At 64.4% G+C, this 55,959-nt stretch carries 59 protein-coding genes and 1 tRNA gene (1 of these 60 running past the window's edge); 14 read left to right on the top strand and 46 right to left on the bottom strand.

Annotation, left to right across the window (positions count from 1 at the left end; translation table 11 throughout):
* Nucleotides 1–378: 378 nt before the first annotated feature.
* From C8J46_RS16700 to rpsL, 29 genes are all read right to left on the bottom strand, one after another.
* On the bottom strand, nt 379–1,035 hold the full coding sequence (locus tag C8J46_RS16700) for an adenylate kinase (RefSeq protein ID WP_132741523.1): 657 nt from the start codon (nt 1,033–1,035) through the stop codon (nt 379–381).
* Between the two features lie 52 nt (nt 1,036–1,087).
* Nucleotides 1,088–2,452 carry a preprotein translocase subunit SecY gene (secY, locus tag C8J46_RS16695; RefSeq protein WP_055872627.1) on the bottom strand — a complete coding sequence of 455 codons (1,365 nt, stop codon included), beginning with the start codon at nt 2,450–2,452 and terminating at the stop codon, nt 1,088–1,090.
* Nucleotides 2,453–2,895: 443 nt separating this feature from the next.
* Nucleotides 2,896–3,438 carry a 50S ribosomal protein L15 gene (gene rplO, locus C8J46_RS16690; protein ID WP_056047631.1) on the bottom strand — a complete coding sequence of 181 codons (543 nt, stop codon included), beginning with the start codon at nt 3,436–3,438 and terminating at the stop codon, nt 2,896–2,898.
* Between the two features lie 120 nt (nt 3,439–3,558).
* Nucleotides 3,559–3,735: a 50S ribosomal protein L30 gene (rpmD, locus tag C8J46_RS16685; protein ID WP_055872633.1), complete on the bottom strand. Its 177-nt coding sequence runs from the start codon at nt 3,733–3,735 to the stop codon at nt 3,559–3,561.
* A gap of 6 nt (nt 3,736–3,741) precedes the next feature.
* The gene (gene rpsE / locus C8J46_RS16680) at nt 3,742–4,536 is read right to left on the bottom strand and encodes a 30S ribosomal protein S5 (RefSeq protein ID WP_060524133.1); all 795 of its coding nucleotides are present in this window, start codon (nt 4,534–4,536) and stop codon (nt 3,742–3,744) included.
* Between the two features lie 3 nt (nt 4,537–4,539).
* A complete protein-coding gene (rplR, locus tag C8J46_RS16675; protein ID WP_031393749.1) occupies nt 4,540–4,896 on the bottom strand; it encodes a 50S ribosomal protein L18 in 357 nt (118 codons plus the stop codon).
* Complete coding sequence (rplF, locus tag C8J46_RS16670) at nt 4,896–5,429, bottom strand: 50S ribosomal protein L6 (protein WP_056047628.1); 534 nt, start codon at nt 5,427–5,429, stop codon at nt 4,896–4,898. The genes rplR and rplF overlap by 1 nt, the downstream gene beginning before the upstream one ends.
* Nucleotides 5,429–5,824 (bottom strand): 30S ribosomal protein S8, encoded by a 396-nt coding sequence (rpsH, locus tag C8J46_RS16665; protein ID WP_031393751.1) that lies wholly within the window; start codon nt 5,822–5,824, stop codon nt 5,429–5,431. The genes rplF and rpsH overlap by 1 nt, the downstream gene beginning before the upstream one ends.
* Nucleotides 5,825–5,834: 10 nt before the next feature.
* Nucleotides 5,835–6,140: a 30S ribosomal protein S14 gene (gene rpsN / locus C8J46_RS16660; protein WP_056015537.1), complete on the bottom strand. Its 306-nt coding sequence runs from the start codon at nt 6,138–6,140 to the stop codon at nt 5,835–5,837.
* A 128-nt stretch (nt 6,141–6,268) separates the two neighbouring features.
* A complete protein-coding gene (gene rplE, locus C8J46_RS16655; RefSeq protein WP_082441396.1) occupies nt 6,269–6,832 on the bottom strand; it encodes a 50S ribosomal protein L5 in 564 nt (187 codons plus the stop codon).
* 52 nt (nt 6,833–6,884) lie between these two features.
* The gene (gene rplX / locus C8J46_RS16650; protein ID WP_056047623.1) at nt 6,885–7,202 is read right to left on the bottom strand and encodes a 50S ribosomal protein L24; all 318 of its coding nucleotides are present in this window, start codon (nt 7,200–7,202) and stop codon (nt 6,885–6,887) included.
* Entirely contained in the window at nt 7,202–7,570 is a 369-nt protein-coding gene (gene rplN / locus C8J46_RS16645; protein ID WP_031393755.1) for a 50S ribosomal protein L14, read from the bottom strand. Before rplN ends, rplX begins: the two co-directional genes overlap by 1 nt.
* Before the next feature lie 296 nt (nt 7,571–7,866).
* Entirely contained in the window at nt 7,867–8,139 is a 273-nt protein-coding gene (gene rpsQ, locus C8J46_RS16640) for a 30S ribosomal protein S17 (RefSeq protein ID WP_031393756.1), read from the bottom strand.
* A gap of 10 nt (nt 8,140–8,149) precedes the next feature.
* Nucleotides 8,150–8,356 (bottom strand): 50S ribosomal protein L29, encoded by a 207-nt coding sequence (gene rpmC / locus C8J46_RS16635; RefSeq protein ID WP_055872644.1) that lies wholly within the window; start codon nt 8,354–8,356, stop codon nt 8,150–8,152.
* A 4-nt stretch (nt 8,357–8,360) separates the two neighbouring features.
* Entirely contained in the window at nt 8,361–8,795 is a 435-nt protein-coding gene (rplP, locus tag C8J46_RS16630) for a 50S ribosomal protein L16 (RefSeq protein ID WP_031393758.1), read from the bottom strand.
* A 15-nt stretch (nt 8,796–8,810) separates the two neighbouring features.
* Nucleotides 8,811–9,518 (bottom strand): 30S ribosomal protein S3, encoded by a 708-nt coding sequence (rpsC, locus tag C8J46_RS16625; RefSeq protein WP_055872646.1) that lies wholly within the window; start codon nt 9,516–9,518, stop codon nt 8,811–8,813.
* Entirely contained in the window at nt 9,518–9,895 is a 378-nt protein-coding gene (gene rplV, locus C8J46_RS16620) for a 50S ribosomal protein L22 (RefSeq protein ID WP_056047621.1), read from the bottom strand. The genes rpsC and rplV overlap by 1 nt, the downstream gene beginning before the upstream one ends.
* Nucleotides 9,895–10,170: a 30S ribosomal protein S19 gene (gene rpsS, locus C8J46_RS16615; RefSeq protein WP_031393761.1), complete on the bottom strand. Its 276-nt coding sequence runs from the start codon at nt 10,168–10,170 to the stop codon at nt 9,895–9,897. The genes rplV and rpsS overlap by 1 nt, the downstream gene beginning before the upstream one ends.
* A 1-nt stretch (nt 10,171) precedes the next feature.
* Nucleotides 10,172–11,011: a 50S ribosomal protein L2 gene (gene rplB / locus C8J46_RS16610; RefSeq protein WP_055872649.1), complete on the bottom strand. Its 840-nt coding sequence runs from the start codon at nt 11,009–11,011 to the stop codon at nt 10,172–10,174.
* A 4-nt stretch (nt 11,012–11,015) separates the two neighbouring features.
* Nucleotides 11,016–11,330, bottom strand: a complete 315-nt coding sequence (locus C8J46_RS16605; RefSeq protein WP_056047618.1) for a 50S ribosomal protein L23 — start codon at nt 11,328–11,330, stop codon at nt 11,016–11,018.
* On the bottom strand, nt 11,323–11,949 hold the full coding sequence (gene rplD / locus C8J46_RS16600; RefSeq protein WP_056047616.1) for a 50S ribosomal protein L4: 627 nt from the start codon (nt 11,947–11,949) through the stop codon (nt 11,323–11,325). Before rplD ends, C8J46_RS16605 begins: the two co-directional genes overlap by 8 nt.
* Nucleotides 11,950–11,951: 2 nt before the next feature.
* Nucleotides 11,952–12,698, bottom strand: a complete 747-nt coding sequence (gene rplC, locus C8J46_RS16595) for a 50S ribosomal protein L3 (protein ID WP_056060507.1) — start codon at nt 12,696–12,698, stop codon at nt 11,952–11,954.
* 288 nt (nt 12,699–12,986) lie between these two features.
* Nucleotides 12,987–13,295 (bottom strand): 30S ribosomal protein S10, encoded by a 309-nt coding sequence (rpsJ, locus tag C8J46_RS16590; RefSeq protein WP_007406109.1) that lies wholly within the window; start codon nt 13,293–13,295, stop codon nt 12,987–12,989.
* 166 nt (nt 13,296–13,461) lie between these two features.
* The gene (locus C8J46_RS16585) at nt 13,462–13,758 is read right to left on the bottom strand and encodes a type II toxin-antitoxin system RelE/ParE family toxin (RefSeq protein WP_132741521.1); all 297 of its coding nucleotides are present in this window, start codon (nt 13,756–13,758) and stop codon (nt 13,462–13,464) included.
* On the bottom strand, nt 13,755–14,033 hold the full coding sequence (locus C8J46_RS16580; protein ID WP_132741519.1) for a type II toxin-antitoxin system ParD family antitoxin: 279 nt from the start codon (nt 14,031–14,033) through the stop codon (nt 13,755–13,757). Before C8J46_RS16580 ends, C8J46_RS16585 begins: the two co-directional genes overlap by 4 nt.
* A gap of 608 nt (nt 14,034–14,641) precedes the next feature.
* Nucleotides 14,642–15,835: an elongation factor Tu gene (gene tuf, locus C8J46_RS16570; protein WP_132741515.1), complete on the bottom strand. Its 1,194-nt coding sequence runs from the start codon at nt 15,833–15,835 to the stop codon at nt 14,642–14,644.
* A gap of 214 nt (nt 15,836–16,049) precedes the next feature.
* Nucleotides 16,050–18,146, bottom strand: coding sequence for an elongation factor G (fusA, locus tag C8J46_RS16565; protein ID WP_132741513.1), 2,097 nt, complete (start codon nt 18,144–18,146; stop codon nt 16,050–16,052).
* Between the two features lie 147 nt (nt 18,147–18,293).
* The gene (gene rpsG, locus C8J46_RS16560) at nt 18,294–18,764 is read right to left on the bottom strand and encodes a 30S ribosomal protein S7 (protein ID WP_055872660.1); all 471 of its coding nucleotides are present in this window, start codon (nt 18,762–18,764) and stop codon (nt 18,294–18,296) included.
* A gap of 49 nt (nt 18,765–18,813) precedes the next feature.
* Nucleotides 18,814–19,185, bottom strand: a complete 372-nt coding sequence (rpsL, locus tag C8J46_RS16555; protein ID WP_010164594.1) for a 30S ribosomal protein S12 — start codon at nt 19,183–19,185, stop codon at nt 18,814–18,816.
* Nucleotides 19,186–19,489: 304 nt separating this feature from the next.
* On the opposite strand from rpsL, the gene C8J46_RS16550 reads away from it, so the two are divergent.
* Nucleotides 19,490–20,704: a hypothetical protein gene (locus C8J46_RS16550; RefSeq protein ID WP_132741510.1), complete on the top strand. Its 1,215-nt coding sequence runs from the start codon at nt 19,490–19,492 to the stop codon at nt 20,702–20,704.
* A gap of 13 nt (nt 20,705–20,717) precedes the next feature.
* Here C8J46_RS16550 and C8J46_RS16545 read toward each other — a convergent pair whose 3' ends face one another.
* Nucleotides 20,718–21,731 (bottom strand): alpha/beta hydrolase, encoded by a 1,014-nt coding sequence (locus tag C8J46_RS16545; protein WP_243643457.1) that lies wholly within the window; start codon nt 21,729–21,731, stop codon nt 20,718–20,720.
* Nucleotides 21,732–21,879: 148 nt separating this feature from the next.
* On the opposite strand from C8J46_RS16545, the gene C8J46_RS16540 reads away from it, so the two are divergent.
* From C8J46_RS16540 to nusG, 3 genes are all read left to right on the top strand, one after another.
* Nucleotides 21,880–21,956 (top strand) — tRNA-Trp (locus C8J46_RS16540).
* A gap of 538 nt (nt 21,957–22,494) precedes the next feature.
* Nucleotides 22,495–22,692 (top strand): preprotein translocase subunit SecE, encoded by a 198-nt coding sequence (secE, locus tag C8J46_RS16535; RefSeq protein ID WP_056047594.1) that lies wholly within the window; start codon nt 22,495–22,497, stop codon nt 22,690–22,692.
* A gap of 13 nt (nt 22,693–22,705) precedes the next feature.
* A complete protein-coding gene (gene nusG, locus C8J46_RS16530; protein ID WP_055872668.1) occupies nt 22,706–23,242 on the top strand; it encodes a transcription termination/antitermination protein NusG in 537 nt (178 codons plus the stop codon).
* 384 nt (nt 23,243–23,626) lie between these two features.
* Here nusG and C8J46_RS16525 read toward each other — a convergent pair whose 3' ends face one another.
* From C8J46_RS16525 to C8J46_RS16505, 5 genes are all read right to left on the bottom strand, one after another.
* The gene (locus tag C8J46_RS16525; RefSeq protein WP_132741508.1) at nt 23,627–24,220 is read right to left on the bottom strand and encodes a hypothetical protein; all 594 of its coding nucleotides are present in this window, start codon (nt 24,218–24,220) and stop codon (nt 23,627–23,629) included.
* Between the two features lie 8 nt (nt 24,221–24,228).
* On the bottom strand, nt 24,229–25,377 hold the full coding sequence (locus C8J46_RS16520; protein ID WP_132741506.1) for a M48 family metallopeptidase: 1,149 nt from the start codon (nt 25,375–25,377) through the stop codon (nt 24,229–24,231).
* 13 nt (nt 25,378–25,390) lie between these two features.
* Nucleotides 25,391–26,161, bottom strand: a complete 771-nt coding sequence (locus C8J46_RS16515) for a hypothetical protein (RefSeq protein WP_132741504.1) — start codon at nt 26,159–26,161, stop codon at nt 25,391–25,393.
* A gap of 99 nt (nt 26,162–26,260) precedes the next feature.
* On the bottom strand, nt 26,261–27,220 hold the full coding sequence (locus tag C8J46_RS16510) for a hypothetical protein (RefSeq protein WP_132741502.1): 960 nt from the start codon (nt 27,218–27,220) through the stop codon (nt 26,261–26,263).
* 463 nt (nt 27,221–27,683) lie between these two features.
* Nucleotides 27,684–30,098: a TonB-dependent receptor plug domain-containing protein gene (locus tag C8J46_RS16505; RefSeq protein ID WP_243643456.1), complete on the bottom strand. Its 2,415-nt coding sequence runs from the start codon at nt 30,096–30,098 to the stop codon at nt 27,684–27,686.
* 343 nt (nt 30,099–30,441) lie between these two features.
* On the opposite strand from C8J46_RS16505, the gene rplK reads away from it, so the two are divergent.
* A complete protein-coding gene (gene rplK, locus C8J46_RS16500; protein WP_056047586.1) occupies nt 30,442–30,873 on the top strand; it encodes a 50S ribosomal protein L11 in 432 nt (143 codons plus the stop codon).
* 4 nt (nt 30,874–30,877) lie between these two features.
* Entirely contained in the window at nt 30,878–31,570 is a 693-nt protein-coding gene (gene rplA / locus C8J46_RS16495; RefSeq protein WP_056047582.1) for a 50S ribosomal protein L1, read from the top strand.
* 337 nt (nt 31,571–31,907) lie between these two features.
* Here rplA and C8J46_RS16490 read toward each other — a convergent pair whose 3' ends face one another.
* Both C8J46_RS16490 and C8J46_RS16485 read right to left on the bottom strand, forming a co-directional pair.
* Nucleotides 31,908–33,170 carry a glycosyltransferase family 4 protein gene (locus C8J46_RS16490; RefSeq protein ID WP_243643471.1) on the bottom strand — a complete coding sequence of 421 codons (1,263 nt, stop codon included), beginning with the start codon at nt 33,168–33,170 and terminating at the stop codon, nt 31,908–31,910.
* Between the two features lie 2 nt (nt 33,171–33,172).
* Complete coding sequence (locus C8J46_RS16485; protein WP_165886598.1) at nt 33,173–34,897, bottom strand: glycosyltransferase; 1,725 nt, start codon at nt 34,895–34,897, stop codon at nt 33,173–33,175.
* A gap of 270 nt (nt 34,898–35,167) precedes the next feature.
* On the opposite strand from C8J46_RS16485, the gene C8J46_RS16480 reads away from it, so the two are divergent.
* From C8J46_RS16480 to C8J46_RS16465, 4 genes are all read left to right on the top strand, one after another.
* Nucleotides 35,168–35,638 (top strand): MarR family transcriptional regulator, encoded by a 471-nt coding sequence (locus C8J46_RS16480; protein ID WP_132741496.1) that lies wholly within the window; start codon nt 35,168–35,170, stop codon nt 35,636–35,638.
* On the top strand, nt 35,635–37,056 hold the full coding sequence (locus tag C8J46_RS16475; protein WP_132741494.1) for an efflux transporter outer membrane subunit: 1,422 nt from the start codon (nt 35,635–35,637) through the stop codon (nt 37,054–37,056). Before C8J46_RS16480 ends, C8J46_RS16475 begins: the two co-directional genes overlap by 4 nt.
* Nucleotides 37,053–38,222: an efflux RND transporter periplasmic adaptor subunit gene (locus C8J46_RS16470; protein WP_132741492.1), complete on the top strand. Its 1,170-nt coding sequence runs from the start codon at nt 37,053–37,055 to the stop codon at nt 38,220–38,222. Before C8J46_RS16475 ends, C8J46_RS16470 begins: the two co-directional genes overlap by 4 nt.
* Before the next feature lie 295 nt (nt 38,223–38,517).
* Nucleotides 38,518–40,062, top strand: coding sequence for a DHA2 family efflux MFS transporter permease subunit (locus tag C8J46_RS16465; RefSeq protein WP_132741490.1), 1,545 nt, complete (start codon nt 38,518–38,520; stop codon nt 40,060–40,062).
* A 15-nt stretch (nt 40,063–40,077) separates the two neighbouring features.
* On the opposite strand, the gene C8J46_RS16460 is transcribed toward C8J46_RS16465, so the two are convergent.
* Nucleotides 40,078–41,433, bottom strand: coding sequence for a cytochrome P450 (locus tag C8J46_RS16460; RefSeq protein WP_132741488.1), 1,356 nt, complete (start codon nt 41,431–41,433; stop codon nt 40,078–40,080).
* A complete protein-coding gene (locus C8J46_RS16455; protein ID WP_132741486.1) occupies nt 41,430–42,554 on the bottom strand; it encodes a histidine phosphatase family protein in 1,125 nt (374 codons plus the stop codon). Before C8J46_RS16455 ends, C8J46_RS16460 begins: the two co-directional genes overlap by 4 nt.
* Nucleotides 42,555–42,574: 20 nt before the next feature.
* Between C8J46_RS16455 and C8J46_RS16450 the strand changes: the two genes are divergently transcribed.
* On the top strand, nt 42,575–42,880 hold the full coding sequence (locus C8J46_RS16450) for a hypothetical protein (protein ID WP_132741484.1): 306 nt from the start codon (nt 42,575–42,577) through the stop codon (nt 42,878–42,880).
* The gene (gene kdsA, locus C8J46_RS16445; protein WP_132741482.1) at nt 42,877–43,716 is read left to right on the top strand and encodes a 3-deoxy-8-phosphooctulonate synthase; all 840 of its coding nucleotides are present in this window, start codon (nt 42,877–42,879) and stop codon (nt 43,714–43,716) included. Before C8J46_RS16450 ends, kdsA begins: the two co-directional genes overlap by 4 nt.
* 126 nt (nt 43,717–43,842) lie before the next feature.
* On the opposite strand, the gene C8J46_RS16440 is transcribed toward kdsA, so the two are convergent.
* The 3 genes from C8J46_RS16440 to C8J46_RS16430 are packed head-to-tail and all read right to left on the bottom strand — an operon-like array spanning nt 43,843 to nt 46,066.
* Entirely contained in the window at nt 43,843–44,418 is a 576-nt protein-coding gene (locus C8J46_RS16440) for a histidine phosphatase family protein (protein ID WP_132741480.1), read from the bottom strand.
* Nucleotides 44,415–45,230 (bottom strand): 3-deoxy-manno-octulosonate cytidylyltransferase, encoded by an 816-nt coding sequence (gene kdsB, locus C8J46_RS16435; protein ID WP_132741478.1) that lies wholly within the window; start codon nt 45,228–45,230, stop codon nt 44,415–44,417. The genes C8J46_RS16440 and kdsB overlap by 4 nt, the downstream gene beginning before the upstream one ends.
* An 8-nt stretch (nt 45,231–45,238) precedes the next feature.
* Nucleotides 45,239–46,066 (bottom strand): KpsF/GutQ family sugar-phosphate isomerase, encoded by an 828-nt coding sequence (locus C8J46_RS16430; protein ID WP_243643455.1) that lies wholly within the window; start codon nt 46,064–46,066, stop codon nt 45,239–45,241.
* 505 nt (nt 46,067–46,571) lie between these two features.
* Here C8J46_RS16430 and C8J46_RS16425 point away from each other — a divergent pair.
* Nucleotides 46,572–46,847, top strand: coding sequence for a hypothetical protein (locus tag C8J46_RS16425; protein ID WP_132741474.1), 276 nt, complete (start codon nt 46,572–46,574; stop codon nt 46,845–46,847).
* 57 nt (nt 46,848–46,904) lie between these two features.
* On the opposite strand, the gene C8J46_RS16420 is transcribed toward C8J46_RS16425, so the two are convergent.
* Complete coding sequence (locus C8J46_RS16420) at nt 46,905–47,996, bottom strand: lactonase family protein (RefSeq protein ID WP_132741472.1); 1,092 nt, start codon at nt 47,994–47,996, stop codon at nt 46,905–46,907.
* A gap of 280 nt (nt 47,997–48,276) precedes the next feature.
* Between C8J46_RS16420 and acnA the strand changes: the two genes are divergently transcribed.
* A complete protein-coding gene (acnA, locus tag C8J46_RS16415) occupies nt 48,277–50,961 on the top strand; it encodes an aconitate hydratase AcnA (protein ID WP_132741470.1) in 2,685 nt (894 codons plus the stop codon).
* Nucleotides 50,962–51,787: 826 nt separating this feature from the next.
* On the opposite strand, the gene C8J46_RS16410 is transcribed toward acnA, so the two are convergent.
* The 3 genes in view from C8J46_RS16410 to C8J46_RS16400 are tightly spaced (at most 1 nt apart) and all read right to left on the bottom strand, a layout consistent with a single transcriptional unit that may run on beyond the window.
* Nucleotides 51,788–53,251, bottom strand: a complete 1,464-nt coding sequence (locus C8J46_RS16410) for an efflux transporter outer membrane subunit (RefSeq protein WP_132741468.1) — start codon at nt 53,249–53,251, stop codon at nt 51,788–51,790.
* The gene (locus C8J46_RS16405) at nt 53,251–54,870 is read right to left on the bottom strand and encodes a DHA2 family efflux MFS transporter permease subunit (protein ID WP_132741466.1); all 1,620 of its coding nucleotides are present in this window, start codon (nt 54,868–54,870) and stop codon (nt 53,251–53,253) included. Before C8J46_RS16405 ends, C8J46_RS16410 begins: the two co-directional genes overlap by 1 nt.
* A 1-nt stretch (nt 54,871) precedes the next feature.
* Nucleotides 54,872–55,959 carry the 3' portion of an HlyD family secretion protein gene (locus C8J46_RS16400; RefSeq protein WP_132741464.1) on the bottom strand. 94 nt of this gene lie beyond the right edge of the window, so the window shows 1,088 of its 1,182 coding nt (coding positions 95–1,182); its start codon lies off the right edge, out of view; the stop codon is at nt 54,872–54,874.

Raw genomic sequence — 55,959 nt, 5'->3', positions numbered from 1 at the left:
TGATCGGGGCGCGGGCGACGGTAAGAGCAACGCGAATACGAATACGAATACGAATACGAATACGAATACGAATACGAAGGCGGTACCTCCGCGCGTTGTGGGATCAAGCTAGCAAAGCACTCCCGCGATACGTCCCGGCCCCTCGCCGTCATCCCGGCGAACGCTGGGACCCATGGTTGCGGAGTTGGTGGTGGTTGCAAGCTAACGCATGATCCGCCGTATCCGTGGGTCTCGGCGTTCGCCGGGATGACGGAGTGGGGGAGAGAAACAGAGAAGCGTAAGAGCGGGAGGCGTAAGATCGTCGCGCCCGATGCCATGTTCCCCCGCGAAGGCGGGGGCCCAGTCTAGGCCCCCGCCTCCGCGGGGGAACACGCTTAATTACGCCTTCTTCTTGTCGAGAATCGCAGCGATTGACGAACCCACGTGCGTGATATCCGCCATACCATCGACGCGGTGGACAAGCCCCCGTGCATCATAGATCGGCAGGATCGGCGCCGTCTTCGCGCGGTATTCGGCCATGCGGTTGTGGACGGTTTCGGCGTTGTCGTCAGGACGGCGCTTGAACTCGGTCGAGCCGCAGACGTCGCAGACGCCGGCGACGGCCGGCTTCTTGTAGCGATCGTGATACCCCGTGCCGCATTTGGCGCACGTGTAGCGACCGACGACGCGGTCGATCAACGCAGCTTCGTCGACGCCGAGTTCGATCACGTAGTCGAGCGTGCGACCACGATCGGCGAGCAAACCGTCGAGCGCTTCTGCCTGCGCAGCTGTCCGCGGATAGCCGTCGAAGATGACGCCGTTCGCCGTGTCCGGCTGGTCGAGACGCTCACCGATGATGCCCGAGACGATCTCGTCCGAGACGAGACCGCCCGATTCCATGACCGACTTCGCTTGGAGGCCGACCGGCGTTCCGGCGGCGACCGCTGCGCGCAGCATGTCACCGGTCGAAAGCTGCACCATGCCGCGCTCGCTGACGAGCGTGGCGGCCTGGGTGCCCTTGCCCGCACCAGGCGGTCCAAGAAGGATGATATTCACGAAACGCACTCCCCTCGTTCGTGCAGGATTTTTACCGCGTTAGACGCGCGGCTTAGCGAAGTCGATTGCCCTTGAGCTTCGCCTTCTTGATCAGGTCGCCATACTGGTGTGCCAGCAGGTGCGACTGAATCTGCGTCACCGTGTCCATCGTCACGTTGACGACGATCAGCAGGCTCGTGCCACCGAGGTAGAACGGGATCTGCAACGCGGTCACCAGATATTCGGGCAACAGGCAGATGATCGTCAGATACGCCGCACCGATCACGGTGATGCGCGTCAGCACGTAATCGAAGTAATTCTCGGTGTTCTTGCCGGGGCGGATGCCGGGGATGAACCCGCCATTGCGCTTCAGATTGTCGGCGGTTTCCTCGGGGTTGAAGACGACCGCGGTGTAGAAGAACGAGAAGAAGATGATCCCGGCGCCGTAGAGCAGCATGTACACGGGCGAGCCGTGCTGCAGATACTGGTTGAGGGTGATGATGAAATCGCCCCACTTCGATTCGCCTGCGACGCGCTGGCCTGCGAACTGCGAGATCGTCAGCGGCATCAGCAGCAGCGACGACGCGAAGATCGGCGGGATGACGCCGGCGGTGTTGATCTTCAGCGGCAAATGGCTGCGATCGGCCTGCATGCCGCGCTGGGTTTGGCGCTTGGGATACTGGATCAGGATGCGGCGCTGCGCGCGCTCCATGAAGCAGATGAAGAGGATCAGCACGACCACCGCGACGACGATGCCAATAAGCTTGATCGGATCGAGCGAGCCCGAGCGGCCGCCTTCGAGCAGGTTGACGAGCGTGACGGGCAGATGCGCAACGATGCCGGCCATGATGATCAGCGAGACGCCGTTGCCGATGCCGCGGCTGGTGATCTGCTCGCCGAGCCACATCAGGAACATCGTACCGCCGATCAGCGAGATGACCGCGGCGACGCGGAACATCATGCCGGGCTCGATGACCGCCTGGATGCCCTGTGCCGCACCAAGTGTCTCAAGGCCGACGGCGATGAAATAGCCCTGCACCGCGGTCAGGCCGACGGTGCCGTAGCGCGTATACTGGTTGAGCCGCTTGCGACCCGATTCGCCGTCCTTCTTGATGGCGGCGAGCGTCGGCGACAGCGAGGTCGCGAGCTGCACCACGATCGAGGCGGTGATGTAGGGCATCACGCCGAGCGCGATCAGCGACATGCGGCTGAGCGAACCACCCGAGAAGGTGTTAAAGAAATCGAGCACGCCGCCCTGCGTCTGCTGCGACAGCAGGCCGAGCGCGGTTGGGTCGACACCCGGCAGCGGGACATAGCTGAGCAGGCGGAAAATGATCAGCGCACCGATCGTGAACCACAACCGCTTCTTGAGGTCGGTCGCCTTCGCGAATTTCGAAAGGCTGATGCTTTGCGCCATCTGGTCGGCTGCGGATGCCATGCGTGTGATCGTCCTGGAAACAAAGAAGGCGGGATGCGTTGTGACCGCCCCCGCCGCTCATATAGGCGCACGGGCGCGCTTGTCTAATGGCTAGGTGGGATATCGCGGGCTAGGGAGGTCGCTGACACCCACGATCCGTTCGTCCTGAGTAGCTGCTGAGCTTGTCGAAGCGGCGTATCGAAGGATCGCTCGCTTGGGGCAAATCCTTCGATACGGGTCTTCGGCTTCGCTCAGCCCCTACTCAGGACGAACGGGGGTGAGGGCCGCGAAACACCCAAATTCCGTTCGTCCTGAGCGTAGTCGAAGGACACTGCCCCGAGTGACGTACCCTTCGACTTCGCTCAAGGCGAACGGAGGGGGCGTTAATCCCGAACGGTAAATGCGAGGCCCCTGCAAACAAAAAGGGGGCCGGCGCTCTCGCACCCACCCCCTTCCGGTTCGGCTTAAGCCTTGAACGACGCCTTGTGCGCCGCACGCTCCTTGTACTTCACGCCCTTCTTGGCGGCAGCCTTCTCGGCTGCGGGGACGAAGTGGATCACCTCGACCTTGCCGCCGATCTTCTCGACCGCTTCGATCGCGCCCTTCGACGCGCCGTCGACGGTGAACGAGAGGACCGTGGTCAGCTCGCCCTTGGCGAGGAGGCGGACGCCGTCCTTGCCGCCGCGTGCCAGGCCAGCGGCCTTCAGAGCGTCGTGGTCGAGCGTGGCGTTAGCCTCGATCTTGCCGGCATCGACCGCGAGCTGGATCGCGCCGAGGTTGACCTCTGCAAAGTCCTTGCGGAAGATGTTATTGAAGCCGCGCTTAGGCAGACGCATGTGCAGGGGCATCTGGCCGCCTTCGAAGCCGGCGATGGACACGCCCTCGCGGCTCTTCTGGCCCTTCTGGCCGCGGCCTGCGGTCTTGCCCTTGCCCGAGCCGATGCCGCGTCCGACGCGCATCTTGGACTTACGGGCACCTTCGTTATCGCGGAGTTCGTTGAGCTTCATGGTAATGCACTCGCTTTCGCTTGTTACGCGCTGGTTTGAAATCGCCGGGTTCGAATCCGGAAATGAGGAAGGGGGCCGTTAGCCCCCTTCCCGGTATTTGTCACTAGGTAGCGTGAAGGCTCAGCCTTCGACCGACACCATGTGCTGCACCTTGCGGATCATGCCGCGGACCTCTGGGCTGTCTTCCAGCTCGCGGGTCTTGTGCATCTTGTTGAGACCGAGACCGATCAGCGTTGCGCGCTGGTCCTTCTCGCGGCGGATCGGCGAACCGGTCTGCGTGATCTTGATGGTTGCCATGATCGCTTACTCCGTGATCGCAGCTGCATCGGCCTCGGCGGTCTTCGAACCACCATGGCCGAGCAGGTCGGCGATCTTCTTGCCGCGACGCTGTGCGACGGCCTTGGGAGAGGTCTGCTCGCCAAGGGCCTCGAACGTGGCGCGGATCATGTTGTAGGGGTTCGACGTGCCGACCGACTTGGTCACAACGTCCGCAACGCCCAGCGACTCGAAGACTGCGCGCATCGGGCCACCGGCGATGATGCCCGTACCCTGAGGCGCCGACCGCAGCGTGACCTTGCCGGCACCGAAGTGACCGTTGCCGTCATGATGCAGCGTGCGGCCGTCCTTCAACGGAACGCGAACCATCTTCTTCTTGGCAGCAGCCGTCGCCTTCGAGATGGCTTCCGGCACTTCGCGTGCCTTGCCATGACCGAAGCCTGCACGACCCTTGCCGTCGCCGACGACGACGAGCGCTGCAAAGCCGAAGCGCTTACCGCCCTTGACCGTCTTCGAGACGCGGTTGATGTGCACCAGCTTCTCGATCAGCTCTTCGCCGCCATCGTCCGCACCGGGACGACCGCCACGATTGTCGCGACCGCGACCGCCGTCGCGACCACCGCGGTTGCCGCCTGGGCCACCGCTGCGGTTGCCGCCGGGGCCACCACGACCACCGCCGCCGCCGCCACCGGGACCGCCGCGACCGCGACCGCCACCGTTGTTGCCCTGGTAGCCAGTGCTCTGCGGAACGTTCTGAGCCGTGACGTCCTGTGCGGTCGTCTCGGGAGCGATTACTGCCGGCGTGTTGTTTTCGTCAGCCATGTCTTAGAACTCCAATCCGGCTTCGCGCGCGGCATCGGCAAGAGCCTTCACGCGACCGTGGTAGAGGAAGCCGCCGCGATCGAACACGACCTGGGTCACGCCCGCTGCCTTGGCAGCCTCGGCGACGCGCTTGCCGACCGAAGTCGCCGCGTCGATGTTGGCGCCGGACGTGCCGCGCACGTCCTTCTCCAGCGTCGAGGCCGATGCGACCGTCGTGCCAGCGGCATCGTCGATCACCTGGGCATAGATGTGCTTGCCCGAGCGATGCACCGACAACCGCGGACGGGTGCCTGCACGTGCGCGGAGCGCGGTACGGTTGCGGCGACGCCGCTTGGCGAAAAGAGAAAGTCCCTTGGTCATTACTTCTTCTTCCCTTCCTTGCGGAAGATGAACTCGCCGTCGTACTTGATACCCTTGCCCTTGTAAGGCTCGGGCTTGCGCCACTGACGAATTTCCGCGGCCAGCTGACCGACCATCTGCTTGTCCGAACCTGAGATCTCGATCGTCGTGTTGTCGGGGGTCTTGACTTCGATCCCCTCCGGCACGTCGATGTTGACGTCGTGGCTGTAGCCGAGCTGCAGCTTGAGGTTGCGACCCTGCGCTGCGGCACGATAGCCGACGCCGGTGATCAGCAGCTTCTTGGTGAAGCCTTCCGACACGCCGGTGACCAGGTTCTGCACCATGGTCCGCTGCATGCCCCAGAACGCGCGAGCGCGCTTGGTATCGTTGGCCGGCTGCACCGAAATGCCGCCGTCTTCGATCGTGTAGCTGATCTCGTCGCGAAGCGGCATCTTGAGGGTACCCTTGGGGCCCTTCATCGTCAGCTGCTTGTTCTCGATGGTCGGCGTGATGCCCGCCGGTACGGTGACCGGCTTCTTACCAATGCGGCTCATCAGAACACCTCCGCGAGGACTTCGCCGCCGACGTTCTGCTCGCGCGCTTCGGAATCCGACAGCACGCCACGGGGCGTCGAGACGATGGTGATGCCGAGGCCGTTACGGACGCGCGGGAGTTCCTGCGAGCCGGAATAGACGCGACGGCCGGGCTTCGAGACGCGCGCGACATGCTTGATCGCAGGCTGGCCCTCGAAATACTTCAGCTCGATGCGAAGGCCGGCCGCGGGGCCCATCTGCTCTTCGCTATAGCCACGGATATAGCCTTCGCGCTGCAGAACGTCGAGCACGCGGACGCGCAGCTTCGACGCCGGCGTGAGGACGGAGTCCTTCTTCGCGCGCTGGCCATTACGGATACGGGTGAGCAAATCACCCAGGGGATCGGTCACTGCCATGATTTAGTCCTTACCAGCTCGACTTCGTGACGCCGGGGATGAGGCCCTTGTTGGCCAGATCGCGCAGCTGAATACGGCAGAGCCGGAACTTGCGGTAATAGGCGCGCGGGCGACCGGTCAGCTCGCACCGGTTACGGATGCGGGTCGGGTTCGCGTTGCGCGGCAGTGCCGCCATCTTGAGGCGAGCGATCAGACGCTCACCGTCGTCGAGCGTCTTGTCCGCTGCGATAGCCTTCAGTGCCGCGTACTTCGGGGCATACTGCTTGACCATGCGCTTGCGGCGCTCGTTCTTGTTGACTGAACTCAGTTTCGCCATCGACTTAAGTTCTTTCTTTGCTAGCTCCCCTCCCGCTTGCGGGAGGGGTTGGGGGAGGGAAGGACCAACGCCTGTTACGCGCGAGGCCCCTCCCCTGACCCCTCCCGCAAGCGGGAGGGGGACTTAGATTAAGCTGCCTTCTTCTCGTCGGCAGCGTCGTCTTCGATCGGGAACGGGAAACCGAACAGACGGAGAAGCTCGCGAGCCTCGTCGTCGGTCTTTGCGGTCGTCGTCACGATCACATCCATGCCGCGGACCTTGTCGACCCGGTCATAGCTGATTTCTGGGAACACGATCTGCTCCTTGATACCGCAGGCATAGTTGCCACGGCCATCGAAGCTCTTCGGGTTGAGGCCGCGGAAATCGCGGACACGGGGAAGAGCGATCGTGATGAAACGGTCGAGAAACTCGTACATGCGCTCGCGGCGAAGGGTGACCTTCACGCCGATCGGCATGCCTTCACGCAGCTTGAACTGCGCGATCGACTTCTTGGCCTTCGTCACGACAGGCTTCTGGCCGGCGATCAGCTCCATTTCGGAAGCAGCCTGGTCGACCTTCTTCTTGTCCTGCGTGGCTTCGCCGACGCCCATGTTCAGCACGATCTTGTCGAGCCGCGGGATTTCCATGACGTTCTTGTAACCGAACTTCTCGGTCATCGCCTTGATGATCGTCTCGTCGTACAGCTTGCGCATGCGCGCAACGTAGACGGCCTCGGTGCCGGTGTTCTCAGCGCCAGTGTTCTGATCAACCATTGATCTTCTCCCCGGTCTTGACGGCGACGCGGACCTTCTTGCCGTCCTGCTCCTCGAAGCGGACGCGGGTCGGCTTGCCGTCGGCGGTCACGTGCGCAACCTTCGAAACGTGCATCGGTGCCTCCTTGCGGATCAGGCCACCCTGCGGGTCACCCTGAGTCGGCTTGGTGTGGCGCACGGCGATGTTGACGCCCGACACGACGACCTTGTCGGTCTTCGGCATGGAAACGGTGACTTCACCGGTCTTGCCCTTGTCCTTGCCGGACAGGACGATGACCTTGTCACCCTTCTTGATACGCTGCGACGCCATTACAGCACCTCCGGCGCGAGGCTGATGATCTTCATGTGCTTCTTGCCGCGCAGCTCGCGAACGACTGGGCCGAAGATACGGGTGCCGATCGGCTCCTCGTTCTTGTTGACCAGCACCGCGGCATTGCCGTCGAAGCGGATGACCGTACCGTCTGCACGGCGGATATCCTTGGCGGTACGCACGATCACCGCGCGGTGAACGTCGCCCTTCTTCACACGGCCACGTGGCTGCGCTTCCTTGATGCTGACGACGATGATGTCGCCAACGCCTGCAACACGACGCTTGGAACCCCCAAGCACCTTGATGCACTGCACCCGCTTCGCGCCGCTGTTGTCAGCGACGTCGAGATTGGACTGCATCTGGATCATGGATCCGTATCCCTTCTCTGTCTCTGGGGTCGATACCGACCGAACCCCGCCTAAAAAATCACCCCGCCACGGACGAACCGCAGCGGGGAGGAGCGGCCGCTTAGCCGTTCCACTCGTATTTCACAAGAACGATCTCGCTACCGTCATCCCAGCGAAAGCTGGGATATCCCGGTAACGAAGTCCGTCCCTGCCGCACGAGACCCCAGCTTTCGCTGGGGTGACGTACGTTTGAATGCCTACCACTCAAACCCGTCACCCCCGCGTAAGCTGGGGTGACGGGGTTGAAGTGTACCAGTTCAGCCCTCGGCCGAAGCCCGCTCCGGTGTCGCGTGGGTGTTGACCCGCTCGATCACCTTCCAGGTCTTCAGCTTGGAGATCGGTGCGGTCTCTTCGATCCGCACGGTCTCGCCCTGCTTGAACTCGTTGCTCTCGTCATGAGCATGATACTTCTTCGAGCGACGGATGATCTTCCCGTAGAGCGGGTGCTTCACCTTACGCTCGACGTTCACGACCACCGTCTTGTCGCCCTTGTCGGACACGACCAGACCGGTCAGCACGCGCTTCGGCATGATACGTTCCTTACTTCGCGGCTTCAGCGCTGGTGCGCTGAGCCTGCAGGGTCTTGATGCGAGCGATGTCGCGGCGGACCTCACGAACGCGGCTCGGCTTTTCGAGCTGGTTCGTGGCGGCCTGGAAGCGCAGGTTGAACTGCTCACGCTTCAGTTCGCCGAGCGACTCCGACAGTTGGTCGTCGCTCTTGGTCTTCATGTCGTCGATACGAGCCATGATCTTACTCGCCTCCCAGATGCGAGGTGTCGCCCAGGCGGGCAACGACCTTTACCTTGATCGGCAGCTTCATGGCCGCCCGCTCGAACGCCTCGGCGGCGATCTTGCCGTCGACGCCGTCGAGCTCGAACAGGATCCGACCCGGCTTGACGCGAGCGGCCCAGTATTCCGGCGCGCCCTTGCCCTTACCCATGCGGACTTCGGCTGGCTTTCCCGAGACCGGAAGGTCTGGGAAAATGCGGATCCACAAACGCCCCTGGCGCTTCATGTGACGCGTGATCGCGCGGCGGGCCGCTTCGATCTGGCGTGCGGTGATCCGGTCGGGTTCCATCGCCTTGAGGCCGTAGGAGCCGAAATTGAGCGAGAAGCCACTCTTGGCGTCGCCCGAAATCTTGCCCTTGAAGGCCTTCCGGAACTTGGTCTTTTTTGGTTGCAGCATGTCTGTTCCTGCCCCTTAGCGACGATCGTCGCGCTGCGGCCGCACGCCGGAGGTCTGAGCCTCCATCATGATGCGGTCGTACGACGTCGGATCGTTGCCGAGAATCTCGCCCTTGAAGACCCAGACCTTCACGCCGCAAACGCCGTAAGACGTGTGCGCCGTAGCCTCGGCATAATCGATGTTCGCGCGCAGCGTGTGCAACGGAACCCGACCCTCACGATAGCTCTCCGACCGTGCGATCTCGGCGCCGCCAAGACGGCCACCGCAGTTCACCCGGATGCCTTCGGCACCGAGACGCATCGCCGACTGGACCGCACGCTTCATGGCGCGACGGAAGGCGATACGACGCTCGAGCTGATCGGCAATGCCCTGCGCGACGAGACGCGCATCGACTTCCGGCTTACGGATCTCGACGATGTTCAGCGACACGGTCGACGACGTCATCTTGCCGATCGTCGAACGCAGCTTCTCGATGTCCGCACCCTTCTTGCCGATGATCACGCCGGGGCGTGCAGCGAAGATGGAGATGCGGGCCAGCTTGGCCGGACGCTCGATGACCACCTTGGAGATCGCGGCCTGCGGCAGCGTCTTCATGATGAACGCCCGGATCTTGAGATCCTCGAGCAGGAGCCGACCATAGTCGGCGCCTTCGGCGTACCAGCGGCTATCCCAGGTACGGTTGATCTGCAGACGCAGACCGATGGGGTTGCTCTTCTGACCCATTATGCTTCTTCCTGCTCGCGCACGACAATGCGCAGACGGCTGAATGGCTTGAGAATGCGGGTCGACTTGCCGCGGCCGCGGGTAGCGAAGCGCTTCATCGTGATCGACTTGCCGACCGAAGCCTCGGCGACGACGAGTGCGTCGACGTCGAGGTTATGGTTGTTCTCGGCGTTGGCGATGGCCGAGGCCAGCACCTTGCGCGCTTCGATCGCCATGCCCTTGGTCGAGAAGGCGAGGATGTTCATCGCATCGCCGACCTTCTTGCCACGGATCAGCGCAGCCACGAGGCCGAGCTTCTGCGCGGAACCACGGATCTGCGTACCGACCGAAAGCGCCTCGTTGTCCGCGACCTTGCGCGGGCTGACTTGCTTAGACATCAGCGCTTGCCCTTCTTGTCGGCGGAGTGGCCGGGGAAGTAGCGCGTGGGCGCGAACTCACCGAGCTTCATGCCGACCATGTCTTCGTTGACCGAGACGGGCACGAACTTGCGGCCGTTATAGACGTTGAACGTGAGACCCACGAACGACGGCAGGATCGTCGAGCGACGCGACCAGGTCTTGATCGGCGAACGCGCGTTAGTGTCCTGGGCGGTTTCTGCCTTCTTGAGCAGATGAAGGTCCACGAAGGGGCCCTTCCAGACTGAACGAGCCATGTTAGCCCTTCCTCTTCGTCGAATGACGCGACCGGATGATCATCTTGTCGGTCGACTTGTTATGACGCGTGCGCGCACCCTTCGTCGGCTTGCCCCAAGGCGTAACCGGATGACGGCCACCCGAGGTACGGCCTTCACCACCGCCGTGCGGATGGTCGACCGGGTTCTTGGCGACGCCGCGCGTCAGAGGACGGATGCCCATCCAGCGCGAACGGCCTGCCTTGCCCAGGTTCTGGTTCTGGTTGTCGGGGTTCGAGACCGCGCCAACCGTCGCCATGCAATCGCTGCGGATGTAGCGCTGCTCGCCCGAGTTCAGGCGGACCATCACCATGCCCTTGTCGCGACCGACGACCTGCACATAAGTGCCGGCCGAACGGGCGATCTGGCCACCCTTCATCGGCTTCATCTCCACGTTGTGGACGATGGTGCCGACCGGCATCTGACCGAGTTCCATGGCATTGCCTGGCTTCACGTCGGTCTTCTTGGCCGCGAGGACCTTGTCGCCGACAGCCAGACGCTGTGGCGCCAGGATGTAGGCGAGCTCCTCGTCCGGGTACTTGACCAGGGCGATGAACGCGGTGCGGTTGGGATCATACTCGATCCGCTCGACGGTGCCTTCGACGTCCCACTTGCGACGCTTGAAGTCGATGTAGCGGTACTTCTGCTTGTGACCGCCGGCGATGCCGCGCGAGGTCACATGGCCCTTGTTGTTACGACCGCCGGTCTTGTGCTTACCTTCGGTCAGCGCCTTGACGGGGCGACCCTTCCAGAGCGACGACTTGTCGACCAGGATAAGACCGCGGCGTGCCGGCGATGTCGGATTATAATGCTTGAGTGCCATGGCCTCAGATCCCCGTCGTCACGTCGATGGACTGACCGTCCTTCAACGTCACGATTGCCTTTTTCATGTCGGAGCGCGAGTAGTTCGTGCCCTTCCACTTCTTGGTCTTGCCCTTCTGGACGAGCGTGTTCACGCCGACGACGTTCACGTCGAACAGCGCCTCAACGGCCGCCTTGATCTCGGGCTTCGTGGCATCGTTCGATACCTTGAACACAACCGCGTTGAACTCCGACAGGGTCGTCGTCTTCTCGGTGATGTGCGGTGCCAAGATAACGTCGTAATGACGATTATCGATGCCCGCCTTCTGCTTCTTAGCCATGGAAGCGCGCCTCCAGCTTTTCGACAGCGGCGCGCGTCAGCACCAGCGTGTCATGCTTCAGGATGTCGTAAACGTTCGCGCCGGCAGCCGGCATCACGTTAACTTCGTACAGGTTGCCCGCAGCGAATGCGAAGCTGGTGTCGACCATGTCGCCGTCGATGACAAGCGCACGCTTGCCGAAGCCGAGCTTTGCGAGATCGCCCTGCAGCGTCTTGGTCTTGCCACCCTCGACAGCCAGGCTGTCCATGATGACCAGCGAACCCGCCTTGGCGTGGCTGCTGAGAGCCATCCGCAAGCCGAGCGAGCGAACCTTCTTGTTCAGCGACGGGTTGAAGTCACGGACGCGTGCGCCGTGAGCCTTACCACCACCGATGAACACAGGGGCGCGACGATCGCCGTGACGAGCCGTACCGCCGCCCTTCTGGCGACCGAACTTCTTGCCGGTGCGTGCGACGTCTGCGCGCTCACGGGTGCCACGAGCCGTCTCGCGACGCTTCTCGAGCTGCCAGGTGACGACACGGTGCAGGATGTCGGCGCGCGGGTCGAGGCCGAAGACCTCGTCGTTGAGCTCGATGTCCGCTGCGTCAGTGCCGGCGAAAGATGAAACCTTGATCTTCACGCTCAGCCCTCCTGGCCGTCGGCTGCAGGTGCGTCGGTCGTTTCGGCCGGCGTGTCTGCTGCGGTGTTGCTGTTTGCGGTCTTGAGACCGGCGGGGAACGGTGCGTCGGCGTGGCGCGCGACCTTCACCGAGTCCTTGACGAAGAGCCAGCCGCCCTTGGAGCCAGGAACCGAACCCTTGACGAACAGGAGACCACGCTCGACGTCCGTCGATACGATCTCGAGGTTCTGCTGGGTGCGATACTTGTCGCCCATGTGGCCGGCCATCTTCTTGTTCTTGAAGACCTTGCCCGGATCCTGGCGCTGACCGGTCGAACCGAGCGAACGGTGCGAGACCGACACGCCGTGGGTCGCCCGCAGACCGCCGAAGCCCCAACGCTTCATGCCGCCCTGGAAGCCCTTACCCTGGGTCTTGCCCTGGATATCGACGATCTGGCCTGCGACGTAGTGGTCGGCCGAAATCTCGGCGCCGACGTCGAGCAGGCCGTCTGCGTTCACGCGGAACTCATGGACGACAGCCTTGGGCTCCACTTCGGCCTTGCCGAAATGGCCGCGCTGCGGCTTTGCGACATTCTTCGACTTGGCAACACCTGCACCAAGCTGGACGGCAGTGTAGCCGTCACGATCCATTTCGCGAACGGAAACGACCTGATTGCCTTCGAGTGCCAGAACGGTGACCGGCACGTGCCGACCATCTTCCTGGAACAGGCGGGTCATCCCCATTTTCTTCGCGATCACGCCAGTACGCATGATCTTGTCCCTTCCTAGACAGAGGCCCCGTCGGACTATTCCTCGGGGGCTTGCGGACCATGTCCGGAGCGAACTCCATGATGCGTCCACCTGACCCCATCCCCGGCAAATGCCCTGAATGGAGTCGGTTCAACCCGGTAAATACGAAACGTGCCCCCGTCCCGGGCTGGTGCTCCTGCAAATGCGGAAGCGTGACGGGGGACGCTGCCCCGTCGGTTTTCACCGACGGCGGTATCCCAATGTCGAACGGCGCGGGACCGTTACCGGTCGACCGCGCCACGCCAGCCCTTAGGCGAGCTTGATCTCGACGTCAACGCCAGCGGCGAGGTCCAGCTTCATCAGCGCATCGACCGTCTGCGGCGTCGGCTGGACGATATCCAGCATACGCTTGTACGTGCGCACCTCGAACTGCTCGCGCGACTTCTTGTCGATGTGCGGGCCGCGGTTCACGGTGAACTTTTCGATGCGCGTCGGAAGGGGAATCGGACCGCGGATGAGCGCGCCGGTGCGGCGTGCGGTGTCGGCGATGTCGCCAGTGGCCTGATCGAGCACACGGTGATCGAACGCCTTCAGACGAATGCGGATATTGCTGTCCATAGTCCCTACCGATGCGAAAGAGCGGGCCCGTTTCCGGGCTCTTGCTGGTTGATGTTTAAACCGAAGGCGGGCCATTACGGGAGAGTCGGGCGAAATGCAACCGGGGGTTGAAAGTTATCGGGACCGGCGAGCGCACTTACGGGAATAGCTACCCGCCCCTGCTCGATTAGATCGTGCTCAGCACTCGATCGTAATCCTGACCGGGGCCGATGATGCGGTGGACGAACACCCGGCCGGGCAACGCCGAGTACAGGATGCCGTAGCCCTTCCAGGACCTTCGGCGGATGCCAAGCGCTTCATAGCGCGCCACCAATGGGAAGCCGAGCGGCACGTCGGCGATTCGCAGCGCCACTTCACGCAATTCGCCCACGAAAGAGGCCGCGCGAGATGGATTGTCAGCAGCGATATACAAACCGATTTTATTGAGGTCGGTAACCGCATGCGACGACAAAACGACTCTCATGCGTGCGACTGACGGCGCGTCCCCTCGATTTCAGCCAGCACCGCGTCGCACGCGACATCCAGCGCCACGCCCCCGCCGGCGTTCATTTCGGCCAAGCTACCGGATATTGATGAATCCAACTCGCTAAGCCAACGCTCCTCATTCTCGACGGCGCTTTGATCTCGTGCAACCAGGTCGCGGAAATAATCGCTAACGCTGGCGTACTGCCCGCGGTCGATCCGCTCCTGCACGTAGTCGCGCATCGGATCTGGCAGCGATATATTCATGGATGCCATCTGCGCGTTCTCCACTGGCATTATGCCATGAACTGCTCTCACCGACAACGAACGCCTTCACCCGCGCCCCCGGGGAAAATGCTGAACGTCGCCCGGCACTGTCACCCAATCGTGCATCGACTGTTCCCAAACCGACCGAACGGGAGCCTGAAATGTGGGGTCGGCGATCGCGCCAACCGCGACTCCGATCATCGACGGATGCTTGCCGGCCTTGGCGTAGACAGTTGATCCACACTCCGCGCAAAAGAACGTCTCAAAACAATTGCCCTCGTCCGTCGCCCGTTCGAACCGCCTGCCCTCGCCGACGATCGTGAGCTGGTCTGCCGGATAATAGGCAAGGACGGCAAACGGCGATCCAGTCCGACGCTGGCACGCAATACAATGGCAAGCGACCAGAGCAGGCGTAGGGCCGGGAAGCTCGACCGCGATCTGACCGCACTGACATTCCGCCCTCATGAGCCCGCCCCCTATTGTGGGGCATAGACTAGCCGATTGTCGAATACCTGCAATCGTCACGCGTCGTGGTGGAAAAGGCACCAAACACGAAAAAGCCCGGCCTCTCTCGCGAGAAGCCGGGCTCTTCGATCAACTCCCGATGGAGGTGATGCTTACTTGTCGATCTGGCTCACGACGCCTGCACCGACGGTACGGCCGCCTTCGCGGATCGTGAAGCGCTGGCCCACGTCCATGGCGATCGGTGCGATCAGCTTGATGCCGAGCGACACGTTGTCGCCTGGCATGACCATCTCGGTGCCCTCAGGCAGCTCGACGGTGCCGGTCACGTCCGTCGTACGGAAGTAAAACTGCGGGCGGTAGTTGGCGAAGAACGGCGTGTGACGGCCACCCTCTTCCTTCGACAGCACGTACACTTCCGAGTTGAAGTCGGTGTGCGGCTTGATCGTGCCTGGCTTGCAGAGCACCTGGCCACGCTCGACTTCGTCGCGTGCAACGCCGCGGATCAGTGCGCCGACGTTATCGCCAGCCTGGCCCTGGTCGAGCAGCTTGCGGAACATCTCGACGCCCGTGACCGTGGTCTTGCGGACGGTCGGGTGAATGCCGACGATCTCGACTTCCTCGCCAACCTTGACGATGCCGGTCTCGACGCGGCCGGTGACGACCGTACCACGACCCGAGATCGAAAAGACGTCCTCGATCGGCATCATGAACGGCTTGTCGAGCGGACGCTCTGGCTGCGGGATGTACTCGTCGACGGCCTGCATCAGCTCGGTGACGGCGTCGGCGCCGAGCTTCTGGTTCGAACCCGACAGTGCGCAGGTAGCCGAACCCTTGATGACGGGGATGTCGTCGCCCGGGAAGTCGTACGAGCTGAGCAGCTCGCGGATTTCCATTTCGACCAGCTCGAGGATTTCCTCGTCGTCGACCAGATCGACCTTGTTCATGAACACGACCATTGCGGGCACGCCGACCTGGCGTGCGAGCAGGATGTGCTCACGGGTCTGTGGCATCGGGCCATCGGTCGCCGAAACGACGAGGATCGCGCCGTCCATCTGGGCTGCGCCAGTGATCATGTTCTTCACATAATCGGCGTGGCCCGGGCAATCGACGTGCGCATAGTGACGGTTGGCCGTCTCGTACTCGACGTGTGCGGTCGAGATCGTGATGCCGCGCTCGCGCTCCTCGGGAGCCTTGTCAATGTTGGCGAAGTCGACGGCGGTACCGCCGGTCGTCTCTGCCAGAACCTTCGTGATCGCAGCGGTGAGCGACGTCTTGCCATGATCGACGTGACCGATGGTGCCGATGTTGAGATGCGGCTTGTTCCGCTCAAATTTTGCCTTGGCCATTGTTTCCTACCTTCTGATTCGTATTCCGGTGCCACCCCGGGAACCGCGCGAACGCGGCCCAATAGCGGCTGTTAAAGCGTTGCGCCAGCCCCTGCCTTGCGTAGGGGGCCGACACGGAAGTGAATTCCGTGCCGTCGGACCTCGGGAGAGCCCGAGGCCGGCCGGCCTTACGGCGTCTCGGAGCTAGGTTGCCCTAGCTCCGTGCACCTTCGGCTTACGCCAGCTTAGCCTTCACCTCGTCAGCAACATTCTGCGGCACTTCGTCATAGTGCGAGAACTGCATCGAGTACTGCGCGCGACCCTGCGTGAACGAGCGAAGCGAGTTCACATAGCCGAACATGTTGGCCAGCGGGACCATCGCCTCGACCGTCTGCGCGTTGCCGCGGCTGTCGGTGCCCTGGATCTGGCCACGACGGCTGTTCATGTCGCCGATGACGTCGCCCAGATAATCCTCCGGGGTGACGACCTCAACCTTCATGACCGGCTCGAGCAGCGTGATGCCCGACTTCTGTGCCACTTCGCGCATCGCGCCGCGTGCACAGATTTCGAACGCCAACGCCGACGAGTCGACGTCGTGATACGCGCCGTCATACAGCACGATCTCGAAATCGATGATCGGGAATCCGACCAGCGAACCCGACGCAGCGGTTTCGCGGAAGCCCTTCTCGATCGCGGGCAGATATTCCTTCGGAATGTTGCCGCCCTTGATCTCGTCCTTGAACGTGATGCCCGAACCGCGCTCGCCCGGCGTGACCTTGACCTTCACGCGACCGAACTGGCCGGTACCACCCGACTGCTTCTTGTGCGTGTAGTCGACGTCGACCGGCTTCTTCAGATACTCGCGATACGCGACCTGAGGAGCGCCGACGTTCGCCTCGACCTTGAACTCACGCTTCATGCGATCGACCAGGATCTCGAGATGGAGCTCGCCCATGCCCTTGATGATGGTCTGGCCCGACTCGGGGTCCGACGACACGCGGAACGAAGGATCCTCGCGTGCGAGGCGATTGAGCGCGACGCCCATCTTCTCCTGGTCGGCCTTGGTCTTCGGCTCCACCGACAGCTCGATCACGGGCTCGGGGAATTCCATCCGCTCGAGAATGATCGGTGCGTTCATCGCGCAGAGCGTGTCACCGGTCGTGGTATCCTTGAGACCCGCGAGAGCGACGATGTCGCCAGCGAAAGCCTCCTGGATGTCCTCACGGCTATTCGCATGCATAAGCAGCATGCGACCGACCTTTTCCTTCTTGTCCTTGACCGAGTTGGTAACCTGCGATGCGGTCTCCAGCTTACCCGAATAGATGCGGGCGAAGGTCAGCGTGCCGACAAACGGATCGTTCATGATCTTGAACGCCAGTGCCGAGAACGGAACCTCGTCCGACGAAGGACGCTCGTCCGGCGTCACGCCGTCGAGCTTCAGACCCTGGATCGCGGGAACGTCGAGCGGCGAAGGCAGATAGTCGACGACGGCGTCGAGCAGGGGCTGAACGCCCTTGTTCTTGAACGCCGAACCGCAAACGACCGGCACGAACGCCATGCTCAGCGTACCCTTGCGGATCAGCGCCTTGAGGTCGGCGACGCTCGGCTCGTTGCCTTCGAGATAGGCCTCCATGAGGGCATCGTCCTGCTCGACGGCCATCTCGATCAGTTCGCTGCGATACTTCGCGGCCTTCTCGACCAGATCCGCGGGGATCTCGGCATATTCGAACTTCGCGCCGAGGCTCTCTTCGAGCCAGATGATCGCACGGTTCTCGACGAGATCGACGAGGCCCTTGAAGCCGCCTTCCATGCCGATCGGAAGATACAGCACTGCCGGACGCGCGCCGAGACGCTCGATGATCGAGTTCACGCAGAAGTAGAAATCGGCGCCGGTGCGGTCGAGCTTGTTGACGAAGCACATGCGCGGCACGCCGTACTTGTCGGCCTGACGCCACACGGTCTCGGACTGCGGCTCGACGCCGGCAACGCCGTCGAAGCATGCGACCGCGCCATCGAGCACGCGGAGCGAACGCTCGACTTCGATCGTGAAGTCGACGTGGCCAGGCGTATCGATGATGTTGATAAGGTGCTCTTCGCCCTTACCTTCTTCGGCGCGCCACTTGCAGGTGGTCGCAGCCGACGTGATCGTGATCCCGCGCTCCTGCTCCTGCTCCATCCAATCCATCGTCGCGGTGCCTTCGTGCACTTCGCCGATCTTGTAGGACTTGCCGGTGTAATAGAGGATGCGCTCGGTCGTCGTCGTCTTACCGGCGTCAATGTGCGCCATGATGCCGATGTTGCGGTAACGGTCGAGCGGATGGCTGCGGGCCATGATCGTGCTTCCTTAAGGATATGGGGAGCCGAACGTGCCGGCTCCCCAATATATAGGTGTTTGCATGACAGGCGAAAGACCGCCCGTCACACGGATAGCAATGCTAGGCTTCAAAGCTCGCTGTTACCAGCGGCAGGAAGCCCGCTGTTACCAGCGGTAGTGCGAGAATGCACGGTTGGCTTCCGCCATCCGGTGCGTATCTTCACGCTTCTTGACCGCGTTACCACGGTTGTTGGCTGCGTCCATCAGCTCACCCGACAGCCGTGCGGCCATCGTGTTCTCGCTGCGCGAACGTGCCGCACCGATCAGCCAGCGAATCGCCAGCGCCTGTGCACGCTCGGGACGAACCTCGACCGGCACCTGGTACGTTGCACCACCGACGCGGCGCGAACGGACTTCGATGCCCGGCTTCACGTTGTTCAGCGCATCGTGGAAAACGCCGATCGGGTCGCGCTTGGCGCGCTGCTCGACGGTTTCGAATGCGCCGTACACGATCAGCTCTGCGACGGACTTCTTGCCGTCCAGCATGACGCTGTTCATGAACTTCGACAGAACCTCATCCCCGAACTTGGGATCAGGCAGGATAACCCGCTTTTCGGGACGACGACGACGTGCCATTTTGTATTCCTTCTAAACTTCAGCCTTAGTGATCAGATACCTGACCGGCTTACTTCGGACGCTTAGCGCCGTACTTGGAACGCGACTGACGCCGGTCCTTCACACCCTGTGTATCGAGCACGCCGCGCAGGACGTGATAGCGAACACCGGGAAGATCGCGGACACGACCGCCACGGATCAGGACAACCGAATGCTCCTGAAGATTGTGGCCCTCGCCCGGGATGTAGCTGATGACTTCGCGCTGGTTGGTCAGGCGAACCTTGGCCACCTTACGCAGAGCCGAGTTCGGCTTCTTCGGGGTCGTCGTGTAGACGCGCGTGCAAACGCCACGCTTCTGCGGATTTGCTTCCATCGCAGGGACCTTCGACTTGGCCTTCTGCGGATCGCGGCCCTTGCGGACCAGCTGGTTGATCGTCGGCATTGAAGCCTTCACCTTTCAAGTGGTTACTTTGCTGGAGCCATGAGGCGCCTGAGAATACAAAAAGGACCCTCTGAAGCGCAAACGCTCCTCAGGCCCTGGAATGCATCCAGCAATGTTCAAGCATGCCCGGCGGGAAACACTCCCGAAGAACAGGCCGCGCCTATATGCGAGGACGCGGCTCGGGTCAACGGGGCGGAATCGCGAATGGCCCAGCCCGGCGCACGAAGGTGCGGGATGTTCGGTCGCAGCTTTGGTCGCAGTCAGTTTAACCGCGGGGAAACCATCCCCGTCGTATTCCACGCGGATGCAGCCCACCAATACTCTTCGTCTGCCGCCGGTCGCCTTGACGCTGGCCTGCGCCTTGGTCGCCCATGCGGCATTGTGGCCGTTTCGAGCCAATGACGTCGACGAGTATCTGATCCCGTGGCTCGAACATATCCGGCATACTGGCATGATTGGCGCATTCGCGACGCCGTTCAGCAACTATACCCCACCCTATCTATATCTCCTCGCGTTTGCCTCGCCATTGGCCGCGATCTTTCCGCTGGTCACGGTGATAAAGCTGCTGTCGACCGCGGGCAGCATTGCGCTGGCGCTGGCGGTATGGCGACTCCTCAGGGCACTCGATTGCGCGCAGCCGGCGCGTGGCGCGGCGCTTGTCCTCGCTTTGCCATCGACGCTGCTCAATGCGCCCTTCCTCGCGCAATGCGATGCGGTGTGGGCAGCAGCTTGCATCATGGCGGTAGCGATGGCGATCGAGCGTCGCCACGCGCCCATGCTCGCTTGGTTCGGATTGGCGATCGCGATTAAATTGCAGGCAGCGTTTCTCGGGCCGTTCGTTGTCGCCCTGCTGATCAACCGCCGGGTTTCCACGCGGCTGTGGCTGATTGCACCCCTCGTCGTCTTATTGACACTGGTGCCGGCGTGGGCGGTAGGCTGGCCATTTGGCGACCTTGTGACGATCTATTTTCGCCAGGCCGCCTATTCCGATGTCTTGTCGTTGAACGCACCCAACGCCTGGATCATTATCCAGACTCTACCCTTGATCGGCGACCTCCCCTTGAAAGCAATGGCGATGGCAATCGCGACTGGCGCCAGCGCGAGCTATATCGCCTGGCTTGCGTCGCACCGATTGCCCGCTCGAGTGATACCGGCAGCAGCCTTGCTTGCGGTCTTACTGGTTGTCGGCGTGCTGCCCCACATGCACGAACGCTATTTCTTCCTGTGCGACATTCTTGCACTGAGCGTCGCGTTGACAAGACGAGACCGGACCGGATGGTTCATCGCCGTAGCAGTCCAAGCGGGCTCTACGCTCGCCATCCTCGCCTATATCCTGGACACGCAGGCCCTCGCCGTTCTGGGCGCGGTATCGATGATGATCGCGACATACCAAGTCGCGCTACTTCTCGGTTTTCCGTCGCGCGCCGACCTATCCGCGAAGGACGATGCTGGCTCGACCCCAACATGCGCCATTATCGCATGGCCTCGACCAATGAACGCGCGACACAGGCCCTCCTAACGCCTCACCTACCCTAGCGGCGCGGCATCTCCAGTGCCGCCAACAACGCTTTCTCGAACCGCGCCGGATCCTCGACCTGTGGCGAGTGACCCAGCCCCTCGAGCATCACGAGCCTCGCATTCGGCATCTGCTTGACCGCACGCGGCGCCACCGTCGGGATCGGTTCGAGAAACTTGCGCAAGTTCGTCGGGGCCTGCGCGCGGCCGAAAGCCGTCTTATCGAGCGTGCCGACGATTAGCGTCGTAGGAGGCGTGATCCGGTAAAGTTCGTGTGCGACCGGTTGCGTCTTGATCATCTCGCTGGTTTTCGCCTGCGCGAGCGCAACGGTGTCGCGCCCTGTGCCCTGGTACATGCCCGCCTGCATCCAGACCCAGCGATCATAAGACGGCTTCCATACGCCGTGGTAATAGTTCTCGAGCTGGTACGCCTTGATCGACGCATAGCTCGTCTTCTTCTCGTTCGCCCAGAGCGTGTCGACGTCGGTATAGGGCACCCCCTCCTCGCCGCGATCCTTCAGGCCGAGCGGATTGACGAGGACCAGCTTCTCGACCGAGGCCGGATAGAGGATCACGTACCGCATCGCGAGCATACCGCCCATCGAATGCCCGACGATCGTCGCCCGCGTGATGCCGCGCGATTCGAGGAGCCGCTTGGTGAACGTCGCCAGCATCTCGAAGCTATATTGTGCCGCGCGGGGCTTGGACGATTTGCAGAAGCCGAACTGATCGGGGACGATCACGCGGTAGCCGACTTCGCTCAGCGCCCGCGCGGTGCTGCCCCAGGTCGCGCCGCAGAAGTTCTTGCCGTGGAGCAGGACGACCGTGCGGCCATTGGGTCGCTGCGGCGCGATATCCATGAACGCCATTTGCGCAGGACTACCGACGATATCGACTTCCATCGTCTGAACCGGCCACGGGTAGGTGAAGCGTTCGAGTTGCGGCCCGAGGTCGGGAACTTGTGGTATGGGCCCTGCCCCCATGAGTAGCGCCGCCGCCGGCAGCACCAGCATCATCAATCCCGCCTTCATACGAATAAACTTTCCTACAGCGATCCCGTGGGCTTAACGTCGTCGGGCGAACCGTACACAGTGCACCGCGTCCTGCCTATTCATAGCGGGCCACGTGCCAAGATCGCTTGCCCTTCCGAAAAAGGCTGGGTAAGGGGCGCGTCCGTGTAGGAGTGTAGCTCAGTTGGTTAGAGCGTCGGTCTCCAAAACCGAAGGCCCTCGGTTCGAATCCGAGCACTCCTGCCACCCCCTTTAAATTTCGATTTCGAACGGCACCGTTTCACGCGGTGCCTTCGCACGTCCATCGCGATTGCAGAAAATGCATTTCATAATGCAATTTTCGCAATTGCTCTATGATGTGCTGCGATGCACAACGATCAGGCCTTTCAGGCATCCTCTCCTAAAAACTTTCATGGCCGGTCTTGTACCGGCCTTTTTTTTCGTCCGCGTTGCGCGTACACCGGCCATGCCGTCGTCAAGCCGAACGATAAAAAGAAACCGTGGGAGCGGAGCCGCCGGTGAAACCGGCACCGGCAAGACGATCGTGCGGGGGATCGAGTGACCCAAGCGCTCTCCCCCGCCACTTCTCCCAGCCACCGCCGTGTCGCTTTCGATACGACGCCCGCCCCTCCCCTGCCGCGCACTTGCTTTCACCTGAGACGGCAGCTATCTGCCGCGCTTCCGACAGCGAGGACGGACCTGCCGCCGCGGCCCTTCACAGGGAGCGGATAGTGGGTCTATGCCTCGCATCTCAGTTTCTCAATCAGCGGGTTCGAAGAACATCGTGGCGAAGACGTCCCCCCTCGAATTCATCCAGCAGGTCCGCAACGAGACCGCGAAGGTCACGTGGCCGACGCGTCGCGAGACGGTCATGACCGGCGTGATGGTGGTGATCATGACGACGATCCTCGCGCTGTTCTTCCTGGGCGTCGACTCGATCCTGCAAGCGATCGTCTCCGCCCTCCTCAAACTCGCTCAGTAAGCAAGGTTCCGTCATGGCGCGCTGGTACATCATTCACGCCTATTCGGGCTTCGAGGGCAAGGTCCGCGACTCGATCATGGCCGAGGCGACCCGGATGGGTCTCGAACAGCTCGTCGAGCAGATCGAAGTCCCGACCGAAACCACGACCGAAGCCCGTCGCGGCAAGAAGATCGCGGTCGAGCGCAAGTTCATGCCGGGCTACGTGCTCGCCAAGCTGAACATGAACGACGACGTGTATCACCTGGTGAAGAACACGCCGAAGGTCACCGGTTTCCTCGGCAGCATGGGCAAGCCGCAGGCGATCAGCGAGGCGGAAGCCACGCGGATGCTGAACAGCAAGGAAGAAGCCGCCGCTGCGCCCAAGCAGAAGGTCAAGGTCGACTACGAGATCGGCGACCAGGTCAAGGTCCTCGACGGTCCGTTCGCGACCTTCAACGGGCTTGTGGAAGAACTCGACTTCGACCGCAGCCGCGTCAAGGTTTCGGTGTCGATCTTCGGGCGTGCTACGCCTGTGGAGCTCGAGTTCGAGCAGGTCGAGCGCAGCAAGTAAGGCCAAGCCGCACGCGATTAGCCAATGGCTAATCGCGAGACGGCGCCAGTCCGGCCGGCGGGCCAAAGGCCCGGCCGACGACGCGGGAGTTACTCCCGCGTCGGGCCTTGGGAAGTGCCGGCCATTCCGCGCATACACGCATCTACGCCCGCTATGATGCCAGCCGGCATCTATCTTCGCCATCCACGCGGAGGCGGGGATCCATATGCTCGAACGCTAGCGATCCCATCAAGAGGGATCCCATCAAGAGGCATGCCAGTATAGGTTCCCGCCTTCGCGGGAATGACGTTTAGTTGCTTGACGAACATAGGTGCCGTGCACCCGGGATGAGTGAGCTGTTTCGACGGCCTGTCATAAACTGATGACGGTGTTAATCGGCGCGCCTCAAAGCCGCACGCTATCCGCCACCGCCTGAGCGGCCGCCGCGCTACGATCATAATAATATAGGCTCGGCGCCTCGTACGTCACCATATACAGTTTGCCGCCGACCATCGCACCCCGCGCCTCGCCACGCCGTTGCAACGTCTCGTTCTGCTTCGAGAAATGGTAGGTGAAGCGGACACCCTTGGTGCCGGCGAACGCAATAGGCTCGATCCCGTCGATCTTCACTGACGCGGCGCTCAGCGCGATCCGGTAGCTGTTCTCGAGCAGCACCGGAATGTCAGTGATCAGCATCGTCGCCGACACCTTGGGGAGCGGCTGGTTCTTCTTGTCGACCTCGCGGAACAACGGTTTGCCGGACTCGATGCCGCCATAGAAGGTCAGTTCGTTGAGCTCGTCACCGTCCTGCGTCCAGCTTTCCGAATTGCGACCGGGACGCTCGGCGAGCTTGTTCCATTCGACGCCGGGCATGACGGTCATCGCCGACTTGGCGACGACGATCCGTTGGCCGGCGGGGATGAGCTTGTTGCCCGCCGCGACCGGCGCGGCGATGGCGACTATGGCGACGGCTGCGAATATCGGCAGGTGATTGGACATGATCATCCCTATTGCGAAACGAGAGTGGCGATGAGCGCAGCGTCGGTGGTGGCGGGCTTGAGGCGGAGATAGGTGGTGAGCGCCGCCGAGCCATCGGCGACCTGCTGACTGCGCAGGAGCGACAGGCCGAGGCCGCGATACGCCTCAGGTGGCGCGTCGCCCCTGGCGATCGCCTCCTGGTAGAATTGCGCCGCGCTGACGAGATCGCGCGGGTTGCCGCGCTCGCGGTAAAGATCGCCGCGCGCGATTAGCAGTGGCGTCGTCCAGCCCCCGCTTTCCGCGAGATTGGCGAGGACATATTCGCTCCCGCCGAAATCGTTGAGCTTGATCTGGTCGTTCAGAAACACCGGTAGCCATGATGTCATCGCGTCATGATGCGCGTCAGCCAATGCCGGCTTTACATCGGCCGCCTCAATCGATGCCGCGCGGAGATAGGTGGCGCGCGCCAGATTGGTTGGATGGGTCGCGAAGAAGCCTGCGACGTATTTGTGCTGCGCCCTACCCTTACGACCGATCGCGGTCGCATCGGCTTCGCTCATTATATGATCCCAGACATCCGCCGACGCCGACGAGGGATAGCGCGACCGCGCGAGATATTGGAAGCCGATCATGTCAGCGTCCTGCTCCTGCTGGCGATCGAACGCGTAGAACTGCCCGACCGTGCTGTAGCGGATGTCACCGCTGTTGCGCAGCAGGACCGAAGCCCATGCCATCAGGTCGGATCCGCGACGACGGTTCTTATAATCCTTCAATGAATGGCGCAGTTCGAAATGGCCGAACTCGTGACCCAGGATCGATCCCAGTTCGGCCTCGTTGCGAACGCGCAGCAACAGCCCTGTCCACACCACCATCGTTCCGTTGGGGCTCATCGACGCGTTGAAGGCCGGCACCTGCTCGATATAGATGCGGACGGACTTGCAGCGATCCTCGCCGACGGTGCGGCATAATACGCCGCGAACATAGGCGTTGAGTGCCGGATCGCGGATCACCGAGGGAGAATCGCGTAGCCTCCGCTCGTCCTCGTCGGCTTCCATCCAGATACCCCGCTCGTCGACCGTCGTCGGCGTATAGGCCTGACCGTAGGTCGGCAGTGGCAGGCGCTTGTCCGCCGCAGCCGCGCCGGTTGCCATCACGCCGGCGAGCAGAAGTCCGATCATCGAACACCGCATCTCAGTGCGTTGGCGTTGCGGCAGGAGCAGTTGCGGTAGCAGAGGCAATTTCAACCGGCTTGCCGGGAAAACCCTCGAGCAACTGCCGAACGCGCTTGTCGGCGCCCGGCGCGTCGCGAACGTCGCCGCCCATCTGCATGTCCGCGTTCAGCCAGACTAGCTCACCGGTGCGCAGGTCGACGAGCCCGGCGAACCCCTTGTGTACGCCCGCGGTGACGCCGACGTTGGCCATCGCTGCAAACAGCTGCAACACCTTTCGTCCGGTCGAACCGAAATGATCCTCCGTGGTGATAAATAGCGCATAGTCCGCCTTGTCGAGGCCGGGCAGCGTACGGACATCGGGGCCGAGACTCCATTCGAACTGGTCCTTGCGCTTCTTGGTCGGCAGGCGATTGCCGCGGAAGAACTGGTACTCGATCACCGACGACGCGACCGCGCCGAACAGCTCCTGATACTCCGCCACCTTGGCAGGATTGCCGCCGATCGGCTCGGCATAGGCGACGACGCTGTTGCCGAGCCCGGTGTGCGCCTTCGAAAGCGCCGCGGCGAGGTTTTCCTTCGCCTGATCGGTCCAGTCCGCATTGGGCTCGAACATCCCCCCGGTCGACTGCGCGCCGACCTTGATCGACGGTCGCATCAGGACGATCCGGGCCGTGCCGGGTTTGAGAACGAAGCCGGGCTTGAGCCCCGTCTTCTCCTGAGCGTGAACTGGCGACGCCGCGGCCAGCAGCAAGGTGAGCGCCGCAAGCGACGCACGGCATGATTTGAGCATGATCCCCCCATATCGTCGGATGCCCCCATCCGATTGGGCGGATGCTAGACCGAAATCCGCCAAGCTTTGAAGAAATTATTGGAACGGATTTCGATGTTTTTACGAGGTCCGGTCTTTCAATCGCCAGCCGCCGAACAGCGCAACATCCGGATCATGCGCTACCTTCGTCGGGTCGGCCTTGCTCCAGCCGGTGACCTGATCGAGCGCCGGCAGGCGTACCGCCCTCGGCGTCGGATACGGGTTCATCAGAGTCGGTTCGCCGCGTTCGTTGCGGGCGGCTTCGGCGAGGTCGAAGGCTTCGCGGTCGCGGGCTTGGCGGGCTTCGTACATTGCCGTCAGGCGGTAGCTGTGGGCTTCGCTCGATTCTCCGCGGCGGCGCTTGATGTGGGGCGGTTCCTCCTGGAGGTGGACCGTCTTGGCGTGGAGGTGGAGGAGTTGCAGCGCCTGGTTGGCGGTCATCGGCGGGATCGGTGGGGGATCGTTGTGGCGCCATTCGTCGTGGTCGTGCGCGCCGGGTAGCGAGCCGGCGATCAGCGCGGACTCGACGGTTTGGTAGCCTGCCGCCAGCGCGAGGCGCATCTCGCGGGCGAAGGCGGGGCTGGCTTTGCGGCGGGCGTAGAAGGCGGAGTGGCTGAAGCCGGCGGCGGCGGCCGAGAGGCGGATGTTGGCGGTGGCGGAGAGCGCTGTGAGGAAGGCTTGCTCGGCGGCGTGGTCGAGGCGGTTGGCGGGCGGGCGGCGGAGTTGGAGGCGGCCGTTGGCGGTTCTTGTCGTGGTGGGGGTTCCGGTTGGGAGGTCGGCGTTCTTGGCACTCTCCTCCCCCGACCCCTCCCGTAGGCGGGAGGGGAGATTTAGGGCGGCGGAGGCGAACGCTAGGGCGGCGTCCCATTTTGCGGCGAAGGCGGGGTGGGCGGCGCGGCGCTCGGTGAAGGTGGAGCGGTTATAGCCGAGCGCGCGGGCGGCTTCGCGAGCGTTGCCGGTGCGGCGGAGCGCGGCGAGGAACGCGGCGTTCTGCGCGGCCTGGCGGCGGGTGAACTGGCCGGGGGTGGGCGGGCGTGGCATCCCACGGGGGTCTGCCTCGAAATCCTACATTGCAAGCGCGTCGGAGCGTCGGGCGCCGAGTGGCTCGAGAGCGGTTGGAGAATGGCGCGGGCGATGTAGGCCATCGTTCGCAGGATTAGGCGAGGTGGCCATGGTTCGGGGCGAAGCCGGTGGTCGTGGGGTGTGGTGGTGCACCGTGCTGATGCTGGAGAGCGGACCTATGCCAGACGGTTGTGCGTAGCAGGCGGTGATCCAGACACGCGACTGGCCGGTGCATGTCACGTACCGCATGCCGGGTGCGCATCCGGCATGGGGTGATCGATCCGGTGCGGCTGCGGTGACGCTTTCGAATCCTCCCCCGCCTGGGGGAGGTGGCTGGCGCTTGCCGGACGGCGGGGGCGGTCGGCGAAACCTTTGTTCCGTGCCCTCCCCCTCCGTCACCTTCGGTGCCCCCCCCCTGGCGGGGGAGGATCAAGGCCTGCGCTTAGAAGCCGACGCTGATCGTGCCGAACACCTGGCGGGGGGCGACCGGGAACTGGTTGAAGGTCCCGCTCGCGGCGCCGATGCTGAGCGTCGAGGCGGCGCGCTTGTTGGTGATGTTCGTCACGTTGAGGCTGACCGTCGCGGTCTTGACGATCTGCCCTTCCGACAGCGGCACGCGCGCGGCGATCCGGCCGGACAGCGTGAAGTAGGACGCGACCGACAGGTCGTTGGTGTAGGTCGCGAACCGCTTGCCGATGTAGTCGCCGACCAGTTGCGCGTCGAAGATGCCGTAATTGGCTGAGGCGACGAACTTGTTGAGCCAGTCGGGGCTGCCCGGCACCTTCTTGCCCGCGGTGGCGACGGTGGTCGTGCCGCTGACGTAATTCTCCTCGTAGCGCGAATTGTTGTACGACAGCGCGTCGTAGAACGAGAAATGCGGGCCGAAGCGGAGCGTGCCGGCGATGTCGATGCCGTCGGTCTTCACCGCGCCGACGTTCTGGAGGATCGCCGCGCCGCTGACCACCGCGGTGACCACCGGGTTCGGGCTGATGCCGAGCAGGCGGTTGCTGAAGTCGACGTGATAGACGCTGACCTGGCCCTCGAACGCGGTGATCGGGCCGAGGTTCAGCGCGTGATGCGAGCGGATGCCGCCCTCGTAGGTCCAGCTGGTTTCGGGCTCGACGTCCTGCTTGAACAGGTCGAACGCGGCCTGGCTGCCGAGTGCGAAGGGCGACAGCCCGGCGGCGGCACTGGTCTGGAACTGGCGGATGTTCTTCTGGACGTTGACGAACACCTGCTCGTTGTCGGTCGCGTCCCACAGTCCGCCCAGCTGCGGCAGGAAGTATTTGTGCGTGTCGATCTTGCCGACCGGCAGCGCGACCGAGCCGGTGAACGAGCCCGGGATCGGCTGCACGGGCACGCGCTGCGACGCGTTCTGGAACGTGCTCTTGACGCCGCCCTGGATCGTCAGGCTCGGGAAAACCTTCCAGCTGTCCTGGATGTGCGCCTGATATTCGTCGACGCGGACTTCGCTGTGATATTGCGTGATCAACGGGGTCAGATTGTCGCGCGGGCGCTGGTAGGGCGTGGTCGGATCGTTGACCGGGAAGGGATACCAGCGGCGATAGGCGGACGAGCTCTGATGCTCGTACCAGGCGCCGAACTCGATGTGATGCGCGCCGAGATCGATGCCGACGGTGGAGACGAGACCACCGCGGGCGATGCGGTATTCGGTGGTGCGCGTCGCCAGCCCCGAGCCGCCGAAGACGGTCGTGAGGTTCTGGCCGGGGTAGTAGAACGAGAACAGCTTGGGCAGGCCGGCGACGTCGATCGGGCCGCCGATGATGCCGACGCCGTCATTATGATGATAATAGGCCTGGTTCGAGAAGGTCACGCGGTCGCTGACGTTCCAGTCGTATTTGATATAGCCGAGATAATCGGTGCGCGCAGCGACGCCGTAATAGTTGCGGTAGTTCGACCCGTCGGCCTTGTACGCGCCCGAGTTCAGATAGTTGAGCATACCCTGGAAATTGGGGAACATGAACGGGCGGACGTACGGCGCGGTCCCTTGCGTCGCGGTGGTGATGACGGTCGAGTCCTCGTTCGGCTCGGTCTTGTCCGAATAGGCCGCGTAGACCGTCAGCTTGCCATTCGAATCGTCGTGGACGAACTTCGCATTGGCCTGATAGCCGCCCTGGATGCCATCGAAGTCCCACGCCTTCGCCTTCTGGCGCGAGCCCGAGATGTAGAAGCTGTTGCCGTTGCCGAAGGTCCCGCTGTCGACGCGGGCGAACAGCCGCGAGGTCGAGTGGCTGCCGAGCGTCTGGTCGACCTGGACGCCCATCTCCTTGCGCGGGTCGCTCGAGAAGGTGTCGATCGTGCCGCCGAGGTTGCTGGTCGACGCGGTGCCGAGATCGCCCGCGCCGCTGGCCAGCGTGACGCGCGAGACGTTCTCCGAAATGATCGCACGCTGCGGCGACAGGCCGTTGTAATTGCCGTAATTCTGGTCGCCGAGCGGCAGGCCGTCGAGCGTGTAGCCGAGCTGCTGCGCGTTGAAGCCGTGGACGAACAGCGAGATGTTCTGCTCGTTGTTGCCCCACGGATCGGCGGTCAGGAAGGTGACGCCGGGCAATGTCTGGAGCGCCTTTAGCGGGCTGACGCCGGGGAGGATCTTCTGCATGTCGACGCCGCTGATCTGCGCGACCGAGCGGGTGGCGGTGCCGGTGACGACGATCGTATCGTCCTGGCCGGCGGAGGTGGTCGCCTGGTCGGGCTCCGGCGCCGGTGCGGGAACGGTTGAACCCGGCTCGGCGTGCTTGGCGACCAGCGACTGCGCATTGGCGGGCGATATGCCGAGTACGGCAACACCGACAGCGCCGCACAACAGCCGTGCGGCGGTACGAGAAAACATCGTCATTCTTGAAAACCCCTAGCGAGATCGATCGATCGTCACTCCCGAGGCGGCACCTATGGGCGCGTCGCGACAGTCGGGTGACGGTTTCGCTACAGATTTAATTTGGGAGACGGGTGTGGGGATCGGGTGTCACTCTGCCGGATCTGTTCACGCAAAGGCGCGAAGAGCAGAAGATTCGGGGTTCGCGCGGAGGCGCGGAGGCGCGGAGGAGAAGTAAGGTAGGGCAGGTGTTGCCGCTTTGCGGGTTTTGGGGTATGCGCGCCGGCTTCCACCTTCACTGTTGGAATTGCGGGAGGTTGCCGAGAGGTAGCCGCCAATACCGCTAGGCTCACATAAAGAGAGTGACATGGCTAAAAAGATTACTGGATACATCAAGCTGCAGGTGCCTGCAGGCGAGGCAAAGCCCGCGCCGCCGATCGGGCCTGCGCTGGGTCAGCGCGGCGTGAACATCATGGAGTTCTGCAAGGCGTTCAACGCCGGCACGAGCGAACTGAAGAAGGGCATGCCGATCCCGACCGTCATCACGGTCTATGCGGATCGCTCGTTCTCGTTCGAGACCAAGACGCCGCCAGCCTCGTACCTGATCAAGGAGGCCGCTGGTCTCAAGTCGGGTTCGAAGGAGCCGGGCAAGGTCGTCGCCGGCACGATCAAGCGCAGCCAGCTGAGCGAGATCGCCACGACGAAGATGAAGGACCTCAACGCCAACGATATCGACGCTGCGACGAAGATCATCGAAGGCAGCGCCCGCGCAATGGGCCTCGAAGTGGTGGAGGGCTGAGATCATGGCTAAGCTGAGCAAGAAGCAGAAGGCCGTCACGGTCGACCTCGTCAAGCTGCACGGCATCGACGAGGCCATCGGTCTCGCACGGTCGGGCGCCACGTCGAAGTTCGACGAGACGATCGAAGTCGCGCTGAACCTGGGCGTCGATCCGCGCCACGCAGACCAGATGGTCCGCGGCGTCGTCACGCTGCCCAAGGGCACCGGCAAGACCGTCCGCGTCGGCGTGTTCGCCCGCGGCGCGAAGGCTGAAGAGGCTCTCGCAGCAGGCGCAGACGTCGTCGGCGCAGAAGACCTGATGGAAATCATCCAGGGTGGCACGATCGATTTCGATCGCTGCATCGCGACCCCGGACATGATGGGCATCGTCGGTCGCCTCGGTAAGGTGCTGGGTCCCAAGGGCCTGATGCCGAACCCGAAGCTCGGCACGGTGACGATGAACGTCGCGGCAGCCGTTCAGGCAGCCAAGGGCGGCCAGATCGAATACCGCGTCGAGAAGGCCGGCATCATCCACTCGGGCATCGGCAAGGCGTCGTTCCCGGCAGAAGACCTACGCGCGAACTTCGACGCACTGGTCGACGCGGTGGTCAAGGCCAAGCCGACCGGCGCCAAGGGCAAGTACGTCCAGAAGGTCGCGATCTCGTCGACCATGGGTGCGGGCATCAAGGTCGACACGACCGAGGTTGCTGGCGCCTGAGCCGCACGTGGCTAGCGCAAGCTAGCCACGAGACGGCGAAAGCACGGCCGGCGCGGGTAACCGCGACCGACGGGGACGGGATTTACTCCCGTCCTGCCGCTTAGAGACAGAAAAGGGCCGGGAGCAATCCCGGCCCTTTTTGCGTGTCCGGGCGAGCGGAATTCAATCCTCCCCCGCCAGGGGGAGGTGGCACCGAAGGTGACGGAGGGGGAGGACACGCAACAGCGGATGTCGCCTTCCGCCCCCTCCGTCTGGCAGGCGCCAGCCACCTCCCCCTGGCGGGGGAGGATCGTGAGGTGGCGCGACACTCAGGTTTGGAGCGATCCCGCCCCTGCCCTTACTCCGCCAGCGCGCGCCTGGGATCGAGCGTGGTCGCGAACACCAAAACATACTGCGTCACCCGCGCCTCTTCCGCTTCGACCGCATATGCCGCCGCCATGTCGGGCGCGACGATCCGGCCTTCGACGATATCGACGAGCGTGCGCGCGAGATCGAACGCGTTGCCGGGCTGGAAGGTGATGCCGACCTCGTCGCCCGCGACCTTTTCCGCCATGCCGCCGATTGCGCTGCACAGGATCGGCCTACCCGCGATCAGCGCCTCTTGGATGACGACGGGGGAGTTCTCCCACCAGATCGAGGGCACGACGATCCAGTCATACTGGCGCATCAACGCGACGACGTCGGTGTTGGCGTAGCGTCCCTTGTTGATCACGACGTCGGCGTTGGCGTCGAGCAACGCAGCGATCTGCGTCCGGAAATCATCGCCCTGGATATCGAGGTTGGCGCCGTGGATGCCGACCGCGAGCGTTCCGCGCAACGCCGGCGGAAACTGCGACACGGCCTCGAGCAGCACGTCGAGTCCTTTGTAGGGATTGATCTGCCCGAAAAAGCCGATCCGCGTCACGTCGTCGTTCGATCGCCCAGGATCGGCCGCCGCCCCTTGCGCGATCAGATCGGGCGACAGCGGGTTGTCGATTACCGTAATCCGCGCGCGATCGAGACCCCAGTCGACGAACCGGTCGGCGAGAAACGCACTCGGCGACACGAACCGCGCAATGGGCGCGAGCCGCTGGAGGATCATCGCCTTGCGGAGATAGAATTCACCCGCGCTGTAATGCGGAAAACAGGCGGCGCACGCAGCGGGGGATTCGTCGCGACAGAGCCGGCCATCGGTCTTGATCATCTGCCCGTCATTGTGACAGATCAGCAGGAACTCGTGCAGCGTCATCACGACCGGGACGCGCGCGCGGGCGAGCAGCTCGACGACATCCACGCTCCAATACGCCAGATGCTCGATATGAACGATGTCGGGTTGGAACCGCTCTAGAAGCTGTCCGACCATCGCCTCCAGCACGGTGAAATGCGTGCTCTCGAGCGAGAAATGCTCCTGGCCAGGCGGATCGGCGAGGATTTCGGTGGGGCTCGCGCCGAATGCGCCGAACGACGCGTCATGGCCGATCGCGCTTCGCGGCGCGCGTGCGACCAGTACCGGGGCAATGTCGTCGCGACCGAGCAGCCGCGCATAGAGGGCATGCGCCGCCTGCTCGCCGCCGCCGGTCGAGAAGGCCGGATGGCCATGCGCTAGGATCAGGACCCGCATAGTCACGCCGCCAGTTCCTGCTGCCAGCGCGTGTTGAAGCGGATGCAGTTGAGATAGGTGATCGCGCTGCGCAATGCCTCGCCGCCGCTGAGGACGAGCGATTGACGTTCGAGATGCCGCATCCCGCCGCTCCGGACCAGACCGATCGGGCGACCGCCTGCGACCGAGCGCATGCACAGATCGGCATCCTCGAAATCGCCGCGGACATAGCCCGGATCGAACCCGCCCAGCGTCTCGTACCAGTCGCGTGCGATCATCATCATCGCCCCGGTGACCGCTGGCACCGCGATCGTCATGGGCTCATCCGGATCGACCGGTACGGGAGGCAGTCCCTTGCCCGGATGCTCGGCGGCGAACAGGTCGTGGACATGGCGGCCCCTGCGCAGGACCATACCGTCATGTTGCAGCGTATCGTCCTCGTACAGCAGCCGAAATCCGACGATCCCGAACCGACCCTGATCCAGATCGGCGGCCGCCACCGTCAGCGCTTGCCCGTCCTCGATCCACACATCGGAGTTCTGGAACAGCAGTAGCGGCGCGCGTGAAACGCTAACCCCGATCGCGTTCGCGACCGAAAATCCGTAATTGCCGCCGTTGATCACCAGGGTCGTGGGCCGGTCGATCAGGCTGCGTCGATCCTGCAAATAGTTGCGGACGAACAGGTGCTGGCGCGGATCGTCGCTGACGTAGATGAACTCGGTGCCTGCGGGATACGCGGACTGGTTGGCGAGGATCGCGCGCAGCAGGAACGGCCGAGCGTATAGCGGGATGATGACCGACAGCCGTGGCGGCTCCGACACTTCGTACAGCCGTATCACCTCGTGCGTGACGGCATGGGCAGACCGCGCGGTCAGCAACGGTCCGGCATGGCGCAGCATCGTCGCCGGTGCGGGCAGCGCGGTGCCACCGAAATAGGTCGCAAAATTGTTCAGCGCGTTCTCCACGCTGTCCACCCGATCGTCGCGCAGCGCGAGCGCGCCGAGCGGCGTTGCCGTGCCGCCGCGATCGGCCAGCACGAACAGCCGCCGCGTCGCACGATCGACCAAGGGCATCGTCGTCAGGAACCCGTGGTGTGTCGTCTCGACCACGCTCCCGCGGCGTTGCATTGCCTCGGCGACATCGGGCCTGTCGAAAATTGCCAGGTCGGCCGAGACCCGCACGGCATCGAGCGTATCGGTCAGGATCACGACCTGTCGGGCTCCCGCATTCTCGATCCAGCCACTGAGGATCAATCCGTTGCCGACCGGTGCCCAGCTATCCAGGAAGACCTGCGCGGTTTCGACCGCGGCACCGCCATTCACCCCCCATCGCACCGCGCGCGCGATCTCAGGCGCAAACAACCCATGGTCGACGATCAGTTCGATCGGCCAGCGCTGGTCGGCCGCCACACCGTCCGGCCCCACCACCAGCTTGGCCACGGCGAACGGCTGGCTATGGACCGTGTTGCCGGCGGCGCCGAGCACCGTCAGCGTAAGGCGCGACTCGAACAGGTCCAGCCCGGCAAACGGCTCGATCGCGACGCCGATCACATAGCCGACGTCGATCGATTGACGGCCGTACATCGCGGCGACGTCGGCACGGTCGAACCTTACGCAGCATTCGACCGCCGCCTCGCCGACGCGACCGTCAGCCGTCTCCAGGCGGATCGCGACCGGATCGCCATCCGCCACCGTCCATCCGGCAAGAACGAGTTTGCCGGCAACCACCACGCCGGAATCGATGAACATACTCTCCACGGTCATAGGACGGATTGCCTCTTCGTGGTGCGGGTGATGAGCGGGTCGGGCTCGCGATCGACGGCTGGTCACCCTGCGGCGCCCACCGATACCGAGGCCTTACTCTCCCCGCGTGCCCGATCAGGCCGGTGAGACGGTTGCCGGAACGGGCAGCAACGTTGCCGTACCATAGCCGGGGCGGAAGGACGTGCAAGGGTGTGATCCTTACCGTATTGGGCAACGTGGATTGACTGCATCGGCAATGGTTGCCAAGGCAACTACATGGATTTTTATACGACAGAGGGGTTCGGTCCCGATTGCTCGCTGGGCTTCCTCGCGCGGCGTATCAATCAAGGAGTGCAGGGTGCGCTCGAGCCGCTGTTCGCTGGCGCGGGACCGAGCGTGACGCAATGGTCGGCAATGGTGTCGATCTGGTTCGGTCGCGCGAACACTTGCGCGGATCTGGCGCGCGATCTGGCCCACGATCGGGGTGCGACGACCCGGCTGGTCGATACGCTGGAGCAGCAGGGTTGGGTCACCCGCACACGAGCGACCGACGATCGTCGCGTCGTGAATTTGATGCTGACCCCGGAAGGGACGGCCGTGACGCTGGACTGTCGCGATCGGGCGGTAGCCTATTGGAACCGCGTGTTGGTGGACTGGGATCGCAGCGAGGTCGAAACGATGATTGGGCTGATGCAGAAACTGCGCGGGACGCTCGAGTCCGCGGCGATCGAGGACCGTGAAGCATGACCCGAACGAGGCTGTTGCTGGCCACCACGCTGGCGGGATCGCTGGCGGGATGTGCGATCCCGGAGTCGCAAACCGCGGTTACGCCGCTTGCCGGGCCGTCGCTTGGGCTGTCGGACGCAGCCGCGAACACCGCCACACCGGTCATCGCCGCCGATTGGTGGCGCGGGTTCGGCGACCGCCAACTCGACCGGCTGGTGACCGATGCGGTAGCGGGCAATCCGTCGCTCGATGCCGCTCTCGCACGGGTCGCGCAGGCGCAGGCGGTCTTGTCGACGAACCGCGCGGAGAACGGACCGAACGTGACGCTCGACGCGCAGGAACAATATGCGCGGCTGAGTGGGCGCTACACGATCCCGCCGCCCTATGCGGGGTCGACGCGGTTCGTCGGGACCGTCGCGGCGAACCTGTCGTGGAACCTCGATCTGTTCGGGCGGCAAAAGGCAGCGATCGTTGGCGCACGTGCGTCGGTCAGGGCGGCGGCGCTTGACGTCGCGGCGGCGCGGTTGGCGCTATCGGGGGCGGTGGTGCAGACCTATATCGACCTCGAACGCGCCGAGGCGCAGGCCGGGATCGCGACGCGGACGATCGCGACGCGCGAGAACACGCTGCGGCTGGTCAACGTGCGGATTCGCAACCAGCTCGGCAGCAAGCTGGATGCGCAGGCGGCGACGACGTTGCTGGCGCAGGCGCGACAGGCCCTGGTGCGCGCGCAGGCGGCGCAGGTGCTGGCGAAGAACGCGCTGGCGGCACTCGCCGGGCGCGGGGTGGACTATCCGGCGACGATTGGTGCGACCGCATTGAAGCTCGATGCGGTATTGCCGTTGCCTGCGTCGGTACCCGCCGATCTGCTCGCACGGCGGGCCGATATCGCGGCGGCGCAGGCGCGGATCGAGGCGGCGGCGGCGGGACGTCAGGTGGCACGGCGCGCCTTTTATCCGAACGTGAATCTGGCGGCGATGGCGGGGTTCCAGGCGATCGGGCTTGGCAATCTGGTGTCGCTCGATGCCGGGACGGTCGGCGTCGGGCCGGCGATCCACTTGCCGATCTTCGATAGCGGCCGGTTAAAGGCGGACTTGGCGGGGGCGACCGCGGCGCTTGATCTGGCGACTGCGGATTACAACGACCGCGTGATCGGTGCGGTGCGCGAGGCGGCGGATGCGGTCGCGCGGATCGGTGCGCTGGATGCCGACCGACAGCGGCAACGCGAGGTGGTGCGCGGCTATGCCGAGACCGGGCGGTTGAATGCGATCCGTGTGTCGAGCGGGCTCGATAGCCGGCTCGATCTGGTCGACAACGATGTGCGGTTGCTCGCCGCCGAACAGGCCGATGCCGATCTTGCCGCAAATTCCGCGCAACAGCGCGTCCAGCTGGTGCTGGCGCTGGGTGGTGGTTTCGATTTTCAGGGTGTGACACGATGACCGATACGCAGACTTCCCCCGCTGCCGAGCCTGTTGCGCCTGCGGGCAATCCGCAGGGCCGCAAGCGTGCGCTGACGATCCTCGGCGTGGTCGTGCTGATCGGCGCGATCGTATGGGCGGTGTTCCATTTCCTGCTCGCCGCGCCCGAGCAGGAGACCGACGACGCGTATGTCGCGGGCGACGTCGTCTCGGTCACCGCACGCGATCCGGGGCAGGTAACCGCGATCCACGCCGACAACACGCAGGTGGTGAAGGCAGGCCAGCCGCTGATCGATCTCGATGCGGCGACCGCGGATGTCGGTGTCGCCTCGGCCGAGGCGGAATTGGCGCGGGCGGTGCGATCCACCCGGTCGGATTTTTCGAAGGTGAACGAGACCGGGGCCGCGGTCGTGCAGGCGGAAGCCGAGCTGGCGCGGGCGCGGAACGACCTCGCGCGACGGCGTGGCGCGGCGGCCGAGGGCGCGATCTCGGGTGAGGAACTGAGCCATGCGGCGGATCAGGTGAAGGTGGCGAGCGCGACGCTGCAACTCGCGCGTAGCCAGCAGGCGCAGTCGCGTAGCGGCGTTGCCGGCACCACCGTGTCGAACAACCCGGCGGTGATGGCGGCGATCGCGGCCTATCGCCGCGCGGCGATCACGCGGAGCCACATGCACGTGGTCGCGCCGATCGACGGGGTAGTGGCGCAGCGGACCGTGCAGCTCGGGCAGCAGGTGTCGGCGGGGATGCCGTTGATGGCGGTGGTGCCGCTCGACCGGGTGTGGGTCGATGCGAACTTCCGCGAGACGCAGTTGCGCGACTTGCGCATCGGCCAGCCGGCGACGGTGACCGCGGATATGTACGGCGACGACCTGGTCTATCATGGCCACGTCGTCGGGCTGGGCGCGGGCAGCGGCAATGCGTTCGCGCTGCTGCCGCCGCAGAATGCCAGCGGCAACTGGATCAAGATCACCCAGCGCGTGCCGGTGCGGATCGCGCTCGACAAGGGGGAGCTGCGGCGGAACCCGTTGCGGGTCGGGCTGTCGGTGAATGCGATCGTCGCGACGGCGGACAAGTCGGGGACGATGGTCGGGCGGCCTGCCGTGGCGGCGTATAAGGGGCTGGCGACGGGCGCGGGAGATGCTGCGGTCGAGGCGAGGATCCGGCAGATCATTGCGGCGAACCGGTGATGCTTGGGCGGTGGCCATCACTTGGGATGGGTCCCTTCCTCATTGTTCTCCCGCGAAGGCGGGAGCCCAGTCTGGGTCCCCGCCTTCGCGGGGAAACAGTCTTGTTGCTGACCACCCGCATACATACCACACCACCCCGGCGGAGGCCGGGGCCCAGTTGGAGAGGTGGTCGTAACGGCACGCCGTCGATCATCAGCAACGTTCCCCAACTGGGCCCCGGCCTCCGCCGGGGTGGTGCCTCTGGTCAGGGTGGTGGCCGTGGCGGGGTGCTCTGCCCTCACCGGAACGTCGCATAATGGCCGCCCCCTCCACCACCGGCCCTGCCCCGCTCCTCGGCGGATCGCTCGCGCTCACCGCGTTCGCGCTCGCGCTCGGCACGTTCATGCAGGTGCTCGACACCACGATCGCCAACGTCTCGCTGCCGACGATCGCCGGCAACCTCGGCGTGTCGAGCGACAACTCGACCTGGATCGTGACCGCGTTTGCCGTCGCCAACGGCGTCGCAGTGCCGCTCACCGGCTGGCTGATGGGCCGGTTCGGCGTGGTGCGGACATTCTGCGTGTCCGTCGCGCTCTTCACGATCGCGTCGTTCCTGTGCGGGATCGCGTGGGACCTGCCCTCGCTGATCGGTTTCCGCGTTCTGCAAGGCGCCGTCTCCGGGCCGATGATCCCCGGCAGCCAGGCGCTGCTGATCGCGATCTTCCCCGCACACAAACGCGGCACCGCCCTCGCGATCTGGTCGATGACGACGCTGGTCGCACCGATCATGGGGCCGATTCTGGGGGGCTACATCTCCGACAATTATCACTGGAGCTGGATCTTCCTGATCAACGTGCCGTTCGGCGTGTTCACCGCGTTCATCTGCTGGAACAAGCTGGGGAAACGCGACACGCCGACGCGGAAACTGCCGATCGATCAGGTCGGGCTGATCCTGCTGGTGGTGTGGGTCGGTGCGCTCCAGATCGTGCTCGATCTCGGCAAGAACGACGACTGGTTCGCCGCTGACCGGATCGTGATCGCCACGATCGTCGCCGTGATCGGCTTCGTCGGCTGGCTGATCTGGGAGCTGACCGACGCCAATCCGGCGGTGAACCTGACGCTGTTCAAGAACCGCAATTTCGCGATCGGCACGACCGCGTTCTGCCTCGGCTATGCGGTGTTCTTCGCCAACACGCTGTTGCTGCCGCTCTGGTTGCAGACGCAGATGGGCTATACCGCGACCTGGGCCGGACTGGTTGCCGCCCCCAGCGGTGCGGTCGCGGTGATCCTGACGCCATTCGTCGCCAAGCTCGCGGGCAAGTTCGACGCGCGCATCCTCGCCAGCGTGGCGTTCGCGGCGTTCGGCTACTCCTATTACCTGCGTTCGGGCTACACGACCTATGCGAGCTTCTACGATCTGATGCTGCCGATGCTGGTGCAGGGGATCGCGATGAGCACGTTCTTCCTGTCGATGCTGACGATCTCGTTTGACCGCATCCCGGCCGAGCGGCTGCCATCGGCGACCGGCATCTCGAACTTCGTCCGGATCACCGCGGGCAGCTTCGCGGCGTCGCTGATCACCACCGCATGGGACCGCCGCGAGACGCTCCACCAGAGCCGCTTGTCGGAGGCGGTCGGCGCGGGTTCGCCGTATCAGCTGGCGCGCGAGGGGCTGGCGCGAATGGGGCTGACCGACGTGCAATCCGCCGCCGTCGTCACGCGCCAGCTCGTCGGGCAGGCGTATCTGCTCGCGTCGACCGACCTGTTCCGATTGTCGTCCTGGCTATGCCTCGCGCTGATCGTGCTGGTCTGGTTCACCCGCCGCCCCGATCCGCCCAAGGGCCCGATCGCGGCAGACTGAGCGGAAGGACGATCATTAGCGCAGCGTCAGCCTCAGCCGGACGCCGTTGCCCGCGCGCAGCGTCAGGCGGCAGATCGGTTCGGGATCGTCGCCGGGGATCGTCGCGAGATTGAACGTGCGGACGATCCCCGCCAGCGTCAGCAACGCCTCCTGTTGCGCGAACCCCGCGCCGATGCACACCCGCGGCCCCTTGCCGAACGGGAGATACGCATGGCGACACGCGTCGGCCTGTGCGGGATCGTCGAAGCGATCGGGGTCGAAGCCGTGCGGCTCGGGGAAATTGTCGCGGTTGCGCTGGACCAGCCACGGCGACACGACCAGCATCGCGCCAGGATCGAGATGCTTGTCGCGCATGTCGACCGGGCAGGTCACGCTGCGCACGAGGAAACTCAGCGGGGGATAGAGCCGCAGCGTCTCGCGGAAGACGTTGCGCGTCACGCTCAGGCCCTTGAGCGACTCGTAGGTGAGCGGCCCCTCCCCCGCCTCCGCGCGGATCGCATCCTGCAACGCCGGGTCGCGCGCGAGCAGGTACAGCGCCCAGGTGATCGCACTCGCCGCAGTCTCGTGCCCGGCGAGGAAGATCGTCGAAACCTGCTCCATCACCTCGTGCTCGGTGAACGCCGCGTCGGTCCGCGGATGGCGCGCATCGATCAGCGACTGGAGGATGTCCGCGCCGCGTTCGCCGCGCGCATGCGTTGCCGCGTAGCGCTCGGCGACGATCCCCGCGAATACCGCGTGGATTCGTGCGGCGGCGCGGCGCGCGCGACCCAGATAGCCGAGTCCCGGCAGGCGATAGAGCCGCAGCATCGAATGGCGCTGCGCCTGTTTCTGATACTCGTGGAACGTCTCGAAGATTTCGCGCGCGCCGGCGGCATCGAGTGGCTGCGAGAACATCGTGCGGAAGATCACGTCGGCGGCGATGTGCGTCGCCAGCGGATCGATCGCCACCGGCTTCGCCAGGTTGAGGCCGCGCATCGTTGCGAGCAGATCGTCGACCGCGGCGGCCATCATCGGGAACACGCCCTTCAGCGCGGTATGGCTGAACGCGGGGTTCACCATCGCGCGCTGATCGCGCCAGTCCTGCCCATTCGACGAGAACACCGAATTGCCGATCAGCGGATCGAGCAGGTCGTTAAGAAAGGCGTGCTTGGGAAATATTGCCGCATCGGTCTCGAGGATGCGGCGGATCAGCGGCAGCTCGTTGGCGATGTAGAACGACAGCGCGGGCAGATGCATCTCGCCCATCTTCATCGTGTAGCTCTTGTCGAACAGCACGTGGATCCACGAATTCCAGCCGCGCAGGAACCGCTTGAACAGCGAGGATCTGGTGGCGTGCGGCTGCGGATAGGGCGGCGTGAAACGGACGCTCATGCGATCGTCCGGAACGCCGCGACCGAGGCCTCGATGCCGCGCGCGGAAGCGGTGAGGCTGGGCAGATCGAGCGGGCTTACGCGGTCGCCGACGCGCAGATAGTCGAAATGAATCTCGTATTTGTTGCGCCAGCCCTTGTGATAGGTTTCGGGCTCGTAGAACCGGTGGAAGCGCGGACTGAGCAGCTCGATCCGCGGGCGCGGCGACGGGCCGACCAGCAGCAGCGGGTTCGCCCCGAAGAACGCCGCGCCATCGGGCGGCGAGCCGATGTCGATCCAGCGGAAATCCTGGCGCGACAGATACCGAAGCCGCGCGTGAAACCGCACCGCGTCGCGGCGGCAGGCGACCAGCGGGATGCAGTGGCCATAGGTGACGAGCACGAAATTCGCCGGCAGAATGCCGTCATAGCGCTCGAGCAGTCGCGCCATCAGCAGCATCGCCAGGATCGAGCCGTTGCTGTGGCTGACCAGCAGCACCTCGTCATGATCGCCGTGCAGGTCCTTCGCAATCTCGTCGGCGAACGCGTCGAGCCGCGCCTGAAGCGCTGGGCTGCCCTCGCCGTCGCCGAACTCGCCGTTGAACACGGCGAACCTCAGCAGCCACGGCGCGCGGATTGCGTCGAGCAGCGGGATCGCGCCCGCGCCGCCGATGACGAGGCCTAGGCCGAGCGCGAGCCACCACGGCAACCAGAGCAGCGCGATCAGGAACACCGGCAGCGCGAGCAGCAAGGGCAGCAGGATGCTGAGGATCGGCGGATAGAGCATCGTCACCAGCGGGCCGGTGGCGAGCTTCCTGACGGTGGCGAAATCGAACAGGCGGAAATACCCGGCATAGACACGGGCGGCGCGCAGGCCGAGCTGGACCGGATTGCGGATCCACGCCTGCTGGACGATGTCCTCCCACCGCAGGAAGCTATAGTCGGTGGTCGCGTCAGCGGTATCGTTGCGGATCGTCCAGTCGCTGCGGATCGGCGAGGCGTTGCGGCGGCTAGACATGGTCACGGCCTCACCGGTCTTGTCGGCATAGCGACCAAGCTGTTCCTTGGCGAGATTGTAATAAAAACGCACGCCGCGGGGATCGAAGCCGCCGACGTAAAAGACTTTGCGCTTGAATATCGTCACGATCGCCGCCTACTTCCCGCATGCTGACTGACGAAAAACCGCCTGAACGCAACTATTGCCACCTCTTGGATCACCGCAAATATAATCGCAATCGCGGCTGTCAATTACACGATAACGCCTACGGTATTGCCGGTGGCGGCTGTGAATCCGATCGATACGCGGCAGATACTGACTTTTATCGCCGAATGCGCGATCAAAACGATCCGATGGCGATCCCTGCACTGCTGGCATGTCGCGGTTTCGGTTGGTTTTTCTTCAATTATCACCCGGGGTACTGGCTTTGGCGAGGTCAGATGGTGCGGCGTTTCGTCAAGGCGCAGTCATGACGCTTGCGCCGTCGCCTATCCGGCGCGTGACCGTCGGCGCGGTGACGTTCGCCTCCGACCTGCCGTTCGTCTTCGTCAGTGGGCCATGCCAGATCGAAACCCGCGACCATAGCCTGCGGCTGGCCGCCTATCTAGTCGCTGCGACACGCGCCGCCGGCGTACCGTTCGTGTTCAAGGCCTCCTACGACAAGGCAAACCGGACCTCCGGCACGGGCCAGCGCGGCATCGGCCTCGACGAAGGCCTGCGGATCCTCGCCGACGTTCGCGACTCGTTCGGCTGTCCGGTGCTCACCGACGTGCACGCGGTCGACCAGGTCGCCGCGGTCGCGGACGCGGTCGACATCGTGCAGATCCCCGCGTTTCTCAGTCGGCAGACCGACCTGCTGCTCGCCGCAGGGCGATCGGGACGCGTGGTCAACGTCAAGAAGGGCCAGTTCCTCGCACCCTGGGATATGACGGCGGTCGCGGCGAAGATCGCGTCGACGGGGAACGAGGGCATCATCCTGTGCGATCGCGGCGCGAGCTTCGGCTACAACACGCTCGTATCGGACATGCGCGCGCTGCCGATCATGGCGCGCACCGGCTATCCGGTGATGTTCGACGCGACGCATTCGGTGCAGGCGCCGGGCGGTCACGGCGACTCCTCGGGTGGCGACCGCGACTTCGCGCCGGTGCTGGCGCGTGCAGCGGTCGCGGCGGGGGTCGCCGCGGTGTTCGCCGAAGCGCATGACGATCCCGCCAACGCGCCTTCCGACGGGGCGATCATGTTGCCACTCGACTGGATCGCGCCGCTGTTGGCGAAGCTGGTCGCGATCGACGAGGTGGTGAAGGCGTAAGCGCCGCCCGTTTGCAGCGACTTCCCTCGACGTGCCAGAAACTGCGCGTCGGGGACAATGGCCGTTGCGGCACGGTTGGGACGGAACGGCGATTCCGGCAGCGATACCCCGGCTAAGTCCGGCGGGTCACGGACGCACGTCCCAACTCACCGCCAGGGGCGGCGCGTTCGCGCCCACGGCGATCATCCCGTAGGCGCCGGTGCGCAACCTCGTCACGCCGGGCAAGGCGAAGCGGGCATGTCCGCTGCTCGTGACCACCAGCAGCGTACCGGCAGCGGCGGCCAGTGCACCGCGCCAGGCACTCCGACGCGCATCGGCATCGACCTGCCACCCATCGGGTGCGACTGCATCCGTGTTCCAGGCATCGAGCGCGGGTTGCCCGACGCGCGCGAGCACGGCGGTTTCGCAGCGATCCTCGTCGGGCCCGTGGTCGATCTCCCGCAGCCATTCGGCAATCGTCACCGCGCGGTCCTGCCCTGCCGCCGCCAGCAGGATCTGGGCCGTCTGTCGGGTGCGACGCAACGGACCGCAGACGACGCGATCGAAGACGATGCCGCGCCGCGCAAAGTCATGACCCAGCGCGCGCGCCTGTTCACGGCCGGTGACGACCAGCGGCAGATCGGTGCGGCCGCCGATCCGGCGCGGCGCATCATCCGTCCCGAAGGTATTGCCGTGGCGGACGACGAACACGCGCGCGATCATGGATCGTCCAGCGGATCGCCATGCGCCGCGATCAACGCCTCGGCCCGGGCGATGTCCGCCTCCGTATCGATCCCCGAAATGTCGAACCGTGCCGGCGCGATCTCGACCGCATCGATCGTCAGGCCGAGCTCGAACAGGCGAAGCTGCTCGAGCCCCTCATGGCGCTCGAGTTCGGTCTGCGCAGACGCTTCGAACGCCTGCAACGCGGCCAGCCGGTATGCATAGAGCCCGACATGCCGCCATACCGGCGACAGCGTCATCGATAGCGCCCGCACGGTGGCTTCGTCGCGGATCGCCGGCAGGATCTGCTTCGAGAACCACAGCGCCCGCCCCGCGGTGGTGCGCACGCACGTGGTGCCACTAAACGGTGCGGTTCGCTTGTGCAGGCGCAGCGCGTCGAGCGCCGACCAGTCGAGCCGTACCACCGACGTCGCGATATCCGCGGTTCCGACCGACAGTGCCGCCGTCACGGCCGCGACCGCAGCAGGCGACTGGAACGGTGCGTCACCCTGGAGATTGACGACGATCCTCGGCGATAGGCCGCTCTGCGTCTTCGTCGCCATCGCCGCGGCTAGCGCACGCCCAGACCCCGACGTGATCGCCCGCCGCGTCATGATCGCCTCACATCCGATTGCGCGGGCATGCGCTGCAATTTCCGGCGTGTCCGTCGCAACGACCAGCGTGGCATCGTCGAGCTGTGCGATCGCGCGGCGACCGAGCCCGATCGTCCGATGCAGCAGGCTGAGCCCGGCGATCGTCCGCAACGGCTTCATCGGCAGCCGCGACGACCCACCGCGGGCGGGGATGACCACCAGGATGGTCAGGCGATGCCTGCGCGCAACGTATCGTGCATGTGGATGACACCGAGCAGATAGCCGGCATCGGCGACGAACATCATCGTCACGCTGTTCGCCTGCATCCGGCGAAGCGCCTCGGACGCAAGCTCGTTCGGGGCGATCTTGATCGGGTTGCTCGTCATCCACGCATCGACGCGCGCGGCCATGCTGCCGCCGCCGGTGATCGTTCGGCGCAGATCGCCATCGGTGAACGCGCCGACCAGCCGGTCCTCGGCATCGACGACTGCGGTGCCCCCGAACCGCGCCCGCGTCATCTCGGTGGTCGCATCGAGCAGGCTGGCATCGGGCCGGACCTTGGGAACGTCGCCGCCGGTCGACATCAGGTCGTGCACCTTGAGCAGTTGCGCGCCGAGCCGGCCATTGGGATGGAATTTGTAGAAATCGTCCGCCGAGAAACCGCGCAGGTCGACGAGCGCCATCGCCAGCGCATCCCCGAGCACGAGTTGCAGCGTCGACGAGGTGGTCGGCGTCAGCGCGATCGGGCAAGCCTCGCGCACCGCCGGGAGGTTGATCAGCACGTCCGCCGCGCGTCCCGCCGTACTGCGCGCGCGTGAGGTGATCGCGGCCATCGGGATACCGAATCGCTTGCAATAGGTGATGATCGGCGCGAGTTCGGCGCTCTCGCCCGAGAGCGTGATCATCAGCACCAGATCCTTGTCGGTAATCATGCCGAGATCGCCATGCCCCGCTTCGGCGGGGTGGAGGAACATCGCAGGCGTACCGGTCGAGGTGAGCGTCGCAGTGACCTTGCGCGCGATGATTCCGCTCTTGCCCATGCCAGTGACGATCACTCTCCCGCTAAGTCGATAGATCTGCTGCACAAGCTGTTCGAAAGCTTCGGAAAATGATCGGTCCGTGAAGCGATCAAACAGCGCTTCGAGCCCTTCCGACGTGATTGCGAGTGTCCGAAGTGCGGATGCCGCGGTTCGCGACATGCCCAATGTTCGTACTGCTACCGCCGATCTCGCCGTCATGATTATCACCCCCGTGTAATCTTTATCCCCTCAAGGCTTTGCCGATCACCGTATTCGATATCATCGAACCGGAATGCCCCCACGTCCTATACACCATTTTATTTGATGGTTGTTTTTATTGTCCGATCGAATTCAGTACCGGATATTATCCTGAATTGTTGGCCGACAACAATAGACGATGCGTACAATATCGATAGCGACGTGCCATTCCTGGATCGTTCGCGATTTTCATCCCGGCGGCGGCGAAATCGAAACGATACCGAAACTTTTCAAGCCTAATGATCTGGTTACCAAGTTCAAACGCCTGTGGGGGGCCAGACCTATGACGATCACGACACCCGTTTTGCGGGTCGCAGCCGCATGCCTTTTCCTGAGCACCGCACCGGCGATCGCCGGCGAGATACCGACCTGCGGCAACACCGTGAGCACGCCGCGGCTGGTCTGCGACGAAGGCGCCTGCATCCGCGTCCCCGTCAAGGATCTGTGCGATGCCGTGCGTGCCGCGTATCCCGGCAAGCGGCGGGCGCTCCGCCCGAGCCGGATCGAACTGAACCCGGTCCGCGATGAATTGACGCTGCTGATCGCAAGCGTGAGCTAGGCGATTAACGCTAAAGGCGGGCGGTAGTCGGACGCGCGGTAGTCTGGCAGGCGGCGGTCAGGCGGGTGTTCGGGACCGCCTATCGAACACGAACGCCGCACCGGGAACGACGATGCCAATCGCGGTCGGCGACAACGTGCCGTCTGGCTGGATATCGAGCAGCGTCACGCGGTGATCGCGTTCGTGGGCGACGATCATCTGGCGCTCATCCTCGAGCAACAGGAAGAATCGCGGCGAGGCCCCGCCGCTGGCGACATGCTGGAGCAGGACCGGGTCGCCCTCGTCATCGAGCGCGAAGACGGCGATGCTGTCGTCGCCCCGGTTCGACACGTAGAGCCGGTTGCCCGCGGCATTTGCCGCGATGTGCGCGACGATCGACCCTTGTGCCGCATCGGCCGGCAGGGTCGATACCGTCCTGCGCGGGCGGAACACCGCCCCCTCGATCTCCAAGACGATCAGGTGATTGGTCAGCTCGCATGCGAGATAGGCCAACCCCGGTCGGTTGGGGTGCAGCAGAAGATGGCGTGGCCCCGAGCCGGGTGGCGCATCCAGCGCGACGATCGGCTGACCGAGCGCACCGTCCTCGGCATCGAACGCGAACGCCAGCACCTGATCGGTGCCGAGATCGGTGGCGTAGAGCCAGCGATTATCCGGGCTGAACCCGACCCAATGCGCGTGAGGCGACTGCTGCCGATCGGGATTCGGTCCCGATCCGGTGTTTTGCCGCACGATCGGCACGCCGACCGGGAGACCGGTCTTCGGGTCGAGCCGTTGCACCGACAGGCTGCCACTCGCGTAATTGGCGACGGCGAACCAGCACTCACTGCGATCGAGCGCGATGTGGCACGGCGCTATACCGCCAGTCGGTATTCGTGCAAGGCAATCCCAGGACGCAGGGCCTTCGTCGTCGCGCCTGCGGAACACCCCGGCCGACCCGCCATGTTCGTCGACCAGATAATGAAGATCGAAACGCGCGGCATGGACGCCAAACGAACAATTCTGCGCGGGATTTGCAGACGCGGGCGTCGTCCATCCTGCGGCACCGCGATGCAACGGATACACCCCCTTCCCGCCGCCGCCGGCATAGGTCCCGATCCACAGCGATGCGGCATGCCTGTCGGTTTGCGGTTCGGGGTCATTGCGCGTCATCACCCGCGCCTTACGCTGTTCCATCGGCGAAGAAAGGCGGATCGTGTCGATCGACGATGCCCGTCCGATGGGTCGTCGCGGGGCGGGGGCGCGGTCATGCTTACCGCAATTGCAGTTATCCTCTCCCGCCGGCCACCCGCGCCCTTCCCCGATCCGCTCCCCCTTGCTAAGGCCCCTCGGGTAACAGCATTTTTCGCTCGGTCCCCGACGCGCCCGCGTGGCCTATATGGCTGCTTTCCCCTCGGCGCCCGGCGGCCCGACGCCCACGGGAAGGACCCCTATGACTGCCATTGGCCAGGATACCCTCAAGACCCGCACCAGCCTGTCGACCGGCGGCAAGTCGTACGACTATTACAGCCTCGCCAAGGCGTCGGAACAGCTCGGCGACATCAGCCGCCTGCCGTTCTCGATGAAGGTGCTGCTCGAGAACCTGCTGCGCTTCGAGGACGGCGTGACCGTCACGCGCGAGGATATCCAGGCGATCGTCGACTGGCAGAAGGAGCGTCGCAGCGACCGCGAGATCCAGTATCGCCCGGCGCGCGTGCTGATGCAGGATTTCACCGGCGTTCCCTGCGTGGTCGATCTCGCCGCGATGCGCGACGCGATGACCAAGCTCGGCGGCAACCCCGAGAAGATCAACCCGCAGGTCCCCGTCCACCTCGTCATCGATCACTCGGTAATGGTCGACGAGTTCGGCACGCCCCAGGCGTTCCACGACAACGTCGACCTCGAATATGAGCGCAACATTGAGCGCTACGAGTTCCTTAAGTGGGGTTCGAAGGCGCTCGACAATTTCCAGGTCGTCCCCCCCGGCACCGGCATCTGCCACCAGGTGAACCTCGAATATATCGGCCAGGCCGTCTGGTCGTCGGCATCGTCGGGTGACCATGGCGACGGCACGATGATCGCGTATCCTGACACGCTGGTCGGCACCGACAGCCACACGACCATGATCAACGGTCTCGGCGTACTCGGCTGGGGCGTCGGCGGGATCGAGGCCGAGGCCGCGATGCTTGGCCAGCCCGTGTCGATGCTGATCCCCGAGGTCGTCGGCTTCAAGCTGCTCGGCAAGCTCAACGAGGGCATCACCGCCACCGATCTCGTGCTCACCGTCACGCAGATGCTGCGTGCCAAGGGCGTGGTCGGCCGCTTCGTCGAGTTCTTCGGCCCCGGCCTGTCGTCGATGACGCTCGCCGATCGCGCGACGATCGCCAACATGGCACCCGAATACGGCGCGACCTGCGGCTTCTTCCCGATCGACGACAAGACGCTCGATTACATGCGCCTCACGGCACGGTCCGATGAGAATGTCGAGCTGGTCGAGGCGTATGCCAGGGCCAACGGCTTCTGGCGCGACGAGAACGCCGAGGACCCCGTGTTCACCGATACGCTCGAGCTCGACATGGGCACCGTCGTCGCCTCGCTCGCCGGCCCGAAGCGCCCGCAGGACCGCGTCAGCCTCAACAAGGTCGACGAGGTGTTCAACAGCGACCTCCACAAGCTGTACCACAAGGAGCAGCCCGCGCGCGTCGCAGTCGAAGGTCGCGAGCATGACATCGGCGACGGCGACGTCGTGATCGCCGCGATCACCAGCTGCACCAACACCTCGAACCCGTCGGTGCTGGTCGCCGCAGGGCTCGTGGCACGGAAGGCCAACGCTCTCGGCCTCAAGTCGAAGCCGTGGGTGAAGACCTCGCTCGCTCCTGGTTCGCAGGTCGTCACCGACTATCTCGACAAGGCCGGCCTGACCGCGGACCTGAACGCGCTCGGCTTCAACCTCGTCGGTTACGGCTGCACGACCTGCATCGGCAACTCGGGGCCGCTGGCACCCGCGATCTCGGCCGCGATCAACGAGAACGACCTCGTCGCCGCGTCGGTGCTCTCGGGCAACCGCAACTTCGAAGGCCGCGTGTCCCCCGACGTCCGCGCCAACTTCCTCGCCTCGCCGCCGCTGGTAGTCGCCTATGCGATCAAGGGCACCGTCACGACCGACATGATCGAGACGCCGCTGGGCCAGGGGTCTGACGGCCAGGACGTGTATCTGCGTGATATCTGGCCGACCAACGAGGAAGTCCGCACGACGATGGACGCCAACATCGACGCCGGCATGTTCGGCGCGCGCTACGGCGACGTCTATGCGGGCGACGCCAAGTGGCGCGAGATCGACGTCACGGGCTCGGACACCTACGCTTGGCGCGCAGGCTCGACCTATGTCGCCAACCCGCCCTACTTCGAGGGCCTCAGCATGACGCCGTCGCCGGTGCAGGACATCATCGACGCCAAGCCGCTCGCGATCCTCGGCGATTCGATCACCACCGATCACATCTCGCCGGCCGGTTCGATCAAGGCCGACAGCCCCGCTGGTCGCTTCCTGCAGGAGCATCAGGTCAGCAAGGCGGACTTCAACAGCTATGGCGCCCGTCGCGGCAACCATGACGTGATGATGCGCGGCACCTTCGCCAACATCCGCATCAAGAACGAGATGGTCCCAGGCATCGAGGGCGGCATGTCGAAGTACGACGGCGAAGTCATGGCGATCTACGATGCCGCGATGCGCTTCAAGCAGGACGGCACGCCGCTCGTGATCGTCGCCGGCAAGGAATACGGCACCGGCTCGTCGCGCGACTGGGCGGCGAAGGGCACGAACTTGTTGGGCGTCCGCGCCGTAATTACGGAGAGCTTCGAGCGCATCCACCGCTCGAACCTGGTCGGCATGGGCGTGCTGCCGTTGCAGTTCGCCGAGGGCACCGATCGCAAGACGCTCGGCCTCGATGGTTCGGAAACCTTCACGATCCTCGACGTCGCAAGTATCCGCCCGCGCCAGGACGTTACGGTCAAAATGACCCGCGCCGACGGGTCGAGCGAGACGTTCCAGACCAAGTGCCGGATCGATACCGTCAACGAGTTGGAGTATTTCCTCAACGGCGGCATCCTCCACTACGTCCTGCGCAAGCTGGCCGCGTAAGAGTTACGTCGTCCCGGAGCGATCCGGGACGACGGACGCGTTGCCGTCCAAACCGTTAGCTACCCAAAACGACCGTCATCCCAGCGAAGGCTGGGATATCCCCGTGAGGCCCACGTCGCCCACCACGAGGGATATCCCAGCGTTCGCTGGGATGACGTGTTTTGGCGGATGGGTGTGATGGCGGATGACGGAAAGCGCGATATCTTCGCCTACCGTCGCCATCTTCATCTGCCATCGCCGGCCTTCGCTGGCCTTCGCTGGCCTTCGCTGGGACGACGCGTATTGGCGGACGACGAAGCGTCGATCATGTTCCCAGCCGTCATTCCAGCGAAAGCTGGAATATCCCGATTTGGCGAGCGTCGCGCATTACGAGAGATACCCCAGCTTTCGCTGGGGTGACGGGTATGGCGGATGGGTGTGTCGGCGGATGATGGCAGGCGATACTTTTGCCTTGCCGTCATTCCAGCGAAAGCTGGAATATCCCGGTTTGGCGAGGGTCACCCACCACGAGAAATACCCCAGCTTTCGCTGGGATGACGGATATTGGGGGCGTGACGGGCCCAGACGCGTGTCGGAAGGCGGACGCGTGGCGCGCGAATGCCATTCGAGCATCGTCCCAGAACGCAAAAAGGCGGGGCGACCGTGATGGTCGCCCCGTAGTTCAGGGAGAAGACCGGGACAGGGGAGACCCGGTCAAGTCGCCGTCCACAGGGGGAGAGGGAGCGGCGACACACACCCTTTCGTCCCGATATGTTGCAGCGATATGTCGGAATCGACGTGACGATAATTTAATCCGGGGATCGCAGCATGCACCCAGACGGTGGCGCTACTCCGCCTGCTCCCACCCGCCACCGAGCGCCTTGAACAACGCCACCGTCAGCTGCCGCAACTGCGCGTCGCTAGCCACCAGCTGCTCCCGGGCGGCCAGCACGTCGGTCTGCGCATCCAGCAGCGTATTCTGCGCCACGAACCCGGTCCGGTACTGCGACTCCGCCGCCTTCGCACTGCTCTGTGCATCGACGATCGCCCGTTGCAACGCCGCGTTCCGACGGCGCTCTGCAGCGATCTGCGCCAGCGGATCCTCGACGTCGCGCAAAGCCTGCAACACGGTCGAGCGATAGCGCAGATACGCCTGCTCGCGGTCTTCCTTGCGCGACTTGACGGTCGACTTGCGCCGGCCCCAGTCGAGCAGCGGGAACTGCGCCGCGCCACTCGCGGTCAGCTGGAGACTGTCGCCTGAGAACAGATTGCCGAGCGCGGTCGAGATGAGCTGGCTCATGCCGGTCAGGCTGAACTTCGGATACATATCCGCCACCGCGACACCGATATCCGCGGTCGAAGCCGCCAGATCGCGTTCGGCGGCACGGATATCGGGACGCCGCCGCAACAGCTCGGAGGGCAGGCCAGCCGGAATTGACGGCACGCCGAGCGGTGCGACCGACGGCGCGGCGAGTTCGGTCATCAGCGTCGCGGGTGGCTCGCCCAGCAGGATCGCCAAGGCATGCATCCGAACATCCACATCGGCGCGGACCGGTTCGGCGCGCGCTTGCGTCGACGTGATCGAAGCACGCTGGCGGGTGACGTCGATCGGCGGGACGAGGCCGACCTTGGCGATGTTGCCCGCGATCGTCAGCGCGCGCTGCTGGTTGGCGATCTCGCCCTCGATCGCGGCGAGCTGCGCCTGGTCGAGGCGGAGAGCGAAATACGCCTGAGCGACTTCCGCGGCCAAAGTCACCGCCGCATCACGCTTCGACCAGACTGCCGCTTCGGTCCGCGCCCGCGCGCCCTCGGTGCTGCGCCGGACACCACCGAACAGGTCGAGCTCCCAGCTTGCGTCGAACCCGACCGAGTACGTCGTGATCCCGCTACCGGGCAGCGCGATGCCGCCGGTCGAGCCGGTACCGCCTGCCCCCGTGCCGCCGCTGAACGCGCGCGCGATCGACGAGAGGCCGGCATTCTTGCTGAACTCGATATGGCTCGGGCTGGCGCTCGCGTTGACGCTCGGCAACCCTTGCGAGCGTGCGACGATCTCCTGCAACCGCGCCTGTCGCACGCGCGAGGCGGCGATCGCGATGTCGGGATTGCCCTTCAGCGCGCGTTCGACCAGCCCGTCCAGTTGCGGATCGCCGAACGCCGACCACCAGCGCGCCGGATCGACCGTCGTACCGACGGTAGCCTGCGGACCGACGAACGCCGGCGGCACTGCCATCTCGGGGGCGACGTAATTCGGGCCGACGGTGCACCCCGCGAGCAGGGCTGCGACCGCAACCACCATGAACCGCGCACGCATCAATGCATCCCTCCCGAGGGGGCGCCGCCGGTCTTGCCGGAGCGCATGAATAGAACCAGTGGCGCGACGACCAGCACGACCACCATCATCGCGCGGAACACGTCGAGGAACGCGAGCATCGTCGCCTGCCGCTGCATCTGGCTGTAGAGCACGGCCAGCGGCGTAGTCGACGGATCGCCCTGCCCCGCAAACGCGCCGGCCGCCTTCTGCATCCAGTCGTTATAGTTCGGATCGAGCGGATTGAGTGTCTGCGTCAGTTCCGACTGATGCCGCTGCAACCCACCGGCAAGTTGCGTTTGCGCGAAGCAGATGCCGATCGTCCCGCCAAGATTACGCGCGACGTTGAGCAGGCTCGATGCCTGCGCGGTCTGCGTCTGCTTGAGCCCGACATAGGCGATCGCGTTGATCGGGACGAACAGGAACGGCAGCGCCATCGCCTGGAACAGCCGCGCGAACGCCGCGTCGGAGAACGCGATGTCGGCGGACAGATGGCTCATGTTCCACAGCGCGAACGCCTGGACGAGCAGCGCCGGGAACAGCAGGAAGCGGACATCGACCAGCCCGCTCAACCGCCCCGCGAACGGCACCATGACCAGCGTCGCCAAACCGCCCGCGGTCAGCGCGAGGCCGGCGTCGAGCGAGCTGTAGCCGAGCACCTGTTGCAGCATCTGCGGTATTAGCTGCGTGGTGCCGAACAGGATCATGCCGGTGACGCCCATCACGCCGATCGTCAGCGCGAAGTTGCGGTTCTTCAGCAGCTTGAGGTCGATCACCGGGTCCTTGTGGTTCAGCTCCCAGATCACGAGCGTGACCAGCGACACCGCGGCGATGATCGCCGACATGACGATGAACCCACTCGAAAACCAATCCTCGCGCTCGCCGCGATCGAAGGTAAGTTCGAGGAAGCCGAGCCCGAGCGCCACCAGCGCGACGCCGACATAGTCGATCGTCAGGCCGTTCTTGAACCGCTCGTCGCGGTCCTTCTTCACCTGGTCGGGCTCGTCGACGAAGGTCTCGACCAGGAACCATGCGGCGATGCCGACCGGCACGTTGATCAGGAACACCCAGTGCCAGCTCGAATATTCGACGATGTAGCCGCCCAGCGTCGGCCCGAGCACGGGGCCGACGACGACGACGATCGCGAACGCGGCGAACGCCATCCCGCGTTGTTTCGGCGGGAAGGTGTCGGCGAGGATCGACTGTTCGACCGGCGCCAATCCGCCGCCGCCGATGCCTTGCAACACGCGTGCGACGACCAGCGTACCGATGTTCGGCGCGAGGCCACAGAGCAGCGAGGCGAGCGTGAACAGCGCGATCGACAGCAGAAAATAGCGCTTCCGGCCGATCGCGTCCGACAGCCAGCCCGAGATCGGGATGACGATCGCGTTGGCGACGAGGTAGCTGGTCAGCACCCACGTCGCCTGATCGGTGGTGATCGACAGCCCGCCCGAGATATGATCGAGCGCGACGTTCGCGATCGAGGTGTCGAGCACCTCCATGAAGGTCGGGATCGAGATGATCGCGACGATCAGCCACGGGCTGTACTTGCCCGCCGCCGACCGGCTTGGCGACCAGACATGACCGCCGCCCGCATCAGCTTTCGCGGGAGCTTTCGCCACCTCAGCGGACCTTGACGGTCGGCACCACCGACATGCCGGGGCCGATCGGATAGCGCTTCGGATCGGGACCGTTCTTCGCGTCGAACACGATCCGCACCGGGACGCGCTGGACCACCTTCACATAGTTGCCGGTGGCATTCTGCGGGGGCAGCAAGGCGAACGCCTGGCCCGCGCCGCGCTGGATCGAGTCGACATGACCCTTGAAGTCGACGCCGGGATACGCATCGACATGGATGTCGACGGGCTGGCCGATCTTCATCAGCGTAAGCTGCGTTTCCTTGAAGTTCGCCGTCACCCACATCTGGTCGGGGACGATCGCCATGAGCTGCGTGCCGGGCGCGACGTACGAGCCGATATTGACCGAGCGGTTGACGACCTGCCCCGCGACCGGCGCAGTCAGGCGGAGATCGCTGATGCTGACATTGGCCTGATCGACCAGCGCGCGCTTGGCGTCGATCACCGACCTGGCGGCGCCGACCTGTTTACGCGCGACCGCGATCTGCGCGGTGGCGGTGTCGATCTGCTCGCGCGCGGCGGCGGCATCGGCAGCGGTCTGGCGCGCGGTCGAGCGCGCCTGATCGAGCTGTTGACCGGCGACCGCGCTCGGATCGAGTCGCAGCAACGCCTCGTAGCGCGCGAGATCCTGCTGGGCCTTCACCGCAGCCGCCATCGGCACGCGGGCTTGAGCCGCAGCCTGCTGGCGTTGCGCCTCGGCGGCGGTGACCTGCGCCTGCGCCTGCGCGAACTGTGCGCGGGCCTGCGATTCGTTCGCCTGCGCCTCGGCGACCTGCGCATCGCGCCCCGACGCCTTGATGACCGCGAGCAGGCGGCCCGCTTCGACGTGGCGGTTGTCGATATCTGCGACCTGCACCAGCGTACCCGCGACCTGGGGCGCGAGGCGGACGATGTGCGTGTCGACGAACGCGTCGTCGGTCGATTCGAACTGCCGCGCGTGCAGCCAGTAGAGCACGCCGCCGATGATCAGCCCGCCGACGACGATGACGAGGATGATCCAGAAGAGCGGCTTCTTGAAGACCGACGGCTTCTTGTCGTCGCCGTCGTCCTTTTCGTCGTCAGACTCGTCCTGCT

Origin of the sequence: Sphingomonas sp. PP-F2F-A104-K0414 (genome assembly GCF_004340945.1) — a bacterium.
Classification (GTDB): Bacteria; Pseudomonadota; Alphaproteobacteria; order Sphingomonadales; family Sphingomonadaceae; genus Sphingomonas.
Note: the sequence above shows the minus strand (reverse complement) of the source record. Positions and strands in the feature narration are given on the sequence as shown.

Bases quoted from the DNA above. Each gene is read 5' to 3' on its own strand.
- rplF (WP_056047628.1), bottom strand. From the start codon at position 5,429: ATGAGCCGCATTGGTAAGAAGCCGGTCACCGTACCGGCGGGCATCACG.
- C8J46_RS16480 (WP_132741496.1), top strand. From the start codon at position 35,168: ATGGATTTTTATACGACAGAGGGGTTCGGTCCCGATTGCTCGCTGGGC.
- rplN (WP_031393755.1), bottom strand. From the start codon at position 7,570: ATGATCCAGATGCAGTCCAATCTCGACGTCGCTGACAACAGCGGCGCG.
- rplB (WP_055872649.1), bottom strand. From the start codon at position 11,011: ATGGCACTCAAGCATTATAATCCGACATCGCCGGCACGCCGCGGTCTT.
- C8J46_RS16440 (WP_132741480.1), bottom strand. From the start codon at position 44,418: ATGATCGCGCGCGTGTTCGTCGTCCGCCACGGCAATACCTTCGGGACG.
- C8J46_RS16490 (WP_243643471.1), bottom strand. From the start codon at position 33,170: ATGCGGGTCCTGATCCTAGCGCATGGCCATCCGGCCTTCTCGACCGGC.
- rpsL (WP_010164594.1), bottom strand. From the start codon at position 19,185: ATGCCGACGATCAACCAGCTGGTCCGCAAGGGCCGCGATCCGCAGAAG.
- rpmD (WP_055872633.1), bottom strand. From the start codon at position 3,735: ATGGCAACCATCAAGATCACGCAGACCGGTTCGCCGATCCGCCGCGAG.
- C8J46_RS16545 (WP_243643457.1), bottom strand. From the start codon at position 21,731: ATGAAGGCGGGATTGATGATGCTGGTGCTGCCGGCGGCGGCGCTACTC.
- kdsA (WP_132741482.1), top strand. From the start codon at position 42,877: ATGACGCTTGCGCCGTCGCCTATCCGGCGCGTGACCGTCGGCGCGGTG.
- C8J46_RS16485 (WP_165886598.1), bottom strand. From the start codon at position 34,897: ATGTTCATCGATTCCGGCGTGGTGGTTGCCGGCAAACTCGTTCTTGCC.
- rpsE (WP_060524133.1), bottom strand. From the start codon at position 4,536: ATGGCTGACGAAAACAACACGCCGGCAGTAATCGCTCCCGAGACGACC.
- C8J46_RS16470 (WP_132741492.1), top strand. From the start codon at position 37,053: ATGACCGATACGCAGACTTCCCCCGCTGCCGAGCCTGTTGCGCCTGCG.
- C8J46_RS16465 (WP_132741490.1), top strand. From the start codon at position 38,518: ATGGCCGCCCCCTCCACCACCGGCCCTGCCCCGCTCCTCGGCGGATCG.
- nusG (WP_055872668.1), top strand. From the start codon at position 22,706: ATGGCGCGCTGGTACATCATTCACGCCTATTCGGGCTTCGAGGGCAAG.
- fusA (WP_132741513.1), bottom strand. From the start codon at position 18,146: ATGGCCCGCAGCCATCCGCTCGACCGTTACCGCAACATCGGCATCATG.
- C8J46_RS16450 (WP_132741484.1), top strand. From the start codon at position 42,575: ATGCTGACTGACGAAAAACCGCCTGAACGCAACTATTGCCACCTCTTG.
- rplA (WP_056047582.1), top strand. From the start codon at position 30,878: ATGGCTAAGCTGAGCAAGAAGCAGAAGGCCGTCACGGTCGACCTCGTC.
- rpsN (WP_056015537.1), bottom strand. From the start codon at position 6,140: ATGGCGAAACTGAGTTCAGTCAACAAGAACGAGCGCCGCAAGCGCATG.
- C8J46_RS16460 (WP_132741488.1), bottom strand. From the start codon at position 41,433: ATGAGCGTCCGTTTCACGCCGCCCTATCCGCAGCCGCACGCCACCAGA.
- C8J46_RS16420 (WP_132741472.1), bottom strand. From the start codon at position 47,996: ATGACGCGCAATGACCCCGAACCGCAAACCGACAGGCATGCCGCATCG.
- rpsH (WP_031393751.1), bottom strand. From the start codon at position 5,824: ATGGCAGTGACCGATCCCCTGGGTGATTTGCTCACCCGTATCCGTAAT.
- C8J46_RS16585 (WP_132741521.1), bottom strand. From the start codon at position 13,758: ATGAGAGTCGTTTTGTCGTCGCATGCGGTTACCGACCTCAATAAAATC.
- C8J46_RS16605 (WP_056047618.1), bottom strand. From the start codon at position 11,330: ATGGCTAAGAAGCAGAAGGCGGGCATCGATAATCGTCATTACGACGTT.
- C8J46_RS16510 (WP_132741502.1), bottom strand. From the start codon at position 27,220: ATGCCACGCCCGCCCACCCCCGGCCAGTTCACCCGCCGCCAGGCCGCG.
- rpsQ (WP_031393756.1), bottom strand. From the start codon at position 8,139: ATGCCGAAGCGCGTGCTGACCGGTCTGGTCGTGTCCGACAAGGGCGAC.
- rpsC (WP_055872646.1), bottom strand. From the start codon at position 9,518: ATGGGTCAGAAGAGCAACCCCATCGGTCTGCGTCTGCAGATCAACCGT.
- C8J46_RS16410 (WP_132741468.1), bottom strand. From the start codon at position 53,251: ATGCGTGCGCGGTTCATGGTGGTTGCGGTCGCAGCCCTGCTCGCGGGG.
- rpsJ (WP_007406109.1), bottom strand. From the start codon at position 13,295: ATGGACAGCAATATCCGCATTCGTCTGAAGGCGTTCGATCACCGTGTG.
- rplR (WP_031393749.1), bottom strand. From the start codon at position 4,896: ATGACCAAGGGACTTTCTCTTTTCGCCAAGCGGCGTCGCCGCAACCGT.
- C8J46_RS16515 (WP_132741504.1), bottom strand. From the start codon at position 26,161: ATGCTCAAATCATGCCGTGCGTCGCTTGCGGCGCTCACCTTGCTGCTG.
- rplO (WP_056047631.1), bottom strand. From the start codon at position 3,438: ATGAAGCTCAACGAACTCCGCGATAACGAAGGTGCCCGTAAGTCCAAG.
- rplP (WP_031393758.1), bottom strand. From the start codon at position 8,795: ATGCTGCAACCAAAAAAGACCAAGTTCCGGAAGGCCTTCAAGGGCAAG.
- C8J46_RS16475 (WP_132741494.1), top strand. From the start codon at position 35,635: ATGACCCGAACGAGGCTGTTGCTGGCCACCACGCTGGCGGGATCGCTG.
- rpmC (WP_055872644.1), bottom strand. From the start codon at position 8,356: ATGGCTCGTATCGACGACATGAAGACCAAGAGCGACGACCAACTGTCG.
- rpsS (WP_031393761.1), bottom strand. From the start codon at position 10,170: ATGGCTCGTTCAGTCTGGAAGGGCCCCTTCGTGGACCTTCATCTGCTC.
- rpsG (WP_055872660.1), bottom strand. From the start codon at position 18,764: ATGGCACGTCGTCGTCGTCCCGAAAAGCGGGTTATCCTGCCTGATCCC.
- secY (WP_055872627.1), bottom strand. From the start codon at position 2,452: ATGGCATCCGCAGCCGACCAGATGGCGCAAAGCATCAGCCTTTCGAAA.
- C8J46_RS16425 (WP_132741474.1), top strand. From the start codon at position 46,572: ATGACGATCACGACACCCGTTTTGCGGGTCGCAGCCGCATGCCTTTTC.
- C8J46_RS16550 (WP_132741510.1), top strand. From the start codon at position 19,490: ATGCAGCCCACCAATACTCTTCGTCTGCCGCCGGTCGCCTTGACGCTG.
- rplK (WP_056047586.1), top strand. From the start codon at position 30,442: ATGGCTAAAAAGATTACTGGATACATCAAGCTGCAGGTGCCTGCAGGC.
- rplV (WP_056047621.1), bottom strand. From the start codon at position 9,895: ATGTCTAAGCAAGTCAGCCCGCGCAAGGTCGCGGACAACGAGGCGCTT.
- acnA (WP_132741470.1), top strand. From the start codon at position 48,277: ATGACTGCCATTGGCCAGGATACCCTCAAGACCCGCACCAGCCTGTCG.
- C8J46_RS16505 (WP_243643456.1), bottom strand. From the start codon at position 30,098: ATGACGATGTTTTCTCGTACCGCCGCACGGCTGTTGTGCGGCGCTGTC.
- rplC (WP_056060507.1), bottom strand. From the start codon at position 12,698: ATGCGTACTGGCGTGATCGCGAAGAAAATGGGGATGACCCGCCTGTTC.
- rplE (WP_082441396.1), bottom strand. From the start codon at position 6,832: ATGCGCAAGCTGTACGACGAGACGATCATCAAGGCGATGACCGAGAAG.
- C8J46_RS16580 (WP_132741519.1), bottom strand. From the start codon at position 14,033: ATGGCATCCATGAATATATCGCTGCCAGATCCGATGCGCGACTACGTG.
- C8J46_RS16520 (WP_132741506.1), bottom strand. From the start codon at position 25,377: ATGATCGGACTTCTGCTCGCCGGCGTGATGGCAACCGGCGCGGCTGCG.
- C8J46_RS16525 (WP_132741508.1), bottom strand. From the start codon at position 24,220: ATGTCCAATCACCTGCCGATATTCGCAGCCGTCGCCATAGTCGCCATC.
- rplX (WP_056047623.1), bottom strand. From the start codon at position 7,202: ATGGCGTCGCAGCGTATCAAGAAGGGTGACAAGGTCATCGTCCTGTCC.
- tuf (WP_132741515.1), bottom strand. From the start codon at position 15,835: ATGGCCAAGGCAAAATTTGAGCGGAACAAGCCGCATCTCAACATCGGC.